The sequence below is a fragment of the Streptomyces griseoflavus genome, assembly GCF_014649995.1.
In the GTDB taxonomy this organism is placed as follows: Bacteria; Actinomycetota; Actinomycetes; order Streptomycetales; family Streptomycetaceae; genus Streptomyces; species Streptomyces griseoflavus.
Genome location: NZ_BMUC01000009.1, coordinates 70,899 through 127,499 on the forward strand (window position 1 = coordinate 70,899; position 56,601 = coordinate 127,499).

Genomic DNA, 56,601 nt, shown 5'->3' on the forward strand with positions numbered 1-56,601 from the left:
CCCTCCTGGTAGTTGGGCTCGACGAGCAGCACCCGGCCCTCCCGGTCCCGGAAGAGGGCGGCGGCGCCGGCGAGGACACGGGGGAGTGAGGCGATATAGGCGTCGTGGTCCTGAGCGCCTGGAGTGTCCTGAGCGCCCTGAGTGTCCTGGATGGTGGTCATGCGGGGAAGGGTAGTGGCGGCGCCGGACCTCCTCGCGGGAACGGCGGACCGGTTCACCGGGCGCACCACAGCACACGCCGTCCCACGACCGGCACGGGCGGCGCACGCGCCGGGGGCACGGGCGCCCGCCCCGTCGGTCAGACCTCCGCCCGCGCCAGCCGCAGCGTCCGTTCGGCCAGCGCGCTGACGCGTACCCCGTCGAAGCCGAAGACGGCGCTGCGGACCGTGTCCTGGAGGGGGTCCTTCCAGCGGGCCGGGATCGCCGGGGCACCGCACATCACGCCGGCGACGGAGCCCGCCGTCGCCCCGTTGGAGTCGGTGTCCAGGCCGCCGCGCACCGTCAGGGCGACGGTGCGGGTGAAGTCGCCGTCGCCGTACAGCAGACCGGCGGTCAGCACGGCCGCGTTCGGGACCGTGTGGATCCAGCCGAGGCCGGACGTCTCCTCCTCCAGCGTGGCGAGCGTGTCCTCCCAGGCCAGCCCCGCCCCGTGCAGCGAGGCCACCCGGCGCACGGTGCGGGCGAGGCGGCTGCCCGCCGGGATCACCGCCAGTGCCTCGTCCAGCGCGTGCCGCACCGTGGGCGCCGTGAACGCCGCCGCGATCAGCGCCGCCGCCCACATCGCGCCGTACACACCGTTGCCGGTGTGGGACAGCACCGCGTCCCTGCGCGCCAGCGAGGCGGCGCGGCGGGGGGCGCCCGGCGAGGTCCAGCCGTGGACGTCGGCCCGGATGAGGGCGCCGATCCACTCCTGGTACGGGTTGTCGTACGTGGCCGTCAGCGGGGGCTTCAGCCCGTTCGCGAGGTTCCGGTACGCCGCCCGTTCCGCCGTGAACGTCTGCAGGTACGGCAGCCGCAGCAGCCACAGGTCCCCCACCTGCTCGGTGCTGAACGCGAACCCGTGGGTCTCCAGCAGGTGCAGACCGAGGATCGCGTAGTCGATGTCGTCGTCCCGGCAGCTGCCCCGGACACGGCCGCGGACGCAGGCCCGCCACTCGGGGCGCAGGTCCCGCGCCTCGCTCTCGGACGGCGGCTCGGGCAGGTAATCGGTGAGGGGGAGGGCGTCGGCACGACGCAGGTAGCGGTCGATGCGTTCCCGCGTCCACACCTCGCCCTGCTCGACCGGCTTGCCGAGCATGTTGCCCGCGATCCGGCCCAGCCAGCCTCCCAGGACGCGGTCGGCGAGTCCTGACTCCGTGCGCACAGCGGTCGTCGCGGTCATGCAACCGGTGTACCCGATTCCGCGCGGTCCGCTCCGGTCCACGGGCTGGTCAGGGCATGGCGGCGGCCCGTTCCCGCCGGTTAGGGTCACAGCGGAGCGACGGGCCCCGGCACGGGCGCGGGGCCCGCGGAGCGAGGGGAACGCAAGTGGCGGACGCTGCAGGGAGCGGCACTCGTACGGCGCGGTCGGCACCACGGGTGCTCGTCGCCGCGGACAAGTTCAAGGGGTCGCTGACGGCCGTCGAGGTCGCCGGCCGGGTGACGGCCGGACTGCGCCGGGTCGTACCGGACCTGGTCGTGGAGGCGCTGCCGGTGGCCGACGGCGGCGACGGCACGGTGGCCGCGGCGGTGGCGGCCGGATTCGAGCGGCGCGAGGTACGCGTCACCGGACCCGTCGGGGAGCCGGTGACCGCGGCGTACGCGCTGCGGGACGGCACCGCCGTCGTGGAAATGGCGGAGGCCAGCGGGCTGCAGCGGCTGCCGCAGGGTGTGCTCGCGCCGCTCACGGCGTCGACGTACGGCTCCGGGGAGCTGCTGCGGGCCGCCATGGACGCGGGCGCGCGGACCATCGTGTTCGGAGTGGGCGGCAGCGCCACCACCGACGGCGGTGCGGGCATGCTGTCGGCGCTGGGGGCACGGTTCCTGACGGCCGGGGGCGAACCGGTGGGGCCGGGAGGCGGAGGGCTGGCCGAGCTGGCGTCCGCCGATCTGTCCGGCCTCGACCCGCGTCTGGGGTCGGTCGAGTTGGTCCTGGCCAGTGATGTCGACAATCCGCTGACCGGTCCGAAGGGCGCGCCGGCGGTGTACGGCCCGCAGAAGGGCGCGTCACCGCGGGACGTGGAGGTGCTGGACGCGGCGCTGGCGCACTTCGTGAAGGTGCTGGAGGCCGTCGTCGGGCCGCGGGCGGCCGATCACGCGGCGTCGCCCGGCGCGGGAGCGGCGGGCGGCATCGGGTTCGGGGCGCTGCTGCTGGGCGCCGCGTTCCGGCCGGGCATCGCCGTCATGCTGGACGTGCTGGGTTTCGCGCCGGCGCTGGAGCGGGCCGACCTGGTGATCACCGGGGAGGGCTCGCTGGACGAGCAGACCCTGCACGGGAAGGCCCCCGCGGGCGTCGCCGCCGTGGCCCGCGCCGCCGGCAAGGAGGTCGTCGCGGTGTGCGGACGGCTGGCGCTGCCGCCGGACGTGCTGGGACGGGCGGGCATCCGGCGGGCGTACGCCCTGACGGACCTCGAGCCGGACGTAGCCCGGTGCATCGCCGACGCGGGACCGATCCTGGAACGCACGGCCGAGCGCATCGCCCTCGACGTCCTCGGCCGGCACGGAGCGGGTCCGGCGGCCGCCGGCCGGACCTGACGCCGCCTCACCAGCCGTTCCGGTCCCGGCCCGAGCCCTCCGCCGGGACCGTGTTGCGATCCCCCGCAGCGGTGGTTTAGTGGAAATGAAGGCTCACGTGCGGGCGGACGTCGGGGGCGTCCTCGCCGGCACGGAGCGGCGTCACCACTGAGATTTCCGCGTTCCGTGACGTCTCGCCGAAAGGCGCAGCACGGAGGGAACCACGCATGCCCACCAAGGTCATCCGAAACCCGGAGGGCAGGGAACGGCCGCGGGACACCGCCTGGTACACGCTCCACCCCAGACGGTGGCTGACGCGCACCGGGCAGGCGGTGGGCAGGCGGTGGCGCTCCGTCAGGACCGGCAGGGAGGCGCGCCGGAGCATCGTCCCCAACCGCAGCTGGCACCCGTGGCGGGTGTCCCTCGGCAGGCTCCTGCGCGCCTTCGCCTTCCTCGGGACGGCGATGCTGCTCACCTATGTGGCGCTGGCGGCGTACGACTCCTCCCAGAACGAGAAGTCGTGGTTCCACGGGGTGCGGGGCGCCGCGTGGTTCAACACCTTCGTGACCTTCGTGAGCCCCGTGATGACCGGGGCGTTCCTGCTGGCCGTCTTCCTCCTGTTCTGGTACCACAAGGCCAAGAGGCCGCTGATAAGGAAGGCACGCACGCGACCGCACGACCTGGTCCCCACGGCCGGGACCCTCGTCGACCGGATCGTCGGCCGCCGCGAACTGGCCCAGGTGATGGCCCAGACGCTGCGCAACCGCAAGACACGCAGGCCCTACCTGCTCGTCGGCGGGGTCGGCGTCGGCAAGACGGCCGTCCTCGTGGAACTCACCCGCATGCTGGCGCAGCAGTCCGCCGTGCCCGTGCCCGTGCGCCTGCGCGACATGGACGGGGACGGAGAGCTCGACTTCGAGAAGATGGGACGGCGCCGCTTCGCCGAGGAGGCCGACCAGGGCGTGCTCGCCAGCGGCAACATCGACAAGGCGTGGCGGCAACTGCGGCTGGACGACAAGGCCGTGATCATCGCCGACGGTCTGGAGGAGGCACTCCTGGACGAGCAGTACCGGGAGGACCGCGACAACATCATCCGGCGGGCGATAGAGCGGGCGGACCGTCAGCACCTGCCCCTGGTCATCGCCTCGCGCCCGCACGCACCGCTGGAGGGCACCAGGGCCGCGATCACCGACCTGGAACCGCTCAGCGAGGAGGCGGCCCTGGAGTACCTGGTCCGGGAACCGGGCCAGGGGGACGAACGCCGGCTCGACTGGGTGGTGGAGACCGCCGAGGTCTCCGACTCGCCCATCTATCTGCGCATCGCCCGGCTGCTGCAACAGCGCGGACTGCTGGAGCACCTGACGCTCCGCAAGGTCGACGGCCACCTGAACACGCGCAGCAACGACTGCTCGACCATCAGGCTGTGGCTCCTGGACACCTACCGCCGGGCCCTGGAGGACGGCCTCATCTGCGACAAGCTGGTGATGGACCGCGAGGAGCGCCGTGAGACGCTCTGGGTCGTCTCGGCACTGGCCTGCCTGGGACTGCTGCAGGACAGCCTGGAGGTGTCGTTCGACGACTTCGTCGGCGCCCACCTGAACGACCTGCGCGAGCGCCGGGAGACCGGGGAGCGGCCGGCCGGGTCTCCCGCCTGCAACTGGCAGGACGCCGTCCGAGCCGTCGTCTGCCCGGCCCAGCGCGACGCCCTGTGGGACGTACTGGCCCGGAAGGTCCACGAGTCGTCGTCCTGGGGCAACCCGCTGGACTACCCCACCGAGTGCTACACCGAGCTGGCGCGCTACGCCGCCAACGGACAGCTCCTCGGGCTGGTGAAGGGCTTCGAGAACAAGGTCCGGTTCCCCCACAGCATCGTCCAGGCCTATCTGGGGCACCGTCTGCTGACCGAGGTGGAGGACGAACGGTTCGCCGACGTCGTCGAACCGGCCCTGCACGCCCCCGGCCCGTCCCGCGAACTGCTCATCGCCCTGGTGCTGCTGTCCCGCCACCGGGCGGCGTCCGCCGCCACCCGGCAGGGCGCCGGGCGGACACGACCCGGGCAGCCTCCCCCGGACGGGAACACACCACCGGGGCCCGCCGAACTGCTCAGCGCGGCCGCCGCGACGCGGCACGACGCGAAGTACTTCGACCTGTACGCCGCGGCTCTGGAGATCGACAGCGTGGACCCGGCGCCGCTCCAGGACGATCTGGCCCGGGACCTGGACGAACAGTGGGCGAACCTGGAGATCAGGGGCGACCAGCGGACCGTGGAGGACGCGAAACTGGGGCTGGTGCGGCGCTTCGGCGCCGCGATGCGCGAACGGGACCGCCGGCGGAGGGAGGGCGGCCCGCGCCCGGAGGGGGACACACCGCCGCCGCTCCCTTACGAGCGGCTGTTCAGGATCGGCACGCACGAGTCGTCCCACGCCGTGCGTACCGCGATCGCGCAGCAGATGGCCGCCGGCGGCGACGCGTCCTTCCAGGCCGTGCGGCAGTTGTTCCCCCTCGACACCGACCCGGTGCACCAGTACCTGGAGGGGACCCGCGAGGCCAAGCGGAAGCTGAACCGCGACTACACCGCCTGGCTCGCGGAGGCGGACACCGGCCACGCCGCCGACCCGAGGGCGGTGGAACGCAGGGAGAAGGAACAAGCACGCTTCGTGCGGGAGCACGAGCGGCGCCGCACCACTCAGTGGCGTCAGTTCGCCCTGCGGGCCTGGCTCGTCCCCATGTACCTCGGTTCCGTCTCCGAGAAGTACCGCGACGAGGCGAAGGAGCGGCTGGACCTCTGGCTGCGGCACCTGACCACCACCGGCGGGCCCGGCGCCGTGCCGCCGGCCCCGGGCGAGCCGGACCTGCCGCTGTCCATGGAGAACGCCATGGCCCAGGGTTTCAAGAACGCGGCGAACCGGCGGAGGCGCCATCCGGACGTCTACGAGGAGACCCGGGCCCACCTGACGAAGCAGGCCGAGCGGATGCTGGTCTCCAGCCGCTCCTGGTACTCGCAGCTCAGTCTGCTCCACGCGCTGTGCCTGTGGGAGCTGCCCGACACCGTCGGGCGCACGGACGCCCCCGCGGCGCCCGCCGCGTCCGTCGAACCCGTGCGGGCGGTCACCCGCTGGCTGTCGATCGCCGGGACCGCCCGAGCCGGGGAGCGCGACGGACACGGCGCCGGCGGCAGGATGCTCCACCCCTTCGTCGCCGAGGCCGGCGATCTGGTGACCCTGGCGCTGGAGACGGGCCACCCGGAGCAGTTCCTCTGGATCGACGAGCACGGAGCCATCGACAACATCGGCTCCACCCCGGCGGACCCGGAGCGCTACCGCAAGCACAACCTGTGGATCGCCCCGTCGTCCGGCTGGACCAGCCTGCACCCACGGGCCCAGCGGCTTCTCGCCGACGTCCTGATCATGCGCAACCTCACCGAGCGGGAGGGCAACCCGGACGACATCGAGGAGCGCCTGGAGCTCGCGAACAAGAACACCCTTCCGCCGTGTCTCACCCACGACCGCGGCCCGCTCCACCCGGAGCGGAGCGTGGGCCGGGTCGACCGGGACGAGCCGGGCTCCACCTGCCTGCCGACCTGCACCTTCCGGCTGTGCCCGTACCCGCCCAAGGCGAGGAGGGCGCAGAAGGAGATCGAGGAGCCCTTCTGCCGGCAGCAGCAGGCCCTGCTGCACAGCCGTCACCGCTGGCACCTGCCGGCCCTCACCCGGCGCACGGCGCCGTGGGTGGGCATCCCGGTGCGGGAGCTGCACGCCTTCTGGGAGGTGATGGCCCACCGCAAGCGCAAGACCCCCGCGGAGGACGAGCAGATCCTGTGAGGCGCGGTCACCGAAGGGCGCGCGGCACAAAAAGGAGGGGCCCCGGACCCGACCCGGGTCCGGGGCCCCTCAGGACCGACCGGCGTCACGGCAGCTGCGCCGCCCTCGCCTCTCTGCGGTTGTCGCGGAAGTTGTTCACCCGGCGCGCCGTGGCGAACAGCGGGATCACCGCGCCCATCACCAGCTGGAGCGCGCAGCCCGTCTGCAGCAGCAGCTGGCCGCTCGGCGCGTCGAACGCCCAGGCCGCCAGCAGCCCCATCGACAGCACGATCCAGGAGAGCATGGCCACCGCGAGGCGGCCCCGCGGCTTCGGGTACTCCACCCGGCTCACCATCAGCCAGGCCGTGCCCAGGATCGCCAGCAGCGTCGCCACGAACGGCAGCTCCAGCAGCACGATGGACACCACCGTCAGCGCTCCGAAGGGTGACGGCATGCCCTGGAAGGTGCCGTCCTTCACCGTGACGCAGGAGAACCGCGCCAGCCTCAGCACCACCGCCAGCAGCACCACGATCGCCCCGACCGCGGCCACTCTCTGGTGCGCGTCGTCCGCGACCATGCCGTAGACCAGGACGAAGTAGGCCGGCGCCAGACCGAAGCTGATCAGGTCCGAGAGGTTGTCCAGCTCCGCGCCCATCGGCGAGGAGCGCAGCTTGCGCGCCACCAGGCCGTCGAAGAGGTCGAAGACCGCCGCGCACAGCATCAGGATCACGGCGGTGGCCGCGCTGTGGCGGGCCATGCCGGTCTCCTGGCTGCCCTGGAGGTGCGGGATCAGGATGCCGGTGGTGGTGAAGTACACCGCCATGAAGCCACAGGTGGCGTTGCCCAGGGTGAGGGTGTCCGCTATCGACAGGCGGAGCGAGAGGGGCATCTCCTCCTCGTCGTCCGCCTCGTCGGCCTCGGGCACCCAGCCGGCCTGTGTCTCCGGATCAACCACGGTCAATGCGAGTCACCCCAGCCACGGTCTTCTGACCCACTTCGACGTCGACCTCCACGCCCTCGGGCAGGTAGATGTCGACGCGGGAACCGAAGCGGATCAGACCGATGCGCTCGCCCTGCTCGACCTTGGTGCCCCGGGGCACGTACGGGACGATGCGGCGGGCGACCGCGCCGGCGATCTGGATCATCTCGATGTCGCCGAGCTCGGTGTCGAAGTGCCACACCACGCGCTCGTTGTTCTCGCTCTCCTTGTTGAAGGCGGGAACGAAGCCACCGGGGATGTGCTCGACGGACGTCACCGTGCCGGCCAGCGGGGCGCGGTTCACGTGGACGTTGAGCGGGCTCATGAAGATCGCGACGCGGGTGCGCCCGTCCTTCCACGGCATGATGCTCTGCACCACACCGTCGGCGGGCGAGATGACCCGGCCCTGGGCGATCTCGCGCTCGGGGTCGCGGAAGAACCACAGCATCCCCGCCGCCAGGGCGGTGGCGGGGACGGCGACGGCCTTCGCGGCACCCGAGCGGCGGGCGCGGAGCAGACTGACGGCTGCGGTGGCGACGGTCGGCAGGAGCCACGGCGAGGCTCCGCGCGCGAGGCGTACGCCGGCGAGGCTGTCGCGAGGTGCAGAGGTTTGGCTGTGGGGCATGGATGACCTTCGTAGCGGATGATGCCGCGCAACTGCGGGGGACGGCGGCTTTCCGGCGATCGTAGCGGCTCCGGGCCGCAACTGGGTAAGCCAGGCAACCAAGTCGACGCCTGAGGAGTGCATACGGGGTGTGATCCTCTTCTCCAAGAAAACACCCCGTACCCGGACATCTAGCCCTGGAATCGATACTCTTCGAGCAGTCGACGGCCAATGATCATTTTCTGGATCTCGGCGGTGCCTTCACCGATCAGCAGCATCGGGGCCTCCCGGTAGAGGCGCTCGATCTCGTACTCCTTGGAGAAGCCGTAGCCGCCGTGGATCCGGAAGGCGTCCTCCACGACCTCCTTGCAGTACTCGGAGGCGAGGTACTTCGCCATCCCCGCTTCGAGGTCGTTACGTTCTCCGGAGTCCTTTTTGCGCGCTGCGTTCACCATCATGGCATGAGCGGCCTCCACCTTGGTAGCCATCTCCGCCAGCTTGAACTGGATGGCCTGGTGCTGGGCGATCGCCTTGCCGAAAGTGTGACGCTGCTGGGCGTACCGGACGCCGAGCTCGAAGGCACGCTGAGCGACGCCGCAGCCACGGGCCGCGACATTGACACGGCCCACCTCGACGCCGTCCATCATTTGGTAAAAACCCCGGCCGGTGACGCCGCCGAGCACCCGGTCGGCGGGAATCCGCAGGCCGTCCATGATGAGCTCGGTGGTGTCGACACCCTTGTAGCCCATCTTGTCGATCTTGCCGGGGATGGTCAGGCCGGGGCGGACCTCACCGAAGCCCGGCTCCTTCTCCACCAGGAAGGTCGTCATCGACTTGTGCGGCGCCGTGCCCTCGGGGTGACCCTCGTCACTCCGCACCAGAACGGCCACCAGCGACGACGTCCCGCCGTTCGTCAGCCACATCTTCTGGCCGTTCAGGACGTACTCCTCGCCGTCCCTCACCGCCTTCGACGTGATCGCCGACACATCCGAGCCGAGGGCCGGCTCCGACATCGAGAAGGCGCCGCGGATGTCGCCGGCCGCCATGCGGGGCAGGAAGTGGTCCTTCTGCTCCTGCGTGCCGTGCTGCTTGAGCATGTAGGCCACGATGAAGTGCGTGTTGATGATGCCGGACACCGACATCCAGCCGCGGGCGATCTCCTCCACGCACAGCGCGTAGGTGAGGAGGGACTCGCCCAGGCCCCCGTACTCCTCGGGAATCATCAGGCCGAACAGGCCCAATTCCTTCAGCCCGTCGACGATCTGCTGCGGGTACTCGTCGCGGTGCTCCAGCTCGGTCGCGACCGGGATGATCTCCTTGTCCACGAAGTCCCGGACGGTGGAGAGGATCTCCTGCTGGACGTCGGTCAGACCGGCGGTCTGGGCGAGACGGGCCATCGCTTACTTCCCCTGTTCCTTCAGCTCGGGGCGGCCGGGCTGCTCGCCGCCGCGCTCCTTGATGTACGTCTCGGTCGGCACCATCACCTTGCGCCGGAACACGCAGACCAGCGTGCCGTCCTGCTTGTAGCCCTTGGTCTCGACGTACACGATCCCGCGGTCGTTCTTCGACTTCGACGGCCACTTGTCGAGCACGGTCGTCTGCCCGTAGACCGTGTCGCCGTGGAAGGTCGGTGCCACGTGCTTCAGCGACTCGATCTCCAGGTTGGCGATCGCCTTGCCGGAGATGTCCGGCACGGACATGCCGAGCAGCAGCGAGTAGATGTAGTTCCCCACGACGACGTTCTTGCCGAAGTCCGTCGTCTTCTCCGCATAGTTCGTGTCCATGTGGAGCGGGTGGTGGTTCATGGTGAGGAGACAGAACAGGTGGTCGTCGTACTCGGTGACCGTCTTCCCCGGCCAGTGCTTGTACGTCGCCCCGACCTCGAACTCCTCGTAGGTGCGTCCGAACTGCATGACGGTCAGGCCTCCGGGATCTCGAACGTCGACGTGCGGCGCATGCCGGCCGCACGCCCCTTGCCCGCGATGACCAGGGCCATCTTGCGGCTGGCCTCGTCGATCATCTCGTCGCCGAGCATCGCGGAGCCCTTCTTGCCGCCCGCCTCGGACGTGTAGTAGTCGTACGCGTCCAGGATCAGCTCCGCGTGGTCGTAGTCCTCCTGCGAGGGGGAGAAGACCTCGTTGGCGGCGTCGACCTGGCCGGGGTGCAGCACCCACTTGCCGTCGAAGCCGAGTGCGGCGGCGCGGCCGGCCACCTCGCGGAAGCCGTCCACGTTGCGGATCTGCAGGTAGGGGCCGTCGATCGCCTGGAGGTTGTTGGCGCGGGCGGCCATCAGGATCTTCATCAGGATGTAGTGGTAGGCGTCCGCCGGGTAGCCGGGCGGCTGCTCGCCCACGACCAGCGACTTCATGTTGATGGACGCCATGAAGTCGGCCGGGCCGAAGATGATGGTCTCGATGCGCGGGGAGGCCTGGGCGATCTCGTTGACGTTGTTGAGGCCCTGCGCGTTCTCGATCTGCGCCTCGATGCCGATCCGGCCGACCTCGAAGCCCATGGTCTTCTCGATCTGGGTCAGCAGGAGGTCCAGGGCGACGACCTGCTGGGCGTCCTGCACCTTCGGCAGCATGATGCAGTCGAGGTTCGGGCCCGCGCCCTCGACGACCGTCACGACGTCCCGGTACGTCCACTCGGTGGTCCAGTCGTTGACGCGCACCACGCGGGTCTTGCCGGTCCAGTCGCCCTCGTTGAGGAACTTCACGATGGTGTGCCGCGCCTCGGGCTTGGCGAGCGGGGCGCAGGCGTCCTCGAGGTCCAGGAAGACCTGGTCCGCCGGGAGGCCCTGGGCCTTCTCCAGGAAGCGCGGGTTGCTTCCCGGGACCGCCAGACAGGAGCGGCGGGGGCGAAGGCGATCGACGGTTGTCATGCGGGGACCTCCAGGGGGTCGAGCTTGTTCGCGGTGCGGATCTCGTCGACGATGCGGCCGATGATCCCGGTGATGTCGAAGTCCTTCGGGGTGAAGACCGCGGCCACTCCGGCGGCCCGCAGCTCTTCGGCGTCACCGCTGGGGATGATGCCACCGGCGATCACGGGAATGTCCGTGGCGCCGGCCACACGGAGCCGTTCGAGTACGTCCGGCACCAGCTGGGCGTGCGATCCGGAGAGGATCGACAGGCCCACCGCGTGGACGTCCTCCGCCAGCGCGGCGTCCACGATCTGCTCCGGGGTGAGCCGGATGCCCTGGTAGACCACCTCGAACCCGGCGTCGCGGGCCCGCACGGCGATCTGCTCGGCGCCGTTGGAGTGCCCGTCCAGGCCCGGCTTGCCGACCAGGAAGCGGAGCTTGCCGACGCCCAGGTCCTTCGCCGTCAGTTCCACCTTGTGGCGGACCGCCGACAGGGCCGAGCCCTCCTCGGCGGCGACCGCCACCGGGGCGGAGGAGACACCGGTCGGTGCGCGGAACTCGCCGAACACCTCGCGCAGCGCCCCGGCCCACTCGCCGGTCGTGACGCCGGCCCGGGCGCACTCCAGGGTGGCCTCCATGAGGTTGTCGGTGCCGCGGGCGGCCTCCTTCAGCTTCTCCAGCGCCTTGCAGGGGCGCGGGTGGTTGAAGGGCGGCTGGTAGCGGCTGTCGCGCCAGTCGCGCAGCGAGGCGACGACCCGGGCCTCCACCGCGGGGTCGACCGTCTGGATCGCGGTGTCCAGGTCGGCGGTCAGCGGGTTCGGCTCGGTGCCCTGGAAGGCGTTGACCCCGATGATCTTCTCCTGGCCGGACTCGATCCGGGCCCGGCGCTCGGCGTGCGAGGAGACCAGCTGGGACTTGAGGTAGCCGGACTCGACGGCGGCCATCGCGCCGCCCATCTCCTGGATCCGCTCGATCTCCGCGAGCGAGTCCGTGACCAGCTGCTCCACCTTCGCCTCGATCACCTTCGAGCCCTCGAAGATGTCGTCGTACTCCAGCAGGTCGCTCTCGTACGCCAGGACCTGCTGGATGCGCAGGGACCACTGCTGGTCCCAGGGGCGGGGCAGGCCCAGGGCCTCGTTCCAGGCCGGCAGCTGCACGGCGCGGGCGCGGGCGTCCTTGGAGAGGGTGACGGCCAGCATCTCCAGCACGATCCGCTGGACGTTGTTCTCCGGCTGCGCCTCGGTCAGGCCGAGGGAGTTGACCTGGACGCCGTAGCGGAAGCGCCGGTGCTTGGGGTCCTCGATGCCGTACCGCTCGCGGGTGATGCGGTCCCAGATGCGGCCGAAGGCGCGCATCTTGCACATCTCCTCGACGAAGCGGACGCCCGCGTTGACGAAGAAGGAGATGCGGCCGACCACGTCGCCCATGCGCTCCTGCGGCACCTGGCCGCTGTCGCGCACCGCGTCGAGCACGGCGACGGCGGTGGACATCGCGTACGCGATCTCCTGCACCGGTGTGGCCCCGGCCTCCTGCAGGTGGTAGCTGCAGATGTTGATCGGGTTCCACTTCGGGATGTGGGAGACCGTGTACGCGATCATGTCCGTCGTCAGGCGGAGCGACGGTCCCGGCGGGAACACGTGCGTGCCCCGGGACAGGTACTCCTTGACGATGTCGTTCTGGGTCGTGCCCTGGAGCGCGGTGACGTCCGCGCCCTGCTCCTCGGCGACGACCTGGTAGAGCGCCAGCAGCCACATGGCGGTGGCGTTGATCGTCATCGAGGTGTTCATCTGCTCCAGGGGGATGTCCTGGAACAGCCGGCGCATGTCACCGAGGTGGGCGACCGGCACTCCGACCCGGCCGACCTCGCCGCGGGCGAGGACGTGGTCGGAGTCGTAGCCGGTCTGGGTCGGCAGGTCGAACGCGACCGACAGACCCGTCTGTCCCTTGGCGAGGTTGCGCCGGTACAGCTCGTTGGACGCCTCGGCCGTCGAGTGGCCGGCGTACGTCCGCATGAGCCACGGACGGTCCTTCTGGCGCTCTGTCATGTCCCGGCCCTCAGATGTTCCGGAAGCGGTTGATGGCGTCGATGTGCCGGGCGCGCTTCTCGTGGTCGCGCACGCCCAGGCCCTCCTCGGGCGCCATGCACAGCACGCCGACCTTGCCCTGGTGCAGGTTGCGGTGGACGTCGTAGGCGGCCTGGCCGGTGTCCTCCAGGGCGTACGTCCTGGAGAGCGTCGGGTGGATCTTGCCCTTGGCGATGAGGCGGTTGGCCTCCCAGGCCTCGCGGTAGTTGGCGAAGTGGGAGCCGATGATGCGCTTCAGGGACATCCACAGGTAGCGGTTGTCGTACTCGTGCATGTAGCCCGAGGTCGAGGCGCAGGTGGTGATGGTGCCGCCCTTGCGGGTGACGAAGACCGAGGCGCCGAAGGTCTCGCGGCCGGGGTGCTCGAAGACGATGTCGATGTCCTCGCCGCCGGTGAGTTCGCGGATGCGCTTGCCGAAGCGCTTCCACTCCTTGGGGTTCTGGGTGTTCTCGTCCTTCCAGAACTTGTAGTCCTCGGCGTTGCGGTCGATGATCGCCTCGGCGCCCATCGACCGGCAGATGTCCGCCTTCTGGTCGCTGGAGACGACGCAGACCGGGTTGGCGCCGCCGGCCAGCGCGAACTGCGTGGCGTACGAACCCAGTCCGCCGCTCGCGCCCCAGATGAGGACGTTGTCGCCCTGCTTCATGCCGGCGCCGTTACGGGAGACCAGCTGGCGGTAGGCGGTGGAGTTGACCAGGCCGGGGGCGGCCGCCTCCTCCCAGCTCAGGTGGTCCGGCTTCGGCATCAGCTGGTTGGACTTCACCAGCGCGATCTCCGCCAGGCCGCCGAAGTTGGTCTCGAAGCCCCAGATGCGCTGCTCGGGGTCGAGCATCGTGTCGTTGTGGCCGTCGCTGGACTCCAGCTCGACCGACAGGCAGTGGGCGACGACCTCGTCACCGGGCCGCCAGGCGTTGACGCCCGGTCCGGTGCGCAGCACGACGCCGGCGAGGTCGGAGCCGATGATGTGGTAGGGCAGGTCGTGGCGCTTGGTGAGCTCGCTGAGCCGGCCGTAGCGCTCCAGGAAGCCGAAGGTGGACATCGGCTCGAAGATCGAGGTCCACACCGAGTTGTAGTTGACCGAGGAGGCCATGACGGCCACCAGGGCCTCGCCCGGGCCGAGCTCGGGCAGCGGCACGTCGTCGAGGTGGATCGACTTGCGGGGGTCCTTGTCGCGGGTCTCGAGGCCCGCGAACATCTCCGTCTCGTCCTTGTGCACGGTGATCGCGCGGTACGACTCGGGGAGCTGCAGGGCGGCGAAGTCCTCCGACGTGGAGTCGGGCGACTGGATCGCGGCCAGGATGTCCTTGACGGTCACGGTGTTGCCTCCGGCGATGAGCGCCCCGGGGGAGGGGCGCTGAGGGTTACGTCGGTGTGCTGCTGAGGGTCGGGGGGTGCCGTCGGTTCGGCGGTGGTGCTTCGGCAGCGCGTGGTGTGCGCGGGAGGGTGCCTGTGACGCAGGCGTCCGGACGTGCGGGCGGTGGGCCCGCCGGGACTCGCCCGGACTCCTTCAACGTATGGCACGCCGTGTCATCCGGCAAGGCACCGAGTGCCAGAACATTGGCTCAGGTGAAACTTTTACCCATCAGATGAGCGATGATCGATCGAACGGCCCCTCATGCGGCTCCTAAAAGGGCCCCTGACATGGCAAAACGGCCACCCGGTGGGGTGGCCGTCGTCACAGCGGTCAGGGGCGGTTCGCAGCTCCCGGGGGCGGTTCAGCGTTCCTTGAGCGCCTGCTCGATGGTCCGCATCACCTCGTCCAGCGGCGCGTCCACGTGCGCGACGGTCACCAGGACCTCGCCCTGCGCGGACGCCGCGGCGGCCGGCGGCTTCGGGGGCGCGGCGCGCCGGCCCGCCATGATGCCGCTGCCGAAGGTCTTGCGGACGATCGCGAAGGCGTGGTCCAGCTGGCTCTCCACATCGCCCTGGCCGCCGGCCCTGAGCCAGCGCCGCAGCACGTGGTTGTGCGCGGTGACGACGGCCGACGCGGCGACCTCCGCGAGCAGCGGGTCGTCGTTGGCGTCGTCGTCGTGCGCGTGCTCGTCGAAGTGGCCGAGCAGATAGCGGGTGAAGAGCCGCTCGTAGCGGGCCACCGACGCGATCTCGGCCTCCCGCAGGGTGGGTACCTCGCGCGTCAGCTTGTAGCGGGCCACCGAGATCTCCGGCCGGGCCGCGTACATCTTCATGACCTCTTTGATGCCCCGGCACACCGTGTCCAGCGGATGCTCGTGCGCGGGGGCGGCGTTGAGCACCGCCTCGGCGCGCACCAGGGTGTCGTCGTGGTCGGGGAAGATCGCCTCTTCCTTGGAACGGAAGTGGCGGAAGAAGGTGCGGCGGGCGACCCCGGCGGCGGCCGCGATCTCGTCGACGGTGGTGGCCTCGTACCCCTTCGTCGCGAACAGCTCCATCGCGGCGGCCGCCAGCTCCCGGCGCATTTTCAGCCGCTGGGCTGCGGCACGGGAGCCCGCGGTGCTCTCCGGCGGCTCGGTCGTGGCTGGCGTACGTGCGGACTTGGCGGGCTGGGACATGCCCTGAACGTACTGCATGTGCGCAGCTCGATGCGCGTGAGAAGGGCTTCCCCCGCCCTCGGCGGGCGGGGGAGGGGCGTCGCGGGCGGGCGGCGCGAACCGGTCGGGGTCGAGCAGCCCGCCCCACTGCGCGCCGCCCTCGAACCGGTCGCCGCGGCGCGCCTCAGCGCTTGGCATATTCGCGGAAGCCACGGCCGGTCTTGCGGCCGAGGCAGCCCGCGGCCACCAGGTGCTCCAGCAGGGGCGCGGGTGCGAGGCCCGGGTCCCGGAACTCGCGGTGCAGCACCTTCTCGATGGCGAGCGAGACGTCGAGCCCGACGACGTCCAGCAGCTCGAACGGGCCCATCGGGTAGCCGCCGCCCAGCTTCATCGCGGCGTCGATGTCGTCGAGGGACGCGTAGTGCTCCTGCACCATCTTGATCGCGTTGTTGAGGTACGGGAACAGCAGGGCGTTCACGATGAACCCGGCCCGGTCACCGCAGTCCACGGCGTGCTTGCGGATGGTGCCGCACACCTCGCGCACGGTGGCGTGGACGTCGTCGGCGGTCAGCACCGTACGCACCACCTCGACCAGCTTCATGGCCGGAGCGGGGTTGAAGAAGTGCATGCCGATCACGTCCTGCGGACGCGAGGTGGCACGGGCGCAGGCGACGACCGGGAGCGAGGAGGTGGTGGTGGCGAGCACCGCGCCCGGCTTGCAGACCTTGTCCAGCGTCCCGAACAGCTGCCGCTTGACCTCCAGGTCCTCGGCCACCGCCTCCAGCGCGAGGTCCACGTCGGCGAAGTCGTCGTAGGTGCCCGTCGCACGGACCCGCTCCAGGGTCAGCGCGGCCGCCTCGGCGGTCATCCGGCCCTTGTCCACCGAGCGCGCCAGCGACTTCCCGATGCGGGCCTTGGCGGCAGCCGCCTTCTCCTCGCTGCGGGCGGCCAGGACCACCTCGTAGCCCGCCTTGGCGAACACCTCGGCGATCCCCGAGGCCATGGTGCCCGAACCCGCGACCCCCACCGAGCGCACGGTGCGCCCCGCGGCCGCGGAGGCGTCCTCGCGCGGGGTGAGCGCGTCGGCCACGACCGTCCCGCTGCCCGGCGCGTCGTAGGTGTAGAAGCCGCGCCCCGCCTTGCGGCCGGTCAGGCCCGCCTCGCTGAGCTGCTTGAGGACGGGGGCGGGGGCGTGCAGCCGGTCCCGGGACTCCGTGTACATGGCCTCCAGGACGGTGCGCGCGGTGTCGATGCCGATCAGGTCGAGCAGCGCCAGCGGGCCCATGGGCAGACCGCAGCCCAGCCGCATCGCGGCGTCGATGTCCTCGCGGGAGGCGTAGTTGGCCTCGTACATCGCGGCGGCCTGGTTGAGGTAGCCGAACAGCAGGCCGTCGGCGACGAATCCGGGCCGGTCGCCGACCGCCACGGGCTCCTTGCCCAGGTCCAGGGCGAGGTCGGTGACGGCGGTGACGGCCGCGGGGGAGGTGAGCACGCTGGAGACGACCTCGACCAGCTTCATCGCCGGTGCCGGGTTGAAGAAGTGCATGCCCAGCACCCGCTCGGGGCGGGCGGAGTCGGCGGCGAGCCGGGTGACGGACAGGGCGTTGGTGCCCGTCGCCAGGATCGTCTCCGGCCGCACCACCGCGTCGAGTTCACGGAAGATCTGCTGCTTGACGTCGTACGACTCCGGGGCCACCTCGATCACCAGGTCGGCGTCGGCCGCGGCGGCGAGGTCGGTGGAGGTGGTGACGCGGGCGAGGAGCACGTCGCGCTGCTGTGCGGTGAGCCGGCCGCGCTCTACGGCGCGGGCGGTCGAGGCCTCCAGGCCGGCGACGCACTTCGCCGTCCGGGCCTCGCTGATGTCGATGCCGACGACGTCGCGGCCGGCCGCGGCCAGGACCTCGGCGATGCCGGTGCCCATCGTGCCGAGGCCGACCACGGCGACGGTCCGCAGCGGGGACAGAGGGGTGTCGGAGAGGGGAGTGGCCATCGCGGGACTCCAGGAATGAGGGTGACGACGGGAGACACGCCCGGGTGCGCCGAGAGGCGCACCGGGAACGTGCGGGGATGCGGGTGCCGACCGGGCTGCGAGCGCACACGCCCGGCGCCGCCGAGAAGCGGCTGTTGGATCCGACCGGCCCTGTCCCGGGGCCGAGCCGTACTGCGGTACACGGGGTACCGAACCGACTGCGACTCACTGCGGCCGCGTCACCAGACCGCCGTGAGGAGGGTCGCGAGTGGGTAACTCGCTCGTCTGAGCTTAACCGGCGGGTAACGAGCGCGCCAGCCCCCGGGTTTGTGATGTACGTCCCGCGTACCCCGCGAGGCCCCTAACCTCGGAGGCATGGACGAAGAGTCGCGATCGCTCACGGAACGCTTACGGGCGGAGTCGGGCGGATCGGCCGCGTACGACCGCCTGCTGGCCACCGACGACCCCGACGCCCTCGCCGGCGTCCTCACCGCGCCCGGACAGCCGCTGTGGGCACGGGAACTGGCCGCGTTCCGGCTGGGACTGGCCGGGGACCGGCGGGCGTTCGAGGCACTCGTCCTCCTCCTCAACCACCGGGACCCGCCGCGCTGCGCCTCCGCCGCCCACGCCCTCGCCCGCCTCGGCGACCCGCGCACCGCCCGGGCCGCCGCCGCCCTCGCCACCAACGAACTCCGCGTCGCCTACGCCCTGCACCCGGTCCGCCTGCTGGCCGCACTGCGCGCCCCCGAGGCGGTGCCGGCCCTGATCACGACCCTGCGCCGCAGGCTGCGCCCCCAGGACCCCTACCGCCGGGTCGCCCTCGCCTGCGTGGAAGGACTGGGCGAACTCGGCGACCCCCGTGCCGAATCCGTCCTGGAGGAAGCCCTCGCCCACCCGGCGCTGGCCGAGGCGGCGGTCCACGCCCTGTCCCGCATCCCCCGCCAGGGCGGCGCCGCCCGCGGCCGCACCCCCGGACGGCGGTAGCCGGCCCCTGCCGTCGCCCGCCGGGCCCGCGCGGCCCCGCGTCGTCAGCCGGTGAGGTCCTTCGCGTACCGGACCTCGGGTACCACGATCCCGGCCACCTCGAACGGTTCCCCGGCGCCGTCCGGGGCGAAGCCCGCGCGCTCGTAGAAGCGGCGGGCGCGGGTGTTCCGTTCCAGGACCCACAGGTACATGCGCCGGTGGCCGGCGGCGGCGCAGCGGCGGGAGGCCTCGGTCAGCAGGGCCCGTCCCACGCCCTGGCCGATGCGCTCGGGCAGCAGGTACAGGGCGTACAGCTCGGCGTCCGGGGTACGTGCATCGCCGTCCCGGTAGGGGCCGGACGCGGCCCACCCGGCGAGTTCGCCGCCCGCGGTCTCGGCGACCACATCGGCCACGTCGCCGTCGCCGGCCGACAGGCGCGCGCGATGCCGCTCGGCGTCCGCCGCGACGTCCATGCCGTCGAGGTACGACTGCGGGACGAGACCCCGGTACGCGTGCTGCCACCCGCGGGTCCGGATCGCGGCGACGGCCTCGCAGTCGTCGGCGGTCATGGGCCGCAACCGGAGCCCGCTCACGCGTCCACCACCGCGAGGGCCTCGACATCGAGCGGGAACTCCGGGCGGACCAGGCCGGCGACCTGGACGGCGGACGCGGCCGGCAGGCGGCCGTCGGGCAGGTGCTCGGCGCGGGCGGCCCGGACGGCCGGCCCGTGCGCCGTGTCCGTGACGAAGGGGGCCGGTTTCGCCACGTCGTCGAACGTCGCCCCGGCCGCCGTCGGACAGCGCCCCGGGTTCTCGAGGACCTGACGCGCCCGGGCCCCCGCGTCGCCCTCGCCCGCGATCCCGCCGTCCTCGTCCGGGGGGAGCCGGCCGGAGACGGCGACGAGCCGGCCGGTGCCGGTCACCGCGCGGGTGTACTGAGCCGCGGGGGCCACGCCGTCGGGTGCGGGGAGACGGGTGAGGTGAGTCATGGAGTTCATGATGGCTCACGCGGCCGGGCCGTCGTGGTCCCCCGGTCCGGCCCGCCGCCCGCTCCCGACGGGGTGTCAGTCCTCAGCCCCGCGCGCCGAGCAGGCCGTGCAGCGTCGAGCCGCGGGCCGTCTCCGGTGCCGCCTTCGACGTCAGCGGCTTCGGGTCCGGCAGCCCCGCGCACACCGCCTCGGCCTCACCGGAACCTCCGCGCGGCACGGTCCCGTCGGTGAGGTAGGCCACCAGGTGCCGGTCCAGACAGGCGTTCCCGCTCAGTGTGATGCCGTGGTTGCCGCTGCCCGACTCCACCACCAGGCTGGAACGCCCCAGCAGCCGGTGGACGGTGACCGCGCCCTGGTACGGCGTCGCCGCGTCGTCCGTCGCCTGGAACAGCAGTGCCGGCGGCAGCGCGCCGTTGTTGACGCGCTCCGGCCGGACGGACTCGGTCGGCCAGAACGCGCACGGCGCGTTGTACCAGGCGTTGTTCCAGGCCATGAACGGGGCCCGCTCGTACATCTCCCAGGTGTCCTTGCGCCACTGTGCCCAGTCACGCGGCCAGGAGGCGTCCCGGCACTCGACCGCCGTGTAGACGCTGTAGCCGTTGTCCCCGGAGGCGTCGTTCGCGCCGAAGTTCTCGTACGCCTCGACCAGCGGCCCGTCGTCCCCGTCGTTCACGTACGCGGAGAACGCCTCCGCGAGGTAGGGCCAGTAGCCGTTGTAGTAGCCGCCCGGGATGTAGGTGTCCTCCAGCTCGGCCGCTCCCACCTTGCCGTCGGCCGGGGCCTTCCTCAGCTCCGTGCGCATCGCGTACCACTTGGCCTCGATCTTCTCCGCGTCGGTGCCCAGGCGGTACGTCGTGTCGTGCTTGGCCACCCAGTCCATGAACGCGCGGTGACGGTCGTTGAAGGCGAGGTTCTGGTTCAGATTGGCGTCGTACCAGACCTCGGTCGGGTCGACCACCGAGTCCAGGACCAGGCGTCGCACCCGGTCGGGGAACAGCTTCGCGTAGACGGCGCCCAGGTAGGTGCCGTAGGAGTAGCCGAAGTAGTTGATCCTCGTCGCGCCGAGGGCCCGCCGGATCACGTCCAGGTCGCGCACCGCGGCGCCCGTGTTGACGTGCGGCAGCAGATCGCCGTACTTCCTGCCGCAGGCCTCGGCGAAGGACCTCGCGCGCTCCAGGTTGGCCCGCTCCACCTCGGGCGAGGTGGGCACCGAGTCGGGGCGCACGGGCCCGAAGTGGTCCGGCGCGCAGTCCAGCGCGGGCTCGCTCGCGCCGACGCCGCGCGGGTCGAAGCCGATGACGTCGTACTGGGCGGCCAGCTTCTTCGGCAGCGACGACGCCACGAACCCGGCGAGCGCCAGCCCGCTGCCGCCGGGGCCGCCCGGGTTCACCAGCAGGGGGCCCTGGTACTTCTTTGCGGTGTGCGGGACGCGGGACAGCGCGAGGGTGATCGTGCGTCCGGTGGGGTCGGCGTGGTCCAGCGGCACCTCGACGGACGCGCACTGCAGCGTCGGGTAGTCGTCGGTGGCGCACTTCTTCCACGCGGGCTCCGCCGCGTGGAAGGCTTCCGCGGCGCGCGGTGTGCCGGCCTCGGCGGGGACGGCCGCCAGGGTTCCGGCCAGGACGACGGTGGCACCGCACAGCACGGCTGCGCGTCTTCTCATGGGTCCCTCCCAGGACGGAGGTGCTGCGGACCGCGAGGCTCACGGCCCACGCGGCATCGTCCCGGTGCGGGGCCCTTGGTGAACGTGTTCCCGCCATTGTTGACCCGATCGGGCCGCCGGATGCGCCCGGATGCGCCCGGCCCCGCCGGGGCGGCGGCGACCGGGCCGGCCTGCCGGTGACCGCGGCGGCCGCCCGCGTCCTAGAGGAGCGTCAGCTGGGTCGGCTCGGCCGTCCGGGGCTCGTTCGGTTCCGCGGCCCGGACGCGTCGTGGCATGCCCGGGCGGGTCGGGCCGATGCCGTACTCCTCGGCCAGCTCGTGCACCTGACGGGTGATCCGCCGCTGGTACCACCTCGGTGCGTAGGCGCCGTCCGCGTAGAGCCGCTCGTAGCGGCCGGTGAGGTGCGGGTGGTGCCGCGCCAGCCAGGCCATGAACCACTCGCGGGCGCCGGGCCGCAGATGCAGCACCAGCGGGGTGACGGAGGTGGCGCCGGCGGCCGCGACGGCCCGCACGGTCGCCCGCAGCTGCTCCGGGCGGTCGCTCAGGAACGGGATCACCGGGGCCATCAGCACGCCGCAGCCGATGCCGTGCCCGGCGAGCGTGCGCACCACGTCGAGGCGCCGCTCCGGGGACGGTGTGCCCGGCTCGACCGTGCGCCACAGCGTCTCGTCCGTGAAGCCGACCGAGACGGAGACGCCGACGTCGGTCACCTCCGCGGCCTGCCGGAGCAGCGGGAGGTCCCGCAGGATCAGCGTGCCCTTGGTGAGGATCGAGAACGGGTTCGCGTGGTCGCGCAGGGCGGCGAGGATGCCCGGCATCAGCCGGTAGCGGCCCTCGGCCCGCTGGTAGCAGTCGACGTTCGTGCCCATCGCGATGTGCTCTCCCTGCCAGCCGCGGGAGGACAGCCGGTGGCGCAGCAGCTCGGGGGCGTTCACCTTGACCACGATCTGGCTGTCGAACCCGAGGCCGGTGTCGAGGTCGAGGTAGCTGTGGGTCTTCCTCGCGAAGCAGTACACGCACGCGTGCGTGCAGCCCCGGTAGGGGTTGACGGTCCACTCGAAGGGCATGCGGGAAGCCCCCGGCACGCGGTTGACGATCGAACGGGCCCGGATCTCGTGGAAGGTGACGCCACGGAACTCCGGCGTGTCGAAGGTACGGGTGATCACCGCCTCCGCGCCGAACAGCGCGGCGTCGGCCCGGCCGGGTCCGGAGTCCGGGGTGAGGTTCTCCCAGCGCATGACGCCTCCTCGGTAGCACTGGCCCACAGAATAGAACAAGTGTTCCCTTGATCGTGCGGGTGGCATGTTCGGTCAGAACCGGAACCCCGATTTGGGTGGCCGGGCGCGGGGGTGGTTGGCTTGGCCCGACCCCTGTACCCCATGCCCTGGAGGAAAGCGATGGCGCAGGTCGAGGCCACTACGGAGCGGATCGTCGCGGCGGACGCGGAGACGGTGTTCGATGCCCTCGCCGACTACAGCGGCACCCGCGCGAAGCTGCTGCCCGAGCAGTACAGCGAGTACGAGGTCCGCGAGGGCGGCGACGGCGAGGGGACCCTGGTGCACTGGAAGCTCCAGGCCACCAGCAAGCGCGTGCGCGACTGTCTCCTGGAGGTCACCGAGCCCACCGACGGCGAACTCGTCGAGAAGGACCGCAACTCCTCCATGGTCACCACCTGGCGCGTCACCCCGGCCGGGGAGGGCCGCTCCCGGGTCGTCGTGACCACCGTCTGGAACGGCGCCGGCGGCATCGGCGGCTTCTTCGAGAAGACCTTCGCGCCCAAGGGCCTCGCCCGCATCTACGACGCCCTGCTGGCCAAGCTGGCCACGGAAGTTGAGAAGTAGCGGCCGTCCCGCACCCTCAAAATCCGAGAACCGGAGGGGAGTTGACCTCTCACCGGTTCGAGTGATCCGCCGACGGACCGTCTCTGTCCCGTAACTCGCCGCGCTTGCTCGTAGTTGTCGCTTTTACGCGGGAATTGTCCGGCGGTGCGACGAGGGGAGCGGCACGTGGGCGGGATCACTCTGACGCAGGACGAGCCGGTCACGGCACCACCGGCCGGGGGCCCGCCGCCCCCGGCACCGGTCGCGGAGCCGGGCCTGAGCCCGCGCCGGGTCCGGCTCGTCTTCGTCGCCCTGATGCTCGCGCTGCTCCTCGCCGCCCTGGAGCAGATGATCGTCGCCACCGCGCTGCCGAAGATCGTCGGCGAGCTGCACGGCCTGGACAGCATGTCCTGGGCGATCACCGCCTATCTGCTCACCTCCACCATCGGCCTCCCGGTCTACGGCAAGCTCGGCGACCTGCTCGGCCGCAAGGGCGTGTTCCAGTTCGCCATCCTCGTCTTCGTCATCGGCTCCGCGCTGGCCGGACGGGCGACGACCATGGACCAGCTGATCGCCTACCGCGCGGTGCAGGGCGTCGGCGCGGGCGGGCTGATGATCGGCGTCCAGGCGATCATGGCGGACATCGTGCCCGCGCGGCAGCGCGGCCGCTTCATGGGGCTCATCGGCGCCGCCTTCGGCCTGGCCTCCGTCGCCGGCCCCCTGCTCGGCGGCTGGTTCACCGACCACCTCTCCTGGCGCTGGTGCTTCTACATCAACATCCCCTTCGGCCTCGTCACCATGGTCGTCGTGGCCCTGGTGCTCAAGCTGCCCAAGCCGGCCGCGCGGGGCCGCTTCGACGTCCTCGGCACCCTGTTGCTGGCCGCCGCCTCCACCTGCCTGGTGCTGCTGACCACCTGGGGCGGCACCGAGTACGCCTGGGACTCCCGCACCGTGCTCGGACTCGGCGCGGGCGCCGCCGCGGCCACCGCGCTCTTCCTCCTCGTCGAACGCTTCGCCGCCGAACCCCTCATCCCGCTGCGGCTGTTCCGCGACTCCGTCTTCAACATCACCGGCCTGGTGGGCCTGGTGATCGGCGTCGCCCTGTTCGGCGCCGCGAGCTACCTGCCCACGTACCTGCAGATGGTCGACGGGGCCTCCGCCACCGAGTCCGGGCTGCTGATGCTGCCCATGATGGGCGGCATCGTCGGCGCCTCCGTCGTCTCCGGCCAGCTCATCACCCGCACCGGCCGCTACCGGTGGCACCCCGTCGCCGGCGCGGCCCTCGCGGTCGTCGGCATGGGGCTGCTCTCCCGCCTGGAGACCGGCACCCCCCGGCTGCACTACAGCGTCTGGATGGCCGTCCTGGGCACCGGCATCGGCATGGTGATGCCGGTGCTGGTCCTCGCCGTGCAGAACGCGGCGCGCCCCGCCGACCTCGGCACCGCCACCAGCGCCCACAACTACTTCCGGCAGATCGGCGGCAGCGTCGGGGCCGCCGTCTTCGGCACCCTCTTCGCCGACCGGCTCGACGACGCGCTCGCCGAGCGCCTCCCCGCGGACGCGGCCGCGCCGGACGCCGCGTCCGTCACCCCCGAGTCGGTGCGCGCGCTGCCGCCCGGGCTGCGCGACGCCTACGTGCAGGCCTACGCCGACGCCATGCCGCGCATCTTCCTCTACCTGGTGCCGGTGCTCGTCCTCGGCCTGCTCATCGCCTTCTTCCTCAAGGAGAAACCACTGGTGTCCCACCACGCCCCCACCGCCGACCCCGCCCAGCAGGCGCCGTACTCCGACCCGCGGGTGCCGCCCGCCCGCCCCCGCTCGGCCGGCGGGGCGAACCCCGCCGGGCCGCGCCTGCCGCACACCGGCGGCATCCCCGTCTGCGGCACCGTCCAGCATCCCGACGGGACCGCCGTGCCCCGCGCGGCCCTCACCCTCATCGACGTCTCGGGACAGCAGACCGGACGCGGCGCCAGCGGCGAGGACGGCCGGTACGCGCTGGCCACGCCCGGCCCGGGCGCGTACGTCCTGATCGCCGCCGCGGGCGGCCACCAGCCGCAGGCGGTCTCAGTGACCGTCGGCGAGCGGCCCGTCGAACTCGACGTCGTCCTCGGCGGCGCGGGCCGCCTGGCCGGCAGCGTCGTCACCGCCGACGGCACACCCGTACGGGACGCCGCCGTCACCCTCACCAACGTCCACGGCGAGGTCGTCGCCAGTACCCGCAGCGGCCGCGAGGGCGGTTACGTCATCACCGAGCTGGTGGCCGGCGAGTACACGCTCGCCGCGAGCGCCCCCGCCTTCCGGCCGGCCGCCCTCCCGGTCACCGTCCAGGCCGCCCGCGAGACCCGCCAGGACGTCGAACTCGCCGGCGGCGCCGTGCTCCGCGGCACCGTGCGGGCGGGCGGCGGACGGCCCGTCGAGGAGGCGCGGGTGACCCTCCTGGACGCGGCGGGCAACGTCGTCGACACCCTCACCACCGGACCCGACGGCACCTTCCGCTTCGTCGACCTCTCCTCCGGGGAGTACACCGTCATCGCCGCCGGCTACCCACCGGTCGCGACCGTGCTCCAAGTGGCCGGCGGAGGCCGGACGGAACGCGACCTCCAGCTGGGTCACGAGGACTGAGACGGTTCTCCGGGCTCGTCACCGGCGCCGTACGGCACTTCCGTGCCCGCCCCGGTGGCGCCCCGGCTGGTGCGCGGCGGCACGCTGCCGTGCGGGGCGGCGGACGGCGACCACGAACCGCCGGCGCCGCGTGGCGCACGACCGACGGACGAGGCCGGGCGCGGCCTGCGGGTGGCCTGCACCCTCGCCCGCGAGCGGGGCACGAGCCGCACCACGGCCGGCAGGAGCGTGTGGTGCGAGGTGACGGCCCCGCCGCCGAGCGCCGGCCCGGGTGGGACGACGGTCCCGCTAGCAGGCGGACGCCGGCGGCGCAACCGGTGCGGGGCAGTGCCGGCGGGGGCCGGCTGTGGTGGCACCCGCCATACCGTTGCACGTTGAACGACCCCTACGGTGCCGGACACCGGGCCGCTCCCGCCGATCCACGCCCAGGGAGCGGCCCGGATTCCCCCCGCACCGAGGAGCCGCCATGCAGTCGCCGCCCCGCCGGACACCCGCCGCCCCGCGCTCGAGCGCCCCGCCCGCTCCGCCCCCCGGCCCCGTGCCGTCCCGTACACGCCGTGGCCGTTTCGGCCTGCTGTCCCGGCTCGTGGCCGTCGTCGCGCTGGTCCTGGCGCCGGCCCTGGCCGGCCCGGCACCGGAGGCCCACGCCGCCGTCGGCCTGACCCGGGTCACCGGCTTCGGCGCCAACCCGGGCGGGCTGAACATGTACGTCTACCGGCCCGCCTCCCTGCCCGCCGCTCCGGCGGTGGTGTTCGCCCTGCACGGCTGCGGTCAGAACGCCCAGACGTACGCCGACAACTCCGGTCTGCCCGAACTCGCCGACCGGCACGGCTTCCTGGTGGTCCTCGCCGAGACCACCAGCGCCAACAACGCGGGCAAGTGCTTCAACTGGTTCCAGCCCGCCGACAACCGCAGGGGCCAGGGCGAGGCCGAGTCGATCCGGCAGATGGCCGCGCACACCGTCTCCGCCTACGGCGCGGACGCCGGGCGGACCTACGTCACCGGTCTCTCCGCCGGCGGTGGCATGACCTCGGTGGTGCTCGCCGCCTACCCGGACGTCTTCCGGGCCGGCGCGGTCGTCGCCGGGCTGCCCCACGGCTGCGCCGACGACATGATGGCGGCCTACACCTGCATGAACCCCGGGGTCGACCGGACCCCGGCCCAGTGGGCCCAGCGGGTCCGCGACGCCCACCCGTCGTGGACGGGTCCCTGGCCGCGCGTGGCCGTCTGGCACGGTGACCGGGACACCACCGTCGTGCCGCGCAACGCCGACGAACTGCGCGACCAGTGGACCGAGCTGCACGGCCTGTCCCGGACACCGACCCGTACGTCCGTCATCGGCCCGAACTCCACCCGGCACGAGGAGTACGTCGCCGCGGACGGTTCGGTGGCCGTCGAGGTCAACCGGGTGCCGGGCATCGGGCACGCCACACCGGTCGATCCGGGCAGCGGCCCCCAGCAGTGCGGCGGCACCGGTACCGCCCACTTCGCGGACTCGATCTGCTCCAGCCACTGGATCAGCCGCTTCTTCGGCCTGGACGGACCCGGCCCCGGCACCGGGGTGCTGCCCGCTCCGACCGGCCTCGCCCCGGCCGGGGCCACCGACACCACCATCGGCCTGACCTGGAACGCCGTGGACGGCGCCACGGGATACGCCGTCCACCGCGACGGTGTCCCGGTCGCCACGGCGGACTCCACGTCCTACACCGACAGCGGGCTCGCCCCCGGCTCGTCCCACACCTACGCCGTCGCGGCCCGCGACGGCGAGGGCAGGACGGGACGGCTCTCCGGCACGGTCACCGCGCGGACCACCGGCGCGGCCGCCGCCTGCTGGACCGCCTCCAACTACGCCCACGTCCAGGCGGGACGCGCCGTCACCAGCGGGGGTCGCACCCACGCCAAGGGCTCCGGGCAGGACATGGGCCTGTACAACGTCTACGTCACCCACACCCTGAAGGAGTCGCCCGCCGGCTACTTCACCCTCGCGGACGGGAACTGCCCCTGATCCGCGAGCCGCTCGCCGCCGCAGGTGCTGCCCGGCCCGGGGCACCTGCGGCGCCCTGCGCTGCCCCGCGAGGCCCGTGGGTGGCCCTCCACCGATCGAGCAGCTTCTATGTGCCCCACACACATAGGTGTCGCGGTGAGGCGTCCGTACTGTTTCCGGCCATGACAAGCGAAACACCTCGTCCCGCCCCCCGCCCCGCCCCGGCCGGCGCGGGCGTGGACCTGACGTCCAGGACCGCCCTGGTCACGGGCGGCGGCAGCGGTATCGGCAAGGCATGCGCCGCGGCGCTGGCCGGGGCCGGGGCCACCGTGCACGTGGTCGACCGGGACGCCGAATCGGCCAGGAAGGCCGCCGCCGAGATCGGGGGAGAGGCGCATGTCGTCGACCTTGCGGACCCGGCGGCGCTGGACACGCTGCCCACGGAGGTCGACATCCTGGTCAACAACGCCGGTCTCCAGCACGTGGCGCCCCTGACCGAGTTCCCTCCGGAGCGCTTCGACCTCATCCAGCGGGTGATGGTCACCGCCCCGTTCCTGCTGATGCGCCGCAGCCTCCCGCACATGTACGGGCAGGGCTGGGGACGGCTGATCAACGTCTCCAGCGTCCACGGGCTGCGGGCCAGCGCCTACAAGTCCGCCTACGTCACCGCCAAGCACGCACTCGAGGGCCTGAGCAAGGTGGCCGCGATCGAGGGCGCCCCCCACGGCGTGACCAGCAACTGCGTCAACCCCGGCTACGTCCGCACCCCCCTGGTGGAGAACCAGATCCGCGACCAGGCCGCCGCGCACGGCATCAGCGCCGGCGACGTCCTGACCGACGTGCTGCTCACCCGCTCACCCGTCAAGCGCCTCCTGGAGCCGGAGGAGGTCGCCGCCGCCGCGCTGTGGCTGTGCGCCGACCACAGCAGCTACGTCACGGGCATCTCCCTGCCGCTCGACGGCGGCTGGGGAGCCGGCTGACCCGCCCGCCCCCACGACCACCCCCCACGTCCGTCCCCGCACCCGCACCTCACCCGAGAATCGGTGAACCCATGTCCGAGACCACACCCGCCAAGCCGGGCGAGCCCCGTCCCGGTGGCATCGCACGTGTCGTCGGCGCGAGCCTGATCGGCACCACCGTCGAGTGGTACGACTTCTTCCTCTACGGCTCCGCCGCCGCGCTGGTGTTCAACACCCTCTTCTTCCCCAGCAGCGATCCGCTGGTGGGCACGCTGCTCGCCTTCATGACCTATGCGATCGGCTTCCTGGCCCGGCCGATCGGCGGCATGGTCTTCGGGCACTACGGCGACAAGATCGGCCGTAAGAAGCTGCTCGTGCTCAGCCTGCTGATGATGGGCGGCGCCACCTTCGCCATGGGCCTGCTGCCCACCTACGGCAGCATCGGCGTCGGCGCCCCGATCCTGCTCACCGTCCTGCGCCTGATCCAGGGCTTCGCTCTGGGCGGCGAATGGGGCGGAGCGGTGCTGATCGTCTCCGAGCACGGCGGCGACAAGCACCGGGGCTTCTGGGCGTCCTGGCCGCAGTGCGGCGTCCCCGCCGGCAACCTGCTGGCCACGGCCGTCCTCGCGGTGCTGGCGTCCGTCCAGTCCGAGGCGGCCTTCCAGTCCTGGGGCTGGCGCATCCCCTTCCTGCTCTCCGGCGTCCTGGTCCTGATCGGACTGTGGATCCGTGTCTCGGTCTCCGAATCGCCGGTGTTCCTTGCCGCCCAGGCCAAGGCCGAAGCGGCCGCCGCCGAGGGAGCCGAGGAGAAGCCGCCCGTGGTCGAGGTCTTCCGGCGCAGCTGGCGCGAGGTGCTCGGGGCGATCGGCGTCCGGTTCGGCGAGAACATCTCCTACTACATCCTGACCTCCTTCCTGCTGGTGTACGTCACCACCCACCTGGAGCTGCCCAAGAGCACCGCGCTGAACGCGGTCCTGATCGCCTCCGCCGTCCACTTCGTCACCATCCCGCTGTGGGGGGCGCTCTCCGACCGCCTGGGCCGCAGGCCGGTGACGATGATCGGCGCGGTCGGCATGGCCGTCTGGGCGTTCGCCTTCTTCTCCCTGGTCGACAGCGAGTCCTTCACCGTGATCACCCTGTCGGTCACCGTGGGCCTGCTGCTCCACGGCGCCATGTACGGACCGCAGGCCGCCTTCATCTCCGAGATGTTCGACACCAAGGTGCGCTACTCCGGGGCCTCGGTGGGCTCGCAGCTCGCCTCCATCCTCGCCGGGGCGCTCGCCCCGATCATCGCCGTCGAACTCCTCAGGCGGTACGGAACCTCGACGCCCATCGCCCTGTACCTCTGTGCCTCCGCCCTGATCACCGCCCTCACCGTCGTGGTCATCAAGGAGACCCGCGGGCGCGACCTCACCCAGTCGGTCAAGGAGTCACCGGCGCCCCCGCAGGGACAGGAGCCGGCGCTCGCCCGTACCGACCGGGCCTGACGCGACGCCACCGCCGTACCGTGGTCCGCCCGTGAGCAGGAGACGGGCGGACCACCGGCACGCACCGAACACCGCACCCGCCGTCCCGGCCGCCCGCCCCCGCGGGCGCGGGGACGGCTCGGGCGTTCACGACGCGGAGGGCGCCGGGCCGGCCCGGGCCGGGAGGAGGGGGGGACCCGTCGTTCCGCCCGCGAGCCGACGGGATCCGTCCTCGGCCACGGCGCCCGGCGCGGCGCCCGGCGGGGCATCGGACCACGGCCACGGCGCCGGCCGGGTCCGTACCGAGGACGTCCCCCGCCGATGCCGGCACCGTCGCCCGGCGCCTCGACCGTGTCGCACGGCCCTCGCTTCCGACGGCCGTGTCGCACGGCGCTCGCTTCCGACGGCCGTGTCGCACGGCGCTCGCTTCCGACGGCCGTGTCGCACGGCCCTCGCTTCCGCAGCGGACACGCCCGGCGGGGCGCTGTGAGGCGGACCGCGCCCCAGCACCCCCGTCCCCCCAAAAAAGCCGGAGCCCGGCGCCTGCGCAGGCGCCGGGCTCCGGCTTTTTTGGGGGGACGGACGGGCTCAGGTGTCCGCGACGCGCCTCACCCCTCGCCCCGTCCGGGCATCGCGGCCCGCACCGCGGCGGCGACTTCGCCGGCGGCCGGCGGGAAGAGGATCGAGTAGTGGTTGGTGCCGTCGACGCGGCGGGCCGGCATCCGGTCCGGGTCGAGGCCGGCCGCGGCGACACGTTCGGGATCGTAGAGCGCCCGCGGTTCGTCGAGCAGGCCGCGTTCGGCCCACAGCAGGGTGCCGTGCACCTGTGACCGGTGCACGGCGGCCAGGACCTCGGGATCACCGAGCACGTCGGCGCCGTCCGCGCGTACCGCGTCGAGCACACAGCTGCTGCGCAGCTCGGGCGCGCGGCCCGTGAGGTCGCGGTCGACGTAGGCGGCCACCCGCGGGCCCCAGTGCGGGGCGAGCGCGGGGTGGGCGCGGAAGAACGCCAGGTAGGACTCCCGGTCCTCGAAGGTCATGGACAGCCGGTCCATCGCCGGACCGATGACGGCCTGCAGCAGCTCGTCGATGTCGGTGCCCGCGGGAGCGGGGAAGCCCAGGCCGCCGTCGACCAGGACCACCCGCGGGAAGCGCTCCGGGTGGCGGGCGGCGGCCAGCGCCGCCACGAAGGCGCCCATGGAATGGCCCACGAGCACCGCCTGCCGCCGCCCGAGGTGGTCGAGGAGGGCGACGGTGTCCCGGACGTGCGCGGCCAGACCGTACGGACCGGGCAGGGCCGCGCTGGCGGCCCGCCCCCGCAGGTCGGGGGCGTAGAGGTCGGCGTCCGGCAGTTCCTCGGCCAGGTCCGCGAAGGCCAGGGAGTTGGCGGTGATGCCGTGCAGCGCGACGACCGGCGGGCCGGAGCCCGGCCACCGGGTGACGGCCAGTTCGCCGCCGCTCACCGGGACGGTGAGGCTCTGCGTCACGAGGCCGGGGACGGACGCGGTCATGATCTCCTCCTTCGGCCCAGGGCGGTGATGCCGCCGGGGGCGGCGTAGACGGCGAGGACGAAGAGCGCCCCGAGGACCAGCATCGGCTCCACACCGAGGTTCCAGCCGCCGAGCCGCTGGTCGAGGTAGGTGAAGAGCACCCCGCCGACGACGGGCCCCCAGCGGGTGCCGCTGCCGCCCAGCACCACCATCACCAGCAGGGTGAGGGTGAACTCCGGGGTCGAGGTGTGCGGGGTGGCGCCCGCCGTCACCAGCAGGTGCAGCACACCTCCGAGGACGGCGAGGGCGGACGCGAGGGTGAAGGCGCCCAGTTTGTAGGCGAACGGGCTGCGGCCGAGGACCGCGACGCGCTGCTCGTTGTCGCGGATGCCCTGCCACACGCGGCCGACCGGGCGGGCGGTGACGGTCCACACGACGGCCGCCACCAGGACCAGGTAGCCGAGGGCGAGCCAGTAGATGTGGACGGTGTTCTGCACGCCGACGAGCGCCGCCGGCACCCCCTCGACGTGCAGGGGAAGACCTTCCTCGCCGCCGGTGAGACCGCCGGGGTTGCGCTCCACGTAGATCGACCCGGCTTGGGCGAACGCGAGGGTGACCATGGCGAAGCCCACGCTGCCGAGGGCGAGGGTGCGCAGCGAGATGGCGCCCAGGACGACGGCGGCCAGCGTGCCGAGGACCACGGTGAGCAGGGCGGCGGGTACCAGACCCAGACCGAGCTCGGCCATGGCCAGCTGGGTCCCGTAGGCGCCGCCGGCGATGTAGAGGGCGTGGCCGAAGGACAGCAGCCCGGTACGGCCGAACATCAGGTCGTAGCCGAGCGCCAGCCCGCCGAAGACGATGCACAGCGCGAACAGCTGCAGTGAACCGGGGGAGTTGACCGGACCGTCGAGCAGGACCGGGATCTCCACCGCGGAGTACGGCAGCAGCGCGAGGAGCAGCAGCACGCCGGCCGGGAGGGTCAGCGGCCGGATCCGCCGCAGCCGCCCGGCCCCGTCCGGTGCGGGGCCCTTCACCGGTGCGGCGGCGGGCGTCGCCCGCGGGGTACGGGTGGCGGTCATGCCGTGCCTCCTGCGGCTTGTGTCCGGTGTGCGGCGAGCGCGCGGCGCAGCCGCAGCAGCGGCGAACCGGTACCGCCCGCCGGCCGGGTCAGTACGACGGCGGCGAGCAGGAAGACGACGGCGAGGTCGCCGTAGCCGCCCGCGTAGTAGTTGGCGTACTGCTGCACCAGGCCCACGCTGAGCGCGGACAGCGCGACGCTGGTGATCGACACCAGGCCGCCGATGATCACGACGACGAAGGCGAAGACGAGCAGCGAGGTGCCCTGATGGGGGGAGAGCGAGCCGAAGTAGATCCCGCCGAGCACGCCGGCGAGGCCCGCCAGAGCGCCGCCGAGCGCGAACACCAGGGTGAAGGCGCGGGTGACGTCGATGCCGAGCGCCGTCACCATCGCCCGGTCCTCGACCCCGGCGCGGACGATGAGCCCGTAGCGCGTACGGGACAGGAACAGCCGGACACCGAAGAGGACGAGCAGTGCCACCGCAATCAGCAGGAAGCGGTTGACGGGCACCCGGGCGCCGAGCACCCCCACGGTGCCGCTCAGCGCGTCGGGGACCGGGAAGGTGCGGGCGTCGGCGCCCCAGACGGTCTGCACCAGAGCCGGGACGGCCAGCGAGAGCCCCACGGTCACCAGGATCTGCTCCCTGACCCGGCCGTACAGCCGCCGGATGAGGACGAGTTCCACCACCACCGCGAGGGCGAGGCCGGTGGCCGTGCCCACCACCGCGGCGAGCAGCAGCCCCGGGACCCCGCCGACCGTCTCGGCGGTGCGCCAGGCGGTGTAGCAGGCGACGGTGAGGAAGGCGCCGTGCGCGAAGTTCAGCACGTCCATCAGCCCGAAGATCAGGGCGAGACCGGAGGCGATGAGGAAGTACAGGGCACCCAGGCCGAGTCCGGTCAGGGTGAGCAGGACGAGGGTGTCCATCAGGCGGCTCCCTTGCTCGAGTGACTGCCGACGCCCAGCAGCGCGGTCGTCCGTGCCGTGTCCGCGAGCAGTTCGCGGGCGTCACCGGTGTGCACCACCTGGCCGGCGTCCAGCACGACGGCGCTCCTGGCCAGCCGGCGCACCACCGCGAGGTTCTGTTCGACGAGCAGCAGCGGTACCCGCTCTGCGGCGCGCTCCAGCACCTCGGTGGCCTCGGTGACCACGCGCGGGGCGAGGCCCTTGGTGGGTTCGTCGACGACGACGAGGATGTTGTCGTTGAGCAGGGTCCGGGCGATGGCGACCATCTGCTGCTGGCCGCCGGACAGGGTGCCGGCCCGCTGGCCGCGGCGGGCGGCCAGTTCGGGGAACAGGTCGTGCACGAGGTCGTAGTGGTGGACGTGGCCCGGGCGTTCGGCCAGGGCGAGGTTCTCGGCGACGGTCAGGCCGGCGAAGACGCCCCGGTCCTCGGGGGCGTAGCCGATGCCGCGCCGTACCGTGCGGTGGGTGGGTTCGGCGGTGATGTCCTCGCCGGCGAGGGTGACGCGGCCCGCGGTCACCCGCCCGCCGTCGGGCAGCAGGCCGAGGATCGCGCGGATGGTGGTGGTCTTGCCGACGCCGTTGCGGCCCAGCAGGGCGGTCACCCCGGAGGCGGGGACGTCGAAGCCCACGCCGGTCAGGATGCGCGAGCCCGCGATGTCCACGTCCAGGCCCCGGACGGTGAGGATCGGTGGCTCCGAGGTCACAGCTCATCTCCCAGGTAGGCCTGTTGAACGGTCGCGTCCGCCATGACCTCGGCGGGACTCGCGGCGGCGAGCAGCCGCCCGTGGTGCATGACGGCGACCCGGTCGGCCAGGCCGAGCACCACGTCCATGTGGTGCTCGACCAGCAGCACGGTCCGGCCCTCGTCACGGTGCAGCGAGCGGATGAGGTCGGTGAGTTCGCCGGTCTCCTCCGCGGCCACCCCGGCCATCGGTTCGTCCAGGAGCATCAGCCGCGCTCCGGCCGTGCCACCGTCGAGGGTGGGGGCCAGCAGCATCGCCAGCTCGAGTTTGCGCTTGTCCCCGTGGGACAGGCCGGCCGCGAGGTCGGCGCCCCGGTCGGCCAGGCGGACCCGGGCCAGTACGCCGGTCACGTCGTCCGCGCCGACCCCGCGCACCCCGGCGGACCGGGCGGCCAGCTCCACGTGTTCGGCCACCGTCATGGTCGAGAAGACCGAGGACGACTGGAAGGTGCGCCCGATGCCCCGGCGGGAACGCCGGTGCGGAGGCAGGCCGGTGACGTCGTGACCGTCGAGGCGGACGGTGCCGCCGGTCGGCCGGGTCAGACCGCTGACGAGGTTGAACAGGGAGGTCTTCCCCGCGCCGTTGGGGCCGATGACGGCCAGCAGTTCTCCCTCGCCCACGTCGAGGGAGACCTCGCTGATGATGTCGGCTCCGCCGACGGACCAGCTGAGCCGGTCCAGTTGGAGTACGGGCGTCATGCGTCAGCCGATCTTCTTCTCGGCGGGCGCGACCTGCTCGGCGGGGAAGGTCCGCGACACCTCCGGTTCGCCGGCCGTGGTGAACTTCGCCTGGAAGGTGGGCTGGAGCAGCGCGTGGTCACCCGCCCGTACGGTGTTCTGCCCCTTGACGCCGGAGAAGGTGAAGCCCTCGAGGGCCTTGACCATGGCGTCGGTGTCCGCGTCCGCCCCGCCGGCCCTGACGGCCTCGACGACCATCTGGGCGGCGTTGTAGCCGTCCGGCGTGAACAGGTCCTCCTCCCACTTCTTCTTCCCGAAGTACGCCCGCATGGCCTCGGCCTCCGGGGTGCTCGCGGCGCCGGGCACGTAGTGGGCCAGCAGGGTGACCTTCTCGCGTGCCTTGCCGAAGACGGGGTAACTGGCCCGGCTGTCCAGGCCGGTGACGACCGTGGCGGCGTCGAGCACGCCCTGCTGGTCCAGGGTGGACCACATCGCCTGGGCGGTGTCGCCCGCCCAGGCCACGAAGACCATGTCCGGCCCGGCCGCCTTGACCTTGCTCGCCACGGGGGTCAGGTCGGTGGCGCTGGGCGGGGCCAGTACCGGGGTCACCGTGGTGCCGCCGGTGCCCAGCACGGACTTGACGGCCGCCGCGTTGGCCTGCCCGAAGGCGTTGTCCTGGGCCAGGACGACGACCTTCTTGCCCGGGGAGTCGCCCAGGATGCCCTTGGCGGTCATCACGTCCTGGTAGGTCTGGCGGCCGGAGCGGAAGGTGTAGCGGTTGGCGGCGGTGAGCGCGTCGGTGGCGGCGGGCCCGCTGATGTAGAGCGTCTTGTTCTGGGCCGCCACCGGGGCGATCTGGGTGGCCACCCCGGAGGCCGCGGAGCCGGCGATGATCGGCACCCCCTGGCCGATGCGCTGCTTGGCCAGGGAGACGCCCTTGGCCGGGTCGCCGCCGTCGTCGTCCTTCAGCAGGGTGATCTTGACGCCGTCGACGGTGCCCGTGCCGTCCGTGGCGTGGTCGAGGCCGGCCTCGAAGCCCCGCAGGTACTGTTCGCCGTAGGAGGCCAGCGGGCCGCTGGTGGAGGTGATGAGGGAGACCCTCACCTCCTTCGAACCGGCGGCGGTGCTGCTGCCCGGGCTGGAGCACGAGGCGGTGAACGCGGTGGCGATCACGGCCACGGCGGCGGGAAGAAGGACGGATCTACGCATGACCGGACGGCTCCTCGATGCGGCGGTGGATGCGCCCCGGAGCCATGGCTCCGTCACGGAAACACCGTGCCCTGGGCGGTACCCGGCAGTGTGTTTCCCGCCACCAGAAGCCCACAATGTGGTCTGCCTACATGCGGAATGGCTCGACCATGTAGGCCGCACCCGTCTGTCGGCCCTCGGCAGGAGGTGCGGCACGGGCCGCCCGCCGCCTCCGCGTGACGGGTCGTACCGGACCGGCGCCCCGCCCGCGGCCGGACGGCCCACGCCGGCACCCGGGGCCCGGTGGTGTGGACCTGTGACTGTCGAGGCGGCCCTGGCCAGCAGATTCTCCGGCATGTAGCGTCGTCCGCATGAAGATCCTCATCAGCGCCGACATGGAGGGCGCCACCGGTGTCACCTGGCCGGCCGACGTGCTGCCGGGGACTCCCCAGTGGGAGCGGTGCCGGTCCATGTTCACCTCGGACGTCAACGCCGCCGTGCAGGGCTTCTTCGACGGCGGCGCCGACGAGGTGCTGATCAACGAGGCCCACTGGACCATGCGTAACCTGCTCCTCGAACAGCTGGACGAGCGGGCCGAGATGCTCACCGGCCGGCACAAGGCGCTGTCCATGGTCGAGGGCGTGCAGCACGGGGACGTCGACGGCATCGCCTTCATCGGCTACCACGCGGGCGCCGGCATGGAGGGCGTCCTCGCCCACACCTTCCTCGCCAACTCCATCACCGGCGTGTGGGTCAACGACGTACGGGCCAGCGAGGGCCTGCTCAACGCGCACGTGGTCGCCGAGTACGGCGTGCCGGTGGTCCTGGTCACCGGCGACGACGTGGCCTGCGAGGACGCGCTCGGTTACGCGCCCGAGGCCAGGAAGGTCGCCGTCAAGGACCATGTGTCCCGGTACGCGGCGGTGTGCCGCACCCCCGCCCGCACGGCCGCCGACATCCGCGCCGCCGCCAAGGACGCGGCGGCGCTGGCGGTGCGCCGGGAGCCCGTCGACGGCGGGCCCTTCACCGTGGCGGTGGAGTTCGACGCGGAGCACCTGGCGATGGCCGCCACCGTGGTGCCGGGCGTGACCCGGACCGGCGAGCGGAAGATCGCGTACACCAGCACGACCATGTACGAGGGAATCCGCACCTTCAAGGCGGTCACCACGATCGCCTCGAACGCGGTGGAGGAGCAGTATGGCTGACGCGCGGGCCCTGGACGAGGTCGTGACCTTCACGTCCGACCTGATCAGGATCGACACGACGAACAGGGGCGGGGGCGACTGCCAGGAGCGGCCCGCCGCCGAGTACGCCGCGGCCCGGCTCGCCGAGGCCGGCCTGGAGCCGGTGCTCCTCGAACGCACGCCCGGCCGGACCAACGTCGTCGCGCGTCTGGAGGGCAGCGACCCGTCGGCCGACGCGCTGCTCGTCCACGGTCACCTGGACGTCGTACCGGCCGAGGCGGCCGACTGGAGCGTCCACCCGTTCTCCGGGGAGATCCGCGACGGGGTCGTCTGGGGGCGCGGCGCCGTCGACATGAAGAACATGGACGCGATGATCCTGTCCGTGGTGCGGGCCTGGGCCCGGGAGGGCGTGAGGCCCCGCCGCGACATCGTCATCGCCTTCACCGCCGACGAGGAGGCCAGCGCCGAGGACGGCTCCGGATTCCTCGCCGACCGGCACGCCCACCTCTTCGAGGGCTGCACCGAGGGCGTCAGCGAGTCGGGCGCCTTCACCTTCCACGACGGCGCCGGGCGGCAGCTCTACCCGATCGCGGCCGGCGAGCGCGGCACCGCCTGGATGAGGCTCACCGCGCGCGGCCGGGCCGGACACGGCTCCAAGGTCAACCGGGAGAACGCGGTCACCCGCCTCGCCGCCGCCGTCAACCGGATCGGCGAGCACGAGTGGCCGCTGCGCCTCACCCCGACGGTGCGGGCCGCGCTCACCGAGATCGCCGCCGTGTACGGCATCGACACCGACCTGTCCGACGTGGACGCCCTGCTGGACAAGCTCGGCCCGGCCGCCAAGCTCGTCGAGGCCACCGTCCGCAACAGCAGCAACCCGACCATGCTGGACGCCGGGTACAAGGTCAACGTGATCCCCGGAGAGGCCGTGGCGCACGTCGACGGCCGGTTCCTCCCGGGCGCCGAGGACGAGTTCCGGGCGACCATGGACCGGCTCACCGGACCGGACGTCGACTGGGAGTTCGCACACCACGAGACGGCCCTGCAGGCGCCGGTGGACACCCCGACGTTCGCCCGGATGCGGGCCGCCGTCGAGGAGTTCGCGCCCGAGGGACACGTCGTGCCGTACTGCATGTCCGGCGGCACGGACGCCAAGCAGTTCTCCCGGCTCGGCATCACCGGCTACGGTTTCGCGCCGCTGAAGCTGCCGGAGGGCTTCGACTACCAGGCCCTCTTCCACGGGGTCGACGAGCGCGTCCCGGTCGAGGCGCTCCACTTCGGCGTCCGCGTCCTCGACCGGTTCCTGCGGACCGCCTGAACGAGTGGGGGAGACAGTGCAGACGGTGGCGTACGGCGAGTGGCCCTCGCCCATCGACGCGGCCACGGCCGCGGCCCACGACGGCAGCCCCGAGTTCGTGGGCTTCGTCGGCGAGGAGGTGTGGTGGACCGAGCCCCGGCCCGCCGAGGCCGGCCGGCGCACCCTGGTGCGCCGGCGCGCCGACGGCACGGAGGAGTCCGTGCTGCCCGCGCCGTGGAACGTGCGCACCCGGGTCATCGAGTACGGCGGCCTCCCGTGGACCGGCACCGTGCGCGACGGCGGCCCGGTCGTGGTGTTCGTGAACTTCGCCGACCAGCGCCTCTACCGGTGGGAACCGGGCGCCGAGCCGCGTCCGCTCACCCCCGTCTCCCCGGTCGGGGACGGACTGCGCTGGGCCGAGCCGGTGCTGCCGGCGGGGCGCGACGAGGTGTGGTGCGTCCTGGAGGAGTTCACCGGTGACGGCCTCAGCGACGTGCGCCGCGTCCTGGCCGCCGTGCCGCTGGACGGCTCGGCCGCCGACGACCGGGAGGGCGTGCGGGAACTGAGCGACGGACGGCACCGGTTCGTCACCGGGCCGCGCCTGTCGCCCGACGGCCGGCGCGCGGCCTGGATCGGCTGGGACCATCCGCGCATGCCCTGGGACGGCACCGAACTCCTCGTCGCCGGCGTCTCCCCGGACGGCACCCTCACCGGCGCGCGCGTGGTGGCCGGCGGGCCGGAGGAGTCCGTCCCCCAGGCGGACTGGACCCCCGACGGCCGGCTGCTGTACACCAGCGACCGCACCGGCTGGTGGAACCTCTACCGGGACGGGGAGCCGCTCTGCCCGCGCGAGGAGGAGTTCGGCGGACCCCTGTGGAAGCTGGGGCACCGCTGGTTCGCCCCGCTGGACGGCGGCCTGATCGCCGTCCTCCACGGCCGGGGCGCCCCCGCGCTCGGCATCCTCGACCCCGAGACCGGTGAGGTCTGCGACGCCGCCGGACCCTGGACCGAGTTCGCGCCGTCCATCGCCGCCCACGGCGAGCGGGTCGTCGCCGTCGGCGCCGGACCGCGCAGCGGTCACGAAGTGGTGGAGCTGGACACCAGGACCGGCCGGGCCCGCGTGATCGGCGCCGCGCACCAGGACGCCGTGGACCCCGCGTACTACCCCGAACCACGGGTCCGCACCTTTACCGGACCGGACGGCCGGGAGATCCACGCCCACGTCCACCCGCCGCACCACCCCGGCGTCACCGGGCCCGCCGGCGAGCTCCCGCCCTACGTGATCTGGGCGCACGGCGGCCCCACCGGCCGGTCGCCGCTCGTCCTCGACCTGGAGGTCGCCTACTTCACCTCGCGCGGCATCGGCGTCGCCGAGGTCAACTACGGCGGCTCCACCGGTTACGGGCGCGAGTACCGCAACCGGCTGCGCGAACAGTGGGGCGTGGTCGACGTCGAGGACTGCGCGGCCGTCGCCCGTGCCCTCGCCGACGAGGGCACCGCCGACCGCGACCGGCTCGCCGTGCGCGGCGGCAGCGCCGGCGGCTGGACCACCGCCGCCTCGCTCACCACCACCGACGTCTACGCCTGCGGCACCATCATCTACCCGGTGCTCGACCTCGCCGGCTGGGGCACGGGGGAGACCCACGACTTCGAGTCCCAGTACCTGGAGACCCTCGTCGGCCCGCGTGCCGAGGTGCCCGAACGGTACGTGCGGCGTTCCCCCGTCGAGCACGCCGACCGGCTGTCCGTGCCCTTCCTGATGCTCCAGGGACTGGACGACGTGATCTGCCCGCCCGTGCAGTGCGAGCGGTTCCTGGCCCGGCTGACCGGCCGGGGCGTACCGCACGCCTACCTCACCTTCGAGGGCGAGGGCCACGGCTTCCGGCGGGCGGAGACGATGGTGCGCGCCCTGGAGGCGGAGATGTCCCTGTACGCCCAGGTGTTCGGGATGGAACCGCCGGGTGTGCCGACGCTGGAGCTGGGCGCGTGAGCCGGGTGGAGCCGCTGCGGCGGCCTTCCCGCCTCGCCGCCGGCGCCCGGGTGGCCGTCGTCGCGCCCAGCGGCCCGGTGCCCGAGGACCGGCTCGAGGCAGGGCTCGACATCCTGCGCGGCTGGGACCTCGACCCGGTGGTCGCCCCGCACGTCCTCGGCCGGCACGGCGAGCTCCCCTACCTCGCGGCCGGCGACGCCGAGCGGGCCGCCGATCTCCAGTCGGCCTGGTGCGACCCGGCCGTCGACGCGGTGATCTGCGCCCGCGGCGGCTACGGCGTGCAGCGCATGGTCGACTCCCTCGACTGGGAGGCGATGCGGGCGGCGGGACCGAAGGTGTTCGTCGGATTCAGCGACATCACCGCGCTGCACGAGGCGTTCGCGGTCCGGCTCGGCCTGGTGACCCTGCACGGGCCGATGGCCGCGGGCCTCGACTTCGTGAAGAGCGCGCGCGCCCAGGACCACCTCAGGGCCACCCTCTTCACTCCCGAGACGGTCCGCACCCTCGTCTCCGACGGCACCGCCCTCGTCCCCGGACGGGCCCGCGGGGTCACCCTGGGCGGCTGTCTCTCCCTGCTCGCCTCCGACCGGGGCACGCCGCACGCCAGACCCTCCGCGCGCGGCGGACTGCTCTGCCTGGAGGACGTGGGGGAGGAGACCTACCGGCTCGACCGCGACCTCACCCAGCTGTTGCGGGCCGGCTGGCTGGACGGCGTCCACGGGCTGCTGCTCGGCTCCTGGGCGCGGTGCGAACCGTACGAGGGGGTGCGGACGCTGCTCGCCGACCGGCTCGGCGGACTCGGCGTGCCGGTGGCCGAGCAGTTCGGGTTCGGCCACTGCGACGACGGGCTCACCGTCCCCTTCGGTGTGGCCGCGGAACTCGACGCGGACGCCGGCACGCTGACCCTGGAAGAACCGGCACTGACCTGAACCGCCGGCGGGCCGTGCCGGGCCCCGACGCCCGGCACGGCCCGCCGGTGCGTCGTAGGGTGGCGGGGTGCCGCACACCGCTTCCCGCTACCTCGCCGAGGGCGCCCGCGTCGGGCTGCGCCACTTCACCCACGCGGACGGCGCCGAGTTCACCGTCCGTGCCCGCGAGAGCAAGGACCTGCACCACCCGTGGCTCTTCCCGCCGGACGGCGCGGCCGCGTACGCCGCGTATGCCGGGCGGCTCATCGAGGACCGCACCAAGGCGGGGTTCCTGGTGTGCGACAAGGAGGCCGACGGCGCCCTCGCCGGGTTCATCAACATCAACAACATCGTCGGGGGCGGCTTCCTGTGCGGCGCGCTCGGCTACGGCGCCTTCGCCCACGCGGCGGGACGCGGACTGATGCGCGAAGGGCTGCACCTCCTCGTGCGGTACGCCTTCGGGCCGATGCGGCTGCACCGGCTGGAGATCAACGTGCAGCCCGGCAACGCGGCGTCCATCGCCCTGGCCCGTTCCTGCGGGTTCCGCCTGGAGGGCTTCTCCCCGAAGATGCTCTTCATCGACGGCGCCTGGCGCGACCACGAACGCTGGGCGATCACCAGCGAGATGACGGCGGACCGCTGAGGAGCGGACTCCGCGCGGGCGAGGACGATCCGCACGACGAGCATCCCCGTGGTGGACGCCCCCTCCGACCAGGAGCGGCGGCGTCTTCGACGCGACAGTCGTCGCCGCCTCGATGTGAACCCGGCCCGCAGCGCCCCTGTTCACGCGGGCCCGGGGCGGCTTCCATGGAGATCGTGACGACGATCCGACGTGAGGTACTGACGCTGCCCGCCGCGCATCTGGGCCCCGACAACCCGCTGCCGCCCCTGCGGCCCCTCGACGAGACGCACCGCATCGAGGACCGCGACAGGGCGGCTCTGCCGCGCGACATGGCCCGGCAGATCGGCTACGCACCCCTGCACAGTCTGCTGCCCGTTCCCGTCCGCGACGGCTACGGCCGCGACCGCGAACCCCGCCCCGTCGACGCCCTGGTGATCGAGAACGACCGGCTGCGCGCCACTGTGCTGCCCGCCCTCGGCGGCCGGGTCGCCTCCCTCGTCCACCGGCCCACCGGCCGCGAACTCCTGTACCGCAACCCGGTGTTCCAGCCCGCCAACTTCGCCCTCAACGGCGCCTGGTTCTCCGGCGGCATCGAATGGAACATCGGCGCCACCGGCCACACCACCCTGTCCTGCTCACCCGTGCACGCCGCCCGCGTCCCCGCACCCGACGGCGGGGAGATGCTGCGCCTGTGGGAGTGGGAGCGGCTGCGCGACCTCCCCTTCCAGGTCGACCTGTGGCTGCCGGACGGCTCCGACTTCCTCTACGTCGGCGTCCGGATCCGCAACCCGCACGAGAAGCCGGCACCGGCCTACTGGTGGTCGAACATCGCCGTTCCCGAGGAGTGCCGCGTCCTCGCCCCCGCCCACGAGGCCTACCTCCCCCACTGCCTGAAGGGCGTGGGAGGTGCCCCCATCGGCTACGAACAGCGACTGCGCCGGGTGCCCGTGCCCGAGTACGACGGAGCCGACCGCACCTACCCGCCCAACAGCACCTACGCGGCCGACTACTTCTACGACGTGCCCGACGACCGCAGGCGCTGGATCGCCGCCCTGGACGCCGACGGCCACGGCCTCGCGCAGACCTCCACCGACGTCCTGCGCGGCCGCAAACTGTTCGTCTGGGGCCGCGGGCCGGGCGGGCGGAGCTGGCAGCGGTGGCTGACCGAGCCCGGCACCGGCGGCTACTGCGAGATCCAGGCCGGCCTCGCCCGCACCCAGCTGGAACACGTCGCGCTGGAGGCGGAGAGCGAGGTGTCCTGGCTGGAGGCGTACGGACCCTTCACCGCGCCGCCGCGGGGGGAGTGGCACCACGTACTGGACGAGGCGGAGACCCGGCTGGAAGCCGTACTGCCGCGCGCCCGGGTCGACGCCGCGTACGCCGCCTGGCAGCCGTACGCGGACACCGCACCGGGCGAGCGGCTCGCCACCGGCTCCGGCTGGGGAGCGCTCGAAGTGCTGCGTGCCGGCCTGAAGCTGCCCGGCACACCCTTCGACGAGGCCACCCTGGGCGAGGAACAGGCACCCTGGCTGCACCTGCTGCGCGCCGGCTCCTTCCCCGGGCCGTCCGCCGGCCGGCCGCCCGGCGGGACGCTGGTCGCCCGGCACTGGCGGGACATGCTGGAGACCGCTCCCGCCACCCCGCTCACCGAGTACCACCTGGGCGTCGCCCAGTGGCACGCCGGTGACCGGGCACAGGCGGTGCGCAGCTGGGAGCGGGGCCTCAGGCACACGTCGTCGACGTGGCCGGCGCTGCGCTGCCTGGCGGTCTCCGACCAGGAGGACCACAACCCGGCGCGGGCCGCCGACCGTTACCTGGAGGCCTTCGACGACCTGTGCCGCGAGGCCGGCGAGACGGCGGGCGACCGGACGGCCGTCACCGCGGCGCTCGGCCGGGAGGCGGTCGACGCGCTGCTCGCGGTGGGGCGCAGCGCGGACGCCCGCTCCGTGTGGCGGCGGCTGGACCCCGCGACCCGGGCCCGTGGACGGTTCCGGCTGGCCGAGGTGGCGCTGCTGCTCGCCGAAGGGCGGAAGGAGGAGGCCCGCGCCGTGTTCGACGCGGGCTTCGAGGTCGCCGACCTGCGGGAGGGGGACGAGGTCATCGGACGGCTGTGGGCCGCCCTCACCACCGAACCCCTGCCGGACCGCTACGACTTCCGCATGCGGCCCACTCCGTGACCGTCCGGGTTCAGGCGCGGCGGTCCGCGTACTCGTAGACCGCCCCGTCCGGGTGCCGTGCGATGAGGTTGCGGCCCACCGGGGTGGGGACGGGGCCGGCGATGATGTCGGCGCCCATCTCCGCGAGCACCCGGCCGGCCTCCTCGACGTCCTGCACCGCGATGGTCGCGGCGACCCTGCGCAGCACGTCCAGTTCCGCCGCCGGGCCGCTCATCAACAGGAAGCAGCCCACGGCGGCGACGTGGACGCCGGCCCGCTCGAAGCGGAGGGCCCTGCCGCCGGCCAGCCGCTCGTAGAAGGGGATGGCGGTCTCGATGTCGTCGACGCAGACGCGCAGTGTGGCACCCAGAATCTCCATGAGGACGAGCCTAGTTGGGACGGCCCGGGCCGGGTGTTCGCCCCGGACGATCTCCACACCGCTCTTCACACTCCGCAGGGGCGGGAGTTACCCGCCGCGGGCCACGGGTACCCGTGCGTCATGCAGCGTTTGGAGCACTTGGAGCATCTGGACAAGCACCTGGTCGACGAACTGGCCCAGGTGGCCCGCGAGACCGTGCGCGAGGAACTGCGCGAACAGGCGCGGGGACAGCGCCGCAAGGCCGCCCTGTACGCCGGGTCGGGCGCCGCCGCCCTGTACGCGGGCGCGGCCGTGGCGCTGGCCGTCGGTCTCGCCCTCGCCCTGGCCCTGCCGGGCTGGGCCGCCGCGCTGATCACGGCCGTGATCCTGGGCGCGGCGTCCTACGCCCTGCGCAGCGCGGCCCGGCCCGGGACAGCACCCTCCCGGCCCGCCGCGGGGCGGACCACGGCGCCCGGCGGCACCTCCGTCCCGCCGGTCCCCTCCACCCCGCCGACCGCGGGCCTCGTACCCCCGCGCCCGGACGACTCCGGCCACCGCGACACCCCCCGCGCCTGATCACCGGACCGGCGGGGGCCGGGGAAGGGTCCGGCAGCGCCGCGGGCGGCGCGTCCGCCGGAACCTCCCCCCCCCGGCTCAGGCGGTCTGGAGCTGCGGCAGCACCTTCGTGCGGTAGAAGTCGAAGAAGCCGCGCAGGTCCGGGCCGATCTGGTTGACGTAGATCCGGTCGAAGCCCGCGTCGGCGAACCGCCGGAGTTCGGCGACGTGCTCCTCCACGTCGTCGCCGCACACCCGGTTCTCGCGCACCATCTCCTCGGTGACCAGCGTCTGCGCCTGCTCGAAATGCTTCGGTGAGGGCAGCACCTGCCCCAGCTCGCCGGGCAGCTGCTCGTTCGCCCAGAGCCGGTGCACCGTGCGCACGCACTCGTCACGGTCGGTGCCGTAGCAGACCTTGGTGCCGCCGCTGACCGGTTTCCCGCCGCCCCCGCCCTTGCGGTACTGCTCCACCATCGAGGCGTCCGGCATCATTGTGATGTAGCCGTCGCCGACCCGGGCCGCCAGCTTGGTCGCCGCCGGGCCGAAGCCGGAGATGTCGATGGGGACGGGCTGCTCCGGCACGGTGTACAGGCGGGCGTTCTCCACCGTGTAGTGCGTGCCGTGGTGGTTGACCTCGTCACCGCTGAACAGCCGGCGCATCACCTGGATCGACTCCTCCAGCATCTCCAGCCGTACGTGCGCGGGCGGCCAGTGGTCGCCGAGTATGTGCTCGTTCAGCGCCTCGCCCGTGCCCACGCCCAGGCGGAACTCTCCCGGGGACATCACCGCGCTCGTGGCCGCCGCCTGCGCCACCACCGCCGGGTGCGTCCGCACCGTGGGACAGGTCACCGCCGTTCCCACCGGCAGGGACACCGCCTCCGAGAGCGCGCCGATCACCGACCACACGAAGGGGCTCTGCCCCTGCTCGTCGTTCCACGGATGGAAGTGGTCGGAGATCCACAGCGCCTGGAACCCGGCCTGTTCGGCCATCCGGGCCTGCTCGATCAGCTCCGCGGGACCGTACTGCTCGCACGAGAGGAAATAGCCGTACTCGGGCATGGGTGTTGCCTCCGCGACATGGGCGGTTGTGGTCCCGCGCCGGGTACCCGGTGGACCGGGCGGCAACCGGGTCCCCGGGCACCGGCCCGACGTTTGGGGGTCCCGGCCAGGGGGACGCGGAACTCTCCCGACGTACGCGACAGCGCCGGAGGCGAACCGTGAGTCGACCCCGCACAGTGATCGTCGGTGCCGGCTTCGCCGGGTACCGCACGGCCCGGACCCTGTCCCGGCTGGCCAAGGGCCGCGCCGAGATCGTCCTGCTGAATCCGACCGACTACTTCCTGTACCTTCCGCTGCTGCCCCAGGTCGCGGCCGGCATCCTGGAGCCGCGCCGCGTCACCGTCTCCCTCTCCGGCACGCTGCCGCAGGTGCGGCTGGTGCTGGGGGAGGCCGACCGCATCGACCTCGACGCGCGGCAGGTGCACTACACCGGACCCGAGGACGAGGGCGGCACCCTCTCCTACGACCGGCTGGTGCTCGCGGCCGGCAGCGTCAACAAGCTGCTGCCGATCCCCGGCGTCGCCGAGCACGCCCACGGCTTCCGGGGCCTGCCCGAAGCCCTGTACCTGCGCGATCACGTGACCCGTCAGGTGGAGCTCGCCGCGGCCACCGACGACCCCGCGGCCTGTGCCTCGCGCTGCACATTCGTCGTGGTGGGCGCCGGCTACACCGGTACCGAGGTCGCCGCGCACGGGCAGCTGTTCACCGACGCGCAGGTCGCCAAGCACCCCATGCGGACCGGGATGCGGCCGCGCTGGATGCTCCTCGACATCGCCGACCGGGTCCTGCCCGAGCTGGACGAACGGCTCTCCCGCACGGCCGACGGCGTGCTGCGCGAACGGGGCGTGGACGTACGGATGGGCACCTCCGTCAAGGAGGCCACGCCCGACGGAGTGCTGCTGACCGACGGGGAGTTCGTCGACACGAAGACGCTGGTGTGGTGTGTCGGGGTACGCCCCGACCCGCTCGCCGAGTCCCTGGGACTGCCCATGGAACGCGGCCGGCTGCTGGTCGACCCGCACCTGCGGGTGCCGGGGCGGCCGGAGGTCTTCGCCTGTGGTGACGCGGCCGCGGTGCCCGATCTGGAGAAGCCGGGGTCCTTCACCCCGATGACCGCGCAGCACGCGTGGCGGCAGGGGAAGGTGTGCGCGCACAACGTCGCCGCGTCGTTCGGTGACGGTGAGCGGCGCGCCTACCGGCACAAGGACCTGGGGTTCGTGGTGGACCTGGGCGGCGTCAAGGCCGCCGCCAACCCGCTCGGCGTGAACCTCTCCGGCGTGGCGGCGGGCGCGGTCACCCGCGGCTACCACCTCGCCGCCATGCCCGGCAACCGGGTGCGGGTGGCCGCCGACTGGCTCCTCGACGCCGTACTGCCTCGCCAGGCGGTCCAGTTGGGGCTCGTACGGTCCTGGTCGGTGCCGCTGGACACGGCGTCGCCCGAGCTGGCACGGGTGGGCGGATCGCAGCGGCGGCAGGCGTCCCCGGAGGGGCAGCGGGCACCCGGCGAACGGACGCGACAGGAACCTTCCAGGCCGGGCGGTGAGCCCGCGAAGAACCAGCCGGGCGGTGAGCCCGCGAAGAACCGGCCGGGCGGTGAGCCCGCGAAGAGCCAGCCGGGCGGTGAGCCCGCGAAGAACCAGCCGGGCGGTGAGCCCGCGAAGAACCAGCCGGGCGGTGAGCCCGCCCGGGACCAGCCCGCCGTCACGCCGCCCCCCGATCAGCCGCCGCCCGGTCCGGACGTCTCGCCCGGACCCGTCAGGCGCACCGACCGCTTCACCGAAGGAGACTCATGAACACCGGCGAACTCGTCGAACTCGGGCAGCAGTTGCGCGTGGACAGCGTCCGCGCCGCGGCCGCCGCGGGCTCCGGGCACCCGACGTCGTCCATGTCGGCGGCCGACCTGACGGCGGTGCTGTTCGCCCGCCACTTCCGCTACGACTTCGACCGCCCCGACCATCCGGCCAACGACCGCTTCGTCCTCTCCAAGGGCCACGCCTCCCCGCTGATGTACGCCACCTACAAGGCGGCCGGCGCCATCGACGACGAGGAACTGCTCACCTTCCGCGAGAACGGCAGCCGCCTCGAGGGGCACCCCACCCCCCGCAGGCTGCCCTGGGTCGAGACGGCCACCGGTTCCCTCGGCCAGGGCCTCCCCGTCGGCGTCGGCATCGCGCTGGCCGGGAAGCGGCTGGACCAGGTCGACTACCGCGTGTGGGTGCTGTGCGGGGACAGCGAACTGGCCGAGGGGTCGGTGTGGGAGGCGGCCGAGCAGGCCGCGTACGAGAACCTGGACAACCTCACGGCGATCGTGGACGTCAACCGCCTCGGACAGCGCGGACCCACCCGCCACGGCCACGACCTCGACGCCTACGCCCGCCGCTTCCAGGCCTTCGGCTGGCACACCGTCGAGGTGGACGGCCACGACGTGGACGCCGTCGACCGCGCCTACGGCGAGGCGCTCTCCACCAGGGGCCAGCCCACCGCGATCATCGCTCGCACCCTCAAAGGCAAGGGCGTGGCATCCGTCCAGGACCGCGAGGGCCTGCACGGGAAGCCGCTGCCGGAGGCCGAGGACGCCGTCGCCGAACTCGGCGGCCCACGCGACCTGCGCATCCCGCCGCATCCGCCGTCCTCCGACGGAGCCCGACCCGCCCGGAAGGCCACGGAGCCCGCCCTGCCGCGCTGGGACAAGGGCGAGGAGGTGGCGACCCGCGACGCCTTCGGTGAGGCGCTGGCCGCCCTCGGCACCGCCCGCGGCGACGTCGTCGCCCTCGACGGAGAGGTCGGTGACTCCACCCGCGCGGAGTTCTTCGCCAAGGAGCACCCCGAGCGCTACATCGAGTGCTACATCGCCGAACAGCAGATGGTCGCGGCCGCCGTGGGCGTCGCCTCGCGCGGCTGGACGCCGTACGCCTCCACCTTCGCGGCGTTCCTCACCCGCGCCCACGACTTCGTCCGCATGGCCGCGGTCAGCGGCGCCGGCCTCAACCTCGTCGGCTCGCACGCGGGCGTGGCCATCGGCCAGGACGGTCCCAGCCAGATGGGCCTGGAGGACCTGGCGATGATGCGCGCCGTGCACGGCTCGACCGTGCTGTACCCGTGCGACGCCAACCAGACCGCACGGCTGGTCGCCGCCATGGCCGGCCTCGACGGCATCCGCTACCTGCGCACCTCGCGCGGCGGGAGCGAGGTGATCTACGGGCCCGACGAGGACTTCCCCATCGGCGGCAGCAAGGTGCTGCGCTCCTCCGGCGACGACCGGCTCACCCTCGTCGCCGCGGGCGTGACCGTGCCCGAGGCGCTCGCCGCCGCCGAGGCACTGCAGGGCGAGGGCATCGCCGTACGGGTGATCGACCTGTACTCGGTGAAGCCGGTCGACCGGGAGACGCTGCGCACCGCCGCCGAGGAGACCGGCTGCCTGATGACCGTCGAGGACCACCATCCCGAGGGCGGGCTCGGGGACGCGGTCGCGGAGGCCTTCGGCGACGGACGCCCCGTCCCCCGCCTGGTGCGCCTCGCCGTCCGCGGCATGCCCGGCTCGGCCTCGCCGGACGAGCAGCTGCGCGCCGCCGGTATCGACGCCGGGTCGATCGCCGCGGCCGGCCGGCTGCTGGTGGGGGAGGCGATCGTGTCGTGAGCGGCGACGGGCCGCGCACCGTACGGGCCGGAGGCCGCACGGTGGAGATCCACCGGCCCGGCAAGGTGCTCTTCCCGGGGGACGGGGGCGCCGGGGAGTACACCAAGGGCGACCTCGCCGACTACCACTTGGCCGTCGCCCCGTACATGCTGCCGCCCCTGCGGGACCGCCCGCTCATGCTGGACCGGCGTCCCGACGGCGTCGGCGGCCCCTCGTTCATGCAGAAGAACACCCCCGACCACTACCCGGACTGGATCACCCGGGCCGACGTAGCCAAGGAGGGCGGCACCGTCACGCACACGGTGTGCGACAGTGCCGCCGCCCTCCTGTACCTCGTGGACCAGGCGAGCATCACCCTGCACCGCTGGCTGTCCCGCACGACCAGGACCGGCCACCCGGACCGGCTGGTCTTCGACCTCGACCCCGCGGTCGACGACTTCGAGACGGTGCGGGAGGCGGCGCGGCTGCTGGGGGAACTGCTGGACGAGCTGAAGCTGCCGTCGGCGCTGATGACCACCGGTTCCCGGGGCCTGCACGTGATCGTGCCGCTGACCGGCCGCCATGACTTCGACGAGGTGCGCGCGTTCGCCCGGGAGGTCGCGGACACCCTCGCCGGCGCCCACCCCGACCGGCTCACCACCGCCGCCCGCAAGAGGGACCGCGGCGACCGGCTCTACCTCGACGTGCAGCGCAACGCCTACGCGCAGACCGCGGTCGCCCCCTGCACGGTCCGCGCCCTGCCCGGCGCGCCCGTCGCCGTGCCCATCTCGTGGGACCAGCTGGACGATCCGGCGCTGCACGCCCGCCGCTGGACGGTCGCCGACGCCGTCGAACAGGTCCGCACCGACCCGTGGGCCGGGCTGCTGAGCCGGGGACGCTCCCTGGTCCCGGCCCGCCGACGGCTCGCGGGACTGCGCTGAGCGGGGTCCACGCACCGGCCGGGCGGGCAAGCCGGACGGGGCAACCGGGTGAGCCCGGGAGGTTTGGCGAACAGTCTTGCGGCCACACGGAGGGGGAGGTGGCCATGTCGAACACGAAGAACACCGAAGAGTCACAGGATTCACAGGAATCCCAGGACTCACAGGACTCACAGAAGTCCCGGAAGCAGACCGACAACAACACAAGCACCAAACGGCCCAGTCCCATGGAGGTGCTGCGCCAGGCGCGCGGACAGCTCGCGGAGCTCACCGGTATGGAGGCCGAGTCCGTGTCGTCCTTCGAGCGGACGGAGGACGGCTGGGCGCTCGAGGTCGAGGTCCTCGAACTCGAGCGGGTGCCCGACACGATGAGCCTGATGGCGAGTTACCAGGTCGAGCTCGACCCGGACGGGCAGCTCACCGGGTACCGGCGGGTCCGCCGCTACGAGCGGGGCCGTGCCGACGCGCGCAGGTCCGGCGGCCGCTAGGCCGCCCGGCGGGACGCACACCCAGGGATCACACAGACAAGGAGGAACAGCCGGAATGACAGTCGTACCGGCACAGCAGTCCGGCGGTGGGGGCGGCAGCAGCGGCCTCTACGACGTGCTTGAGCTCGTCCTGGACAGGGGGCTCGTCATCGACGCATTCGTGCGCGTGTCCCTGGTCGGCATCGAGATCCTCAAGATCGACGTACGTGTCGTCGTCGCCAGCGTCGACACCTATCTCCGCTTCGCCGAGGCGTGCAACCGTCTCGACCTGGAAGCGGGACCCCGCAAGAGCCCGGGCCTGCCCGAGATAGTCGGCGAGGTCACCGAGTCCGGTGCCCGGGGCAAGTCCAAGGGCGCCCTCTCGGGTGCCGCCGAGACCATCTCCGACGCCTTCAAGCAGGCGCGTGACGACGGGTCCGAGGAAGAGACCCGGTCCCGCCCGCGAGCCCGCAAGAGCACGGCGGCCCGCCGTAAGGAGGAGCAGGAGTGAGCACCTACGTCTACGGCATCACGGCGGCGACGCACCCGTCGCTGCCCGAGGGCATGGGCGGGGTCGGCGACCCGTCGCGCCCGGTGCGCGTCCTGCGGCAGGGCGAACTGGCGGCCGTCGTCAGCGACGCCCCCGACGGGCTCCGCCCCAAGCGCCGGGAACTGCTCGCCCACCAGAACGTGCTCAGCGAGATCGGCGCGGCCGGCTGTGTGCTGCCCATGCGGTTCGGCAGCGTCGCCCCGGACGACGACTCCGTCACCGGCGTCCTCGCCGAGCGTGCCGAGCACTACCTGGAGCGGCTGCGCGCGCTGGACGACCGGGTCGAGTACAACATCAAGGCCAATCACGTGGAGGAAGCCGTACTCCACCACGTGATGGCGGGAAACCCGGAGATCCGCTCCCTCGCGGAGGCCAACCGCCAGTCCGGCGGTGGCAGTTACGAGGACAAGATCCGTCTCGGCGAGATGGTCGCCGCGGCGGTCAAGGACAAGGAGTCCGAGGACGGCACCGCGCTGGAGCAGGCGCTGGAAGGGGCCGCCGACGCCGTGAGCGTGGGCCCCGAGTCCACGGGCTGGCTCGCCAACGTCTCCTACCTGGTGAAGCGGGAGACGGCGGAGGACTTCCTGGCCGTGGTGGAGCAGGTCCGCAAGGACATGCCCCACGTCGAGATCCGTCTGAACGGACCGCTCCCCCCGTACAGCTTCGTCGAGCCCGGACCGGCTGAGCCGGCGGGCACCGCGGCCGGTGGGGCGGACACCGAAGCGAGGTGACGTCATGGGCCTGATCTCGGAGGTGCTGCTGCTGCCGTTCGCACCGGTGCGCGGCAGCGCCTGGGCAGTCCGGCAGGTGCTGCAGGAAGCGGAACGCATCTACTACGACCCTGCGACCATCCGCGCCGAGCTGGCCCGACTGGAAGAACTGCTGGAGGCCGGAGAAATCACCGAGGAGGAGTTCGACCGGCAGGAGGACGAACTCCTCGACCGGCTGGAGACCGCGACGCGCACAGGCGCGGGTAGTGGGGACGGGACGGCACGATGAATCGAACGGGAATGGGCCTCGCGATCGGGGCGGGATACCTCCTCGGACGGACCAAGAAGCTCAAGATGGCACTCGCCGTCGGCGGGCTGGTGGCGGGCAAGAAGCTGAACCTCAGCCCCCGGATGGTCGCCGAGCTGGTGTCCCAGCAGCTGCGCGACAATCCGCAGTTCAAGGAGCTGGGCGACCAGCTGCGCGGTGATCTGCGCGGCGTCGGCAAGGCGGCTTCCGGCGCGCTGGTCGAGCGGCAGCTCGGCTCGCTCGCCGACCGGCTGCACAGCCGGACCGCCTCCGTGCGCGGCGAGCTCGACGGCGCCGGTCCGCAGGACCGGGAGGATGACGACCAGGACGACCGGGACGCCGACGACGAGCCGCAGGAACAGGACCGCGGGCAGCCTCGTGACGAGGACCGGGACCGGGACGAGGAGGGCGACGAGGAACACGACGAGGAGCGGCCCCCCGCGAAGAAGGCCGCCGCCAAGAAGGCGCCGGCGAAGAAGGCCGCACCGGCGAAGAAGGCCGCGGCCAAGCGGACGGCACCCGGGAAGAAGACGGCCGCGAAGAAGACCGCGTCCGCCTCCCGGGGCGCCCGTTCCCGTACGCCGAAGGGAGGCGGTGAGCGATGACCGAGACCCTCGGAAAGGCCGGTTCCGCCGCGCGGGACAGCGCGAACGGAGCGTCGAAGAACCCGCTCGCCGACGTCGCCCACAGCGAGGCGGCGGACCGGCTCAAGGCGGAACTGCAGGACTACCTCGCCGCCCAGGCCACCCGCATGCTGAGCGGGCTCGGCAGCAAGCTCGGCGAGACCACAAACAAGCTGAACGACATCGCGGAGGGCAACAGCCCGGGCTTCGCCAAGCTGGCCGCCGACGGCGGCCGCAAGCTCGCCGAGGGCAAGGGCCCACTGCGCAGCGCCGTCGAGCTCGGCGCCTCACGGGTCAAGGACAACGTGATGGACAAGGTGAAGGGCCTGGGGGGCGGCGGCGGGAAGAGCAAGCGCAAGCGCACGTCCGGCAACAAGCCGACCGTCATCATGGAGACCATCGACGTCGGGGTGCCGCTGCGCACGGCCTACGACCAGTGGACCCAGTACCAGGACTTCTCCACCTTCGCCAAGGGCGTCAAGAGCGCCAACAAGAGCGACGACACCACCTCGGACTGGCAGGCGAAGATCTGGTGGTCCAACCGCAGCTGGAAGGCGACCACCACCGAGCAGGTCCCCGACGACCGCATCGCCTGGTCCTCGGAGGGCGCCAAGGGCACGACCAAGGGCGTCGTCTCCTTCCACCGCATCGCGGAGAACCTCACCCGGGTCCTGCTCGTCATCGAGTACTACCCGTCGGGCTTCTTCGAGAAGACCGGCAACATCTGGCGCGCCCAGGGCCGCCGCGCCCGGCTCGACCTGAAGAACTTCGCCCGCTTCATCACCATCAAGGGCGAGGCCGAGGACAGCTGGCGGGGCGAGATCCGCGACGCCGAGGTCGTCCGCAGTCACGAGGACGCGCTGGCCGAGGAGGAGGAAGCCGAGTCCGCGGACACCGACTCCGACGAGCAGGGGGAGGACGGGGAACCCGCCGGCGAGTACGAGGACGAGGACTCCGAGGGCGCCGAGGACTCCGAGGAGGAGGACGAGGACGAGGCCGGACCCGACGACGCGTACGAGGAGTCCGAGGACGAGGAGTCCGGGGAGGAGCCCGCCGACGACACGTACGAGGACGACGAGCACCCGGACGAGGAGTACGAGGACGACGACGAGGCCGCGGCCGAGGGCGACGAGCCGGAGTCCGAGTACGAGGACGAGTACGAGGACGAGGACGAGGACGAGGACGAGCGCGAAGAGAGCCGGAGCCGGCGATGACCACCCCCAGTCGGCTCCCCGACCCGTACGGCCAGGGCAGCAGCGCCAATCTCGCCGACATCCTGGAGAGGGTGCTGGACAAGGGCATCGTGATCGCGGGTGACATCCGCATCAACCTGCTCGACATCGAGCTGCTCACGATCAAGCTGCGCCTGGTCGTCGCCTCCGTCGACAAGGCGAAGGAGATGGGGATCGACTGGTGGGAGTCCGACCCGGCACTGTCCTCGCGGGCCCGCCGCGACGAACTGACGCGGGAGAACGCCGAGCTGCGTGAGCGGCTGGCCCGGCTGGAGGAACTGGAACTGGAGCCCCGTCGCGCACAGGAGGAGAACACGTGACCGGACTGCGGTACGTCTACGCGGTCTGCCGCCCCTTCGGCACGCCGCTCCAGGCACAGCTGACGGGGGTCGGTGGCGAACCGCCCCGGCTGCTTCCCCACGGCGACCTGGTGGCGGTGGTCAGTCACGTACCGGAGGGGGAGTTCGCGGAGAAGCCGCTGCGCGCCAATCTGGAGAACCTCGACTGGCTGACCGCGGTCGCCCGCGCCCACCAGGGCGTGATCGACGCGCTCACCACGGTCACGACCCCGCTGCCGCTGCGCCTCGGCACCGTGTTCCGCGACGACAGCGGCGTACGGACCATGCTCGAGGCGCGGGAGGAGGACTTCCGCCGCACCCTGGACCGGCTGGAGGGCCGGGTCGAGTGGGGCGTCAAGGTGTTCCTGGAGGAGGAGCGGGAGCCGCGGGCTCCCGCTCCCGCGGCGAAGCCCGCCTCCGGGCGGGACTACCTCCGGCAGCGGCGTCAGCAGACCAGATCACGGGACGACGCGTGGCAGCAGGCCGAGATCTTCGCGACCGATCTCCACCGGGCCCTGTCCGAGAGCGCCGAGGACTCCCGGCTGCACGCACCGCAGAATCCCACGCTCTCCGGGGCCACCGGGCGGAATGTGCTCAATGCCGCCTATCTCGTGCCGCGTGTGAAGTCCGAGGAATTCGTGGAACGGGTGGACCGGACGAAGGACGGAATTCCCGGAATTCGTGTCGAACTCACCGGCCCCTGGGCGGCCTACTCGTTCGCCGGTGAGGAATCGGCCGGTAAGGAGGAGGCGTGACCGTCGTCGAACGCCGCGAGATAGCCCTGGTGGACCTGCTCGACCGGCTGCTGGCCGGCGGGGTCGTCATCAAGGGCGACATCACCCTGCGCATCGCGGACGTCGACCTGGTCCGGATCGACCTCAACGCCCTCATCAGCTCGGTGAACGCGCAGGTCCCGTCCCCCTTCGAGGAGTCGCTGTGACGGCCTCCCCCGACCACGGCCACCGTGTCGAGCCCCACGGCAGCCGGCGCAAGCGGCTCGACCTGGAGCCGGACACGGTCGAACGGGACCTGATGAAGCTGGTGCTCACGGTCGTCGAACTGCTGCGCCAGCTGATGGAGCGCCAGGCGCTGCGCCGCTTCGACGAGGGCGATCTGTCCGAGGAGCAGGAGGAGCGGGTCGGGCTCACCCTCATGCTGCTCGAGGACCGGATGGCCGAGCTGCGCAGCCGGTACGGCCTGCGGCCCGAGGACCTGAACCTGGACCTCGGGCCGCTCGGACCGCTGCTGCCGCGGGACTGACCGACCGATCCCCCCGTCGGCCGTCGGAAATCCCCCCGAAAAGCAGAAATTCCCCGGGACCGTGTCCCGGGGAATTCCTTTTTCCTCACCACCTGTACCAGCGGCCCCTGCCCCCGCCTGCCGACGTGCTGCGCATGAAGAATCCCAGCAGCCACACGATGAGGACCGCCAGGGCGATCCACCAGAGAACCTTTACCGCGAATCCGGCACCGAAGAGGAGCAGAGCCAACAGCAGAACCAGCAGAACAGGAACCATGATGTCAACCTCCTGATCCTCTGATTGCCCGGAAAACGTGAATCAGGCTTCCTTGC

General features: G+C 72.6%; 52 protein-coding genes and 1 pseudogene (1 of these 53 cut by a window edge). 28 read left to right on the top strand and 25 right to left on the bottom strand.

The genetic code is table 11. The features are described 5' to 3' along the window. Both IE172_RS19515 and IE172_RS19520 read right to left on the bottom strand, forming a co-directional pair. A pseudogene (locus IE172_RS19515) lies at positions 1–161 on the bottom strand (NUDIX hydrolase); the annotation flags it as partial. A 137-nt stretch (positions 162–298) separates the two neighbouring features. Beyond that, a complete protein-coding gene (locus tag IE172_RS19520) occupies positions 299–1,381 on the bottom strand; it encodes an ADP-ribosylglycohydrolase family protein (protein ID WP_190098525.1) in 1,083 nt (360 codons plus the stop codon). Positions 1,382–1,527: 146 nt separating this feature from the next. On the opposite strand from IE172_RS19520, the gene IE172_RS19525 reads away from it, so the two are divergent. After that, positions 1,528–2,733, top strand: a complete 1,206-nt coding sequence (locus IE172_RS19525; protein WP_229886199.1) for a glycerate kinase — start codon at positions 1,528–1,530, stop codon at positions 2,731–2,733. A 206-nt stretch (positions 2,734–2,939) separates the two neighbouring features. Next, the gene (locus IE172_RS19530) at positions 2,940–6,533 is read left to right on the top strand and encodes an NACHT domain-containing protein (RefSeq protein ID WP_190098527.1); all 3,594 of its coding nucleotides are present in this window, start codon (positions 2,940–2,942) and stop codon (positions 6,531–6,533) included. Positions 6,534–6,618: 85 nt separating this feature from the next. On the opposite strand, the gene pssA is transcribed toward IE172_RS19530, so the two are convergent. From pssA to IE172_RS19575, 9 genes are all read right to left on the bottom strand, one after another. Next, entirely contained in the window at positions 6,619–7,437 is an 819-nt protein-coding gene (gene pssA, locus IE172_RS19535; protein WP_189559904.1) for a CDP-diacylglycerol--serine O-phosphatidyltransferase, read from the bottom strand. 22 nt (positions 7,438–7,459) lie between these two features. Beyond that, complete coding sequence (locus IE172_RS19540; RefSeq protein WP_190098528.1) at positions 7,460–8,116, bottom strand: phosphatidylserine decarboxylase; 657 nt, start codon at positions 8,114–8,116, stop codon at positions 7,460–7,462. Positions 8,117–8,286: 170 nt separating this feature from the next. Further along, complete coding sequence (locus IE172_RS19545) at positions 8,287–9,492, bottom strand: acyl-CoA dehydrogenase family protein (RefSeq protein WP_190098529.1); 1,206 nt, start codon at positions 9,490–9,492, stop codon at positions 8,287–8,289. A 3-nt stretch (positions 9,493–9,495) separates the two neighbouring features. After that, complete coding sequence (locus IE172_RS19550; RefSeq protein ID WP_123972516.1) at positions 9,496–10,008, bottom strand: MaoC family dehydratase; 513 nt, start codon at positions 10,006–10,008, stop codon at positions 9,496–9,498. A gap of 5 nt (positions 10,009–10,013) precedes the next feature. Further along, positions 10,014–10,976 carry an HpcH/HpaI aldolase/citrate lyase family protein gene (locus tag IE172_RS19555; protein ID WP_190098530.1) on the bottom strand — a complete coding sequence of 321 codons (963 nt, stop codon included), beginning with the start codon at positions 10,974–10,976 and terminating at the stop codon, positions 10,014–10,016. After that, positions 10,973–13,000, bottom strand: a complete 2,028-nt coding sequence (locus IE172_RS19560) for a protein meaA (RefSeq protein ID WP_190098531.1) — start codon at positions 12,998–13,000, stop codon at positions 10,973–10,975. The genes IE172_RS19555 and IE172_RS19560 overlap by 4 nt, the downstream gene beginning before the upstream one ends. A 10-nt stretch (positions 13,001–13,010) precedes the next feature. Then, entirely contained in the window at positions 13,011–14,354 is a 1,344-nt protein-coding gene (gene ccrA / locus IE172_RS19565; RefSeq protein WP_190098532.1) for a crotonyl-CoA carboxylase/reductase, read from the bottom strand. A gap of 400 nt (positions 14,355–14,754) precedes the next feature. Next, positions 14,755–15,567 (bottom strand): TetR family transcriptional regulator, encoded by an 813-nt coding sequence (locus tag IE172_RS19570; RefSeq protein WP_229886201.1) that lies wholly within the window; start codon positions 15,565–15,567, stop codon positions 14,755–14,757. Between the two features lie 163 nt (positions 15,568–15,730). Continuing rightward, a complete protein-coding gene (locus IE172_RS19575; protein WP_190098534.1) occupies positions 15,731–17,536 on the bottom strand; it encodes a 3-hydroxyacyl-CoA dehydrogenase family protein in 1,806 nt (601 codons plus the stop codon). A gap of 354 nt (positions 17,537–17,890) precedes the next feature. Between IE172_RS19575 and IE172_RS19580 the strand changes: the two genes are divergently transcribed. Continuing rightward, positions 17,891–18,499: an adenylosuccinate lyase gene (locus IE172_RS19580; RefSeq protein WP_190098535.1), complete on the top strand. Its 609-nt coding sequence runs from the start codon at positions 17,891–17,893 to the stop codon at positions 18,497–18,499. 44 nt (positions 18,500–18,543) lie between these two features. Here IE172_RS19580 and IE172_RS19585 read toward each other — a convergent pair whose 3' ends face one another. The 4 genes from IE172_RS19585 to IE172_RS19600 form a co-directional block, all read right to left on the bottom strand. After that, positions 18,544–19,047, bottom strand: a complete 504-nt coding sequence (locus IE172_RS19585; RefSeq protein WP_190098536.1) for a GNAT family N-acetyltransferase — start codon at positions 19,045–19,047, stop codon at positions 18,544–18,546. A 20-nt stretch (positions 19,048–19,067) separates the two neighbouring features. Further along, a complete protein-coding gene (locus IE172_RS19590) occupies positions 19,068–19,466 on the bottom strand; it encodes a Rid family hydrolase (RefSeq protein WP_190098537.1) in 399 nt (132 codons plus the stop codon). An 82-nt stretch (positions 19,467–19,548) separates the two neighbouring features. Next, entirely contained in the window at positions 19,549–21,129 is a 1,581-nt protein-coding gene (locus IE172_RS19595; RefSeq protein WP_190098538.1) for an alpha/beta hydrolase, read from the bottom strand. Between the two features lie 200 nt (positions 21,130–21,329). After that, entirely contained in the window at positions 21,330–22,367 is a 1,038-nt protein-coding gene (locus tag IE172_RS19600; RefSeq protein ID WP_190098539.1) for an Rv2578c family radical SAM protein, read from the bottom strand. A 159-nt stretch (positions 22,368–22,526) separates the two neighbouring features. On the opposite strand from IE172_RS19600, the gene IE172_RS19605 reads away from it, so the two are divergent. The 5 genes from IE172_RS19605 (at position 22,527) to IE172_RS19625 (ending at position 30,001) form a co-directional block, all read left to right on the top strand. Beyond that, positions 22,527–22,970, top strand: a complete 444-nt coding sequence (locus IE172_RS19605) for an SRPBCC family protein (RefSeq protein ID WP_189559733.1) — start codon at positions 22,527–22,529, stop codon at positions 22,968–22,970. Positions 22,971–23,135: 165 nt separating this feature from the next. Further along, entirely contained in the window at positions 23,136–25,571 is a 2,436-nt protein-coding gene (locus tag IE172_RS19610) for an MFS transporter (protein ID WP_190098540.1), read from the top strand. A gap of 466 nt (positions 25,572–26,037) precedes the next feature. Then, on the top strand, positions 26,038–27,576 hold the full coding sequence (locus tag IE172_RS19615) for an extracellular catalytic domain type 1 short-chain-length polyhydroxyalkanoate depolymerase (RefSeq protein WP_190098541.1): 1,539 nt from the start codon (positions 26,038–26,040) through the stop codon (positions 27,574–27,576). A 161-nt stretch (positions 27,577–27,737) separates the two neighbouring features. Further along, entirely contained in the window at positions 27,738–28,535 is a 798-nt protein-coding gene (locus IE172_RS19620) for a 3-hydroxybutyrate dehydrogenase (protein ID WP_190098542.1), read from the top strand. 71 nt (positions 28,536–28,606) lie between these two features. Further along, positions 28,607–30,001 (top strand): MFS transporter, encoded by a 1,395-nt coding sequence (locus IE172_RS19625; RefSeq protein WP_190098543.1) that lies wholly within the window; start codon positions 28,607–28,609, stop codon positions 29,999–30,001. Between the two features lie 587 nt (positions 30,002–30,588). Here IE172_RS19625 and IE172_RS19630 read toward each other — a convergent pair. The 6 genes from IE172_RS19630 to IE172_RS19655 are packed head-to-tail and all read right to left on the bottom strand — an operon-like array spanning position 30,589 to position 36,140. Next, the gene (locus tag IE172_RS19630) at positions 30,589–31,491 is read right to left on the bottom strand and encodes an alpha/beta fold hydrolase (RefSeq protein ID WP_190098544.1); all 903 of its coding nucleotides are present in this window, start codon (positions 31,489–31,491) and stop codon (positions 30,589–30,591) included. Continuing rightward, on the bottom strand, positions 31,488–32,549 hold the full coding sequence (locus tag IE172_RS19635) for a branched-chain amino acid ABC transporter permease (RefSeq protein ID WP_190098545.1): 1,062 nt from the start codon (positions 32,547–32,549) through the stop codon (positions 31,488–31,490). The genes IE172_RS19630 and IE172_RS19635 overlap by 4 nt, the downstream gene beginning before the upstream one ends. Beyond that, positions 32,546–33,472 (bottom strand): branched-chain amino acid ABC transporter permease, encoded by a 927-nt coding sequence (locus IE172_RS19640; protein ID WP_190098546.1) that lies wholly within the window; start codon positions 33,470–33,472, stop codon positions 32,546–32,548. The genes IE172_RS19635 and IE172_RS19640 overlap by 4 nt, the downstream gene beginning before the upstream one ends. Next, on the bottom strand, positions 33,472–34,215 hold the full coding sequence (locus IE172_RS19645; RefSeq protein ID WP_190098547.1) for an ABC transporter ATP-binding protein: 744 nt from the start codon (positions 34,213–34,215) through the stop codon (positions 33,472–33,474). Before IE172_RS19645 ends, IE172_RS19640 begins: the two co-directional genes overlap by 1 nt. Further along, entirely contained in the window at positions 34,212–34,952 is a 741-nt protein-coding gene (locus tag IE172_RS35130) for an ABC transporter ATP-binding protein (protein WP_190098548.1), read from the bottom strand. Before IE172_RS35130 ends, IE172_RS19645 begins: the two co-directional genes overlap by 4 nt. A 3-nt stretch (positions 34,953–34,955) precedes the next feature. Then, positions 34,956–36,140 carry a substrate-binding domain-containing protein gene (locus IE172_RS19655; protein WP_190098549.1) on the bottom strand — a complete coding sequence of 395 codons (1,185 nt, stop codon included), beginning with the start codon at positions 36,138–36,140 and terminating at the stop codon, positions 34,956–34,958. 350 nt (positions 36,141–36,490) lie between these two features. Here IE172_RS19655 and IE172_RS19660 point away from each other — a divergent pair, with 350 nt between their 5' ends. From IE172_RS19660 to IE172_RS19685, 6 genes are all read left to right on the top strand, one after another. Beyond that, positions 36,491–37,324 (top strand): M55 family metallopeptidase, encoded by an 834-nt coding sequence (locus IE172_RS19660; RefSeq protein WP_190098550.1) that lies wholly within the window; start codon positions 36,491–36,493, stop codon positions 37,322–37,324. Continuing rightward, positions 37,317–38,621 (top strand): M20/M25/M40 family metallo-hydrolase, encoded by a 1,305-nt coding sequence (locus IE172_RS19665; protein ID WP_190098551.1) that lies wholly within the window; start codon positions 37,317–37,319, stop codon positions 38,619–38,621. Before IE172_RS19660 ends, IE172_RS19665 begins: the two co-directional genes overlap by 8 nt. Positions 38,622–38,625: 4 nt before the next feature. After that, the gene (locus tag IE172_RS19670) at positions 38,626–40,590 is read left to right on the top strand and encodes a prolyl oligopeptidase family serine peptidase (RefSeq protein ID WP_190098552.1); all 1,965 of its coding nucleotides are present in this window, start codon (positions 38,626–38,628) and stop codon (positions 40,588–40,590) included. 5 nt (positions 40,591–40,595) lie between these two features. After that, entirely contained in the window at positions 40,596–41,519 is a 924-nt protein-coding gene (locus IE172_RS19675; protein ID WP_190098792.1) for a S66 peptidase family protein, read from the top strand. 67 nt (positions 41,520–41,586) lie between these two features. After that, entirely contained in the window at positions 41,587–42,141 is a 555-nt protein-coding gene (locus IE172_RS19680) for a GNAT family N-acetyltransferase (RefSeq protein ID WP_190098553.1), read from the top strand. A 164-nt stretch (positions 42,142–42,305) separates the two neighbouring features. After that, entirely contained in the window at positions 42,306–44,297 is a 1,992-nt protein-coding gene (locus IE172_RS19685) for a DUF5107 domain-containing protein (RefSeq protein WP_190098554.1), read from the top strand. Positions 44,298–44,307: 10 nt separating this feature from the next. Here the strand turns inward: IE172_RS19685 and IE172_RS19690 are convergent, their stop codons facing one another. Beyond that, a complete protein-coding gene (locus IE172_RS19690) occupies positions 44,308–44,655 on the bottom strand; it encodes a VOC family protein (RefSeq protein ID WP_190098555.1) in 348 nt (115 codons plus the stop codon). 120 nt (positions 44,656–44,775) lie between these two features. On the opposite strand from IE172_RS19690, the gene IE172_RS19695 reads away from it, so the two are divergent. Then, positions 44,776–45,210: a phage holin family protein gene (locus tag IE172_RS19695; protein ID WP_190098556.1), complete on the top strand. Its 435-nt coding sequence runs from the start codon at positions 44,776–44,778 to the stop codon at positions 45,208–45,210. Positions 45,211–45,288: 78 nt separating this feature from the next. On the opposite strand, the gene IE172_RS19700 is transcribed toward IE172_RS19695, so the two are convergent. Beyond that, positions 45,289–46,248 carry an LLM class F420-dependent oxidoreductase gene (locus tag IE172_RS19700; RefSeq protein WP_190098557.1) on the bottom strand — a complete coding sequence of 320 codons (960 nt, stop codon included), beginning with the start codon at positions 46,246–46,248 and terminating at the stop codon, positions 45,289–45,291. Between the two features lie 158 nt (positions 46,249–46,406). Here IE172_RS19700 and IE172_RS19705 point away from each other — a divergent pair, with 158 nt between their 5' ends. The 13 genes from IE172_RS19705 (at position 46,407) to IE172_RS19765 (ending at position 56,289) form a co-directional block, all read left to right on the top strand. Beyond that, on the top strand, positions 46,407–48,041 hold the full coding sequence (locus tag IE172_RS19705; protein ID WP_190098558.1) for an NAD(P)/FAD-dependent oxidoreductase: 1,635 nt from the start codon (positions 46,407–46,409) through the stop codon (positions 48,039–48,041). Then, entirely contained in the window at positions 48,038–49,885 is a 1,848-nt protein-coding gene (locus IE172_RS19710) for a transketolase (RefSeq protein ID WP_190098559.1), read from the top strand. The genes IE172_RS19705 and IE172_RS19710 overlap by 4 nt, the downstream gene beginning before the upstream one ends. After that, positions 49,882–50,805: a non-homologous end-joining DNA ligase gene (gene ligD / locus IE172_RS19715; protein WP_190098560.1), complete on the top strand. Its 924-nt coding sequence runs from the start codon at positions 49,882–49,884 to the stop codon at positions 50,803–50,805. Before IE172_RS19710 ends, ligD begins: the two co-directional genes overlap by 4 nt. A gap of 104 nt (positions 50,806–50,909) precedes the next feature. After that, positions 50,910–51,290 (top strand): gas vesicle protein GvpO, encoded by a 381-nt coding sequence (locus IE172_RS19720; RefSeq protein ID WP_190098561.1) that lies wholly within the window; start codon positions 50,910–50,912, stop codon positions 51,288–51,290. Between the two features lie 55 nt (positions 51,291–51,345). Further along, on the top strand, positions 51,346–51,780 hold the full coding sequence (locus IE172_RS19725) for a gas vesicle structural protein GvpA (RefSeq protein ID WP_190098562.1): 435 nt from the start codon (positions 51,346–51,348) through the stop codon (positions 51,778–51,780). Further along, positions 51,777–52,550, top strand: coding sequence for a GvpL/GvpF family gas vesicle protein (locus IE172_RS19730; RefSeq protein ID WP_190098563.1), 774 nt, complete (start codon positions 51,777–51,779; stop codon positions 52,548–52,550). The genes IE172_RS19725 and IE172_RS19730 overlap by 4 nt, the downstream gene beginning before the upstream one ends. A gap of 4 nt (positions 52,551–52,554) precedes the next feature. Then, entirely contained in the window at positions 52,555–52,818 is a 264-nt protein-coding gene (locus IE172_RS19735; RefSeq protein WP_189559759.1) for a gas vesicle protein GvpG, read from the top strand. Next, positions 52,815–53,441, top strand: a complete 627-nt coding sequence (locus tag IE172_RS19740) for a DNA primase (RefSeq protein ID WP_190098564.1) — start codon at positions 52,815–52,817, stop codon at positions 53,439–53,441. Before IE172_RS19735 ends, IE172_RS19740 begins: the two co-directional genes overlap by 4 nt. Further along, positions 53,438–54,673 carry an SRPBCC family protein gene (locus IE172_RS19745; protein WP_190098565.1) on the top strand — a complete coding sequence of 412 codons (1,236 nt, stop codon included), beginning with the start codon at positions 53,438–53,440 and terminating at the stop codon, positions 54,671–54,673. The genes IE172_RS19740 and IE172_RS19745 overlap by 4 nt, the downstream gene beginning before the upstream one ends. Then, positions 54,670–55,011: a gas vesicle protein gene (locus tag IE172_RS19750; RefSeq protein WP_190098566.1), complete on the top strand. Its 342-nt coding sequence runs from the start codon at positions 54,670–54,672 to the stop codon at positions 55,009–55,011. Before IE172_RS19745 ends, IE172_RS19750 begins: the two co-directional genes overlap by 4 nt. Next, positions 55,008–55,784 carry a GvpL/GvpF family gas vesicle protein gene (locus tag IE172_RS19755; protein WP_190098567.1) on the top strand — a complete coding sequence of 259 codons (777 nt, stop codon included), beginning with the start codon at positions 55,008–55,010 and terminating at the stop codon, positions 55,782–55,784. Before IE172_RS19750 ends, IE172_RS19755 begins: the two co-directional genes overlap by 4 nt. After that, the gene (locus tag IE172_RS19760; protein WP_189559764.1) at positions 55,781–55,969 is read left to right on the top strand and encodes a gas vesicle protein; all 189 of its coding nucleotides are present in this window, start codon (positions 55,781–55,783) and stop codon (positions 55,967–55,969) included. Before IE172_RS19755 ends, IE172_RS19760 begins: the two co-directional genes overlap by 4 nt. Before the next feature lie 92 nt (positions 55,970–56,061). Next, on the top strand, positions 56,062–56,289 hold the full coding sequence (locus tag IE172_RS19765; RefSeq protein WP_229886229.1) for a gas vesicle protein K: 228 nt from the start codon (positions 56,062–56,064) through the stop codon (positions 56,287–56,289). Positions 56,290–56,374: 85 nt separating this feature from the next. On the opposite strand, the gene IE172_RS19770 is transcribed toward IE172_RS19765, so the two are convergent. Together IE172_RS19770 and IE172_RS19775 are read right to left on the bottom strand one after the other, a co-directional pair. Further along, positions 56,375–56,545 (bottom strand): hydrophobic protein, encoded by a 171-nt coding sequence (locus tag IE172_RS19770; RefSeq protein ID WP_190098569.1) that lies wholly within the window; start codon positions 56,543–56,545, stop codon positions 56,375–56,377. Between the two features lie 42 nt (positions 56,546–56,587). Then, a protein-coding gene (locus tag IE172_RS19775; protein WP_190098570.1) for a methyltransferase domain-containing protein crosses the window boundary here: on the bottom strand, positions 56,588–56,601 show its final stretch. It continues 808 nt past the right edge of the window; only the last 14 of its 822 coding nucleotides appear in the window; its start codon lies beyond the right edge, outside the window; its stop codon occupies positions 56,588–56,590.

What these genes read in the sequence shown, in the direction of transcription:
- IE172_RS19520 (WP_190098525.1), bottom strand. Translation starts at nt 1,381, where the DNA reads ATGACCGCGACGACCGCTGTGCGCACGGAGTCAGGACTCGCCGACCGC.
- IE172_RS19530 (WP_190098527.1), top strand. Translation starts at nt 2,940, where the DNA reads ATGCCCACCAAGGTCATCCGAAACCCGGAGGGCAGGGAACGGCCGCGG.
- IE172_RS19540 (WP_190098528.1), bottom strand. Translation starts at nt 8,116, where the DNA reads ATGCCCCACAGCCAAACCTCTGCACCTCGCGACAGCCTCGCCGGCGTA.
- IE172_RS19545 (WP_190098529.1), bottom strand. Translation starts at nt 9,492, where the DNA reads ATGGCCCGTCTCGCCCAGACCGCCGGTCTGACCGACGTCCAGCAGGAG.
- IE172_RS19550 (WP_123972516.1), bottom strand. Translation starts at nt 10,008, where the DNA reads ATGCAGTTCGGACGCACCTACGAGGAGTTCGAGGTCGGGGCGACGTAC.
- IE172_RS19555 (WP_190098530.1), bottom strand. Translation starts at nt 10,976, where the DNA reads ATGACAACCGTCGATCGCCTTCGCCCCCGCCGCTCCTGTCTGGCGGTC.
- IE172_RS19560 (WP_190098531.1), bottom strand. Translation starts at nt 13,000, where the DNA reads ATGACAGAGCGCCAGAAGGACCGTCCGTGGCTCATGCGGACGTACGCC.
- IE172_RS19570 (WP_229886201.1), bottom strand. Translation starts at nt 15,567, where the DNA reads ATGTCCCAGCCCGCCAAGTCCGCACGTACGCCAGCCACGACCGAGCCG.
- IE172_RS19575 (WP_190098534.1), bottom strand. Translation starts at nt 17,536, where the DNA reads ATGGCCACTCCCCTCTCCGACACCCCTCTGTCCCCGCTGCGGACCGTC.
- IE172_RS19580 (WP_190098535.1), top strand. Translation starts at nt 17,891, where the DNA reads ATGGACGAAGAGTCGCGATCGCTCACGGAACGCTTACGGGCGGAGTCG.
- IE172_RS19585 (WP_190098536.1), bottom strand. Translation starts at nt 19,047, where the DNA reads ATGACCGCCGACGACTGCGAGGCCGTCGCCGCGATCCGGACCCGCGGG.
- IE172_RS19590 (WP_190098537.1), bottom strand. Translation starts at nt 19,466, where the DNA reads ATGACTCACCTCACCCGTCTCCCCGCACCCGACGGCGTGGCCCCCGCG.
- IE172_RS19595 (WP_190098538.1), bottom strand. Translation starts at nt 21,129, where the DNA reads ATGAGAAGACGCGCAGCCGTGCTGTGCGGTGCCACCGTCGTCCTGGCC.
- IE172_RS19600 (WP_190098539.1), bottom strand. Translation starts at nt 22,367, where the DNA reads ATGCGCTGGGAGAACCTCACCCCGGACTCCGGACCCGGCCGGGCCGAC.
- IE172_RS19605 (WP_189559733.1), top strand. Translation starts at nt 22,527, where the DNA reads ATGGCGCAGGTCGAGGCCACTACGGAGCGGATCGTCGCGGCGGACGCG.
- IE172_RS19615 (WP_190098541.1), top strand. Translation starts at nt 26,038, where the DNA reads ATGCAGTCGCCGCCCCGCCGGACACCCGCCGCCCCGCGCTCGAGCGCC.
- IE172_RS19620 (WP_190098542.1), top strand. Translation starts at nt 27,738, where the DNA reads ATGACAAGCGAAACACCTCGTCCCGCCCCCCGCCCCGCCCCGGCCGGC.
- IE172_RS19625 (WP_190098543.1), top strand. Translation starts at nt 28,607, where the DNA reads ATGTCCGAGACCACACCCGCCAAGCCGGGCGAGCCCCGTCCCGGTGGC.
- IE172_RS19630 (WP_190098544.1), bottom strand. Translation starts at nt 31,491, where the DNA reads ATGACCGCGTCCGTCCCCGGCCTCGTGACGCAGAGCCTCACCGTCCCG.
- IE172_RS19635 (WP_190098545.1), bottom strand. Translation starts at nt 32,549, where the DNA reads ATGACCGCCACCCGTACCCCGCGGGCGACGCCCGCCGCCGCACCGGTG.
- IE172_RS19640 (WP_190098546.1), bottom strand. Translation starts at nt 33,472, where the DNA reads ATGGACACCCTCGTCCTGCTCACCCTGACCGGACTCGGCCTGGGTGCC.
- IE172_RS35130 (WP_190098548.1), bottom strand. Translation starts at nt 34,952, where the DNA reads ATGACGCCCGTACTCCAACTGGACCGGCTCAGCTGGTCCGTCGGCGGA.
- IE172_RS19655 (WP_190098549.1), bottom strand. Translation starts at nt 36,140, where the DNA reads ATGCGTAGATCCGTCCTTCTTCCCGCCGCCGTGGCCGTGATCGCCACC.
- IE172_RS19660 (WP_190098550.1), top strand. Translation starts at nt 36,491, where the DNA reads ATGAAGATCCTCATCAGCGCCGACATGGAGGGCGCCACCGGTGTCACC.
- IE172_RS19665 (WP_190098551.1), top strand. Translation starts at nt 37,317, where the DNA reads ATGGCTGACGCGCGGGCCCTGGACGAGGTCGTGACCTTCACGTCCGAC.
- IE172_RS19685 (WP_190098554.1), top strand. Translation starts at nt 42,306, where the DNA reads ATGGAGATCGTGACGACGATCCGACGTGAGGTACTGACGCTGCCCGCC.
- IE172_RS19690 (WP_190098555.1), bottom strand. Translation starts at nt 44,655, where the DNA reads ATGGAGATTCTGGGTGCCACACTGCGCGTCTGCGTCGACGACATCGAG.
- IE172_RS19695 (WP_190098556.1), top strand. Translation starts at nt 44,776, where the DNA reads ATGCAGCGTTTGGAGCACTTGGAGCATCTGGACAAGCACCTGGTCGAC.
- IE172_RS19700 (WP_190098557.1), bottom strand. Translation starts at nt 46,248, where the DNA reads ATGCCCGAGTACGGCTATTTCCTCTCGTGCGAGCAGTACGGTCCCGCG.
- IE172_RS19710 (WP_190098559.1), top strand. Translation starts at nt 48,038, where the DNA reads ATGAACACCGGCGAACTCGTCGAACTCGGGCAGCAGTTGCGCGTGGAC.
- IE172_RS19720 (WP_190098561.1), top strand. Translation starts at nt 50,910, where the DNA reads ATGTCGAACACGAAGAACACCGAAGAGTCACAGGATTCACAGGAATCC.
- IE172_RS19725 (WP_190098562.1), top strand. Translation starts at nt 51,346, where the DNA reads ATGACAGTCGTACCGGCACAGCAGTCCGGCGGTGGGGGCGGCAGCAGC.
- IE172_RS19735 (WP_189559759.1), top strand. Translation starts at nt 52,555, where the DNA reads ATGGGCCTGATCTCGGAGGTGCTGCTGCTGCCGTTCGCACCGGTGCGC.
- IE172_RS19740 (WP_190098564.1), top strand. Translation starts at nt 52,815, where the DNA reads ATGAATCGAACGGGAATGGGCCTCGCGATCGGGGCGGGATACCTCCTC.
- IE172_RS19745 (WP_190098565.1), top strand. Translation starts at nt 53,438, where the DNA reads ATGACCGAGACCCTCGGAAAGGCCGGTTCCGCCGCGCGGGACAGCGCG.
- IE172_RS19750 (WP_190098566.1), top strand. Translation starts at nt 54,670, where the DNA reads ATGACCACCCCCAGTCGGCTCCCCGACCCGTACGGCCAGGGCAGCAGC.
- IE172_RS19765 (WP_229886229.1), top strand. Translation starts at nt 56,062, where the DNA reads ATGAAGCTGGTGCTCACGGTCGTCGAACTGCTGCGCCAGCTGATGGAG.
- IE172_RS19770 (WP_190098569.1), bottom strand. Translation starts at nt 56,545, where the DNA reads ATGGTTCCTGTTCTGCTGGTTCTGCTGTTGGCTCTGCTCCTCTTCGGT.